Consider the following 53798-nt stretch of genomic DNA (forward strand, 5'->3'; position numbering starts at 1 on the left):
ATCGGCTTCGGCACCTCGGCACCGGAAATGGTGGTCTCGGCCATTGCCGCCAGCCAGGGCAATCCGGGCCTGGCGCTGGGCAATGCCTATGGCTCCAACATCGCCAACATCGGCCTGATCCTGGGCCTGGTGGCGCTGATCGCGCCGCTGGCGGTGCACTCCGGGGTGATCCGCCGCGAGCTGCCGGTGCTGGGCGGCGCGACGCTGCTGTCGGCGGTGCTGCTGCTGGGCGGCGTGGTGCGCCTGGAGGGCGCGCTGCTGCTGGTGGTACTGGTGGCCTTCATGGGCTACAGCGTGTTCCGGGGGCTCAAGGACGGCAGCGATCCGCTGTCGTCGGACACCGAGACCGAGTTGGCCTCGCATCCGATGTCGATGAAGGCCGCCCTGGGCTGGACGGCGCTCGGGCTGGTGCTGCTGGTGGCCAGTTCCCGGCTGCTGGTGTGGGGCGCGGTGGACATCGCCCAGAGCCTCGGCGTCAGCGATCTGGTGATCGGCCTGACCGTGGTGGCGGTGGGCACCTCGCTGCCGGAGCTGGCGTCCTCGATCAGCGCGTTGCGCCGCCGCGAGCACGACCTGGTGCTGGGCAACGTGGTGGGGTCCAACCTGTTCAACACCCTCGGCGTGGTGGGGCTGGCCGCGGTGATTTCGCCGATCGACGCGGGCCGCGAGGTGCTGCTGCGCGACTGGAGCCTGATGGCGGCGATGACGGTGCTGATGGTGGTCTTCGCGCTGGGCTGGCGCGGCCGCCAGGGTCGCATCAATCGCCTCGAGGGCGGCGCCCTGCTGGCCATGTACGTGGCCTATCTCGGCTTCATGGTGCACCTGGTGATAGACGCCGGCGCCGCATGATGCACTGCGACATCCCGACACACATGGGGGAAGCCTTCCCGGGGTAAGATGATTTCGTTGCCTGTTCCCGCCGCGGCCTCTTCGGCTAGGCTGGGCAGGCAAGGGAGAAATGCGGCAGGGCGCCCCGGCGCCCGACGACCAAGAGCACGGAGAGTGCCTTCGCATCACTTTCATCGATCCGCAGGAACGAGGTGTCACCCATGGAACTGGATCCTCTGCTGCTGTCGCGGCTGCAGTTCGCCTTCGTGGTTTCCTTCCATGCCATCTTCCCGGTCTTCACGATCGGGCTGGCATCCTATCTCGCCGTGCTCAACGGCCTGTTCTATCGCACCGGCAACCCCGCCTGGGAACGCCTGGCGATCTTCTGGGCGCGCGTCTTCGCCGTGGTGTTCGGCATGGGCGTGGTCTCGGGCATCGTCATGGCCTTCCAGTTCGGCACCAACTGGAGCAACTTCTCGCTGGCGGCCTCCAACATTCTCGGTCCGCTGCTGAGCTATGAGGTGGTCACCGCCTTCTTCCTCGAGGCGGCCTTCCTCGGCGTGCTGCTGTTCGGACGCGGCAAGGTGCCCCAGGGCGTGCACCTGTTCGCCTCGATCATGGTGGCGCTGGGCACCTTCATCTCGGCGTTCTGGATCCTGGTCTCCAACAGCTGGATGCAGACCCCGGCCGGCACCGAGCTGATCGACGGGCGCTTCCACGTCACCGACTGGAGCGAGGCGATCTTCACCGCTTCCTTCCCGTATCGCTTCGTGCACTTCGTGATGGCGTCGTTCCTGACCGGCGGCTTCGTGGTGGCCGGCGTCAGCGCCTGGTACCTGCTGATCGGCCGTGACGTCGAGGCCAACCGCAAGGCGTTCTCCATGTGCCTGTGGCTGCTGCTGGTGCTGGCGCCTACCCAGGCGATCGTCGGCGACGGGCATGGGCTCAACACCCTGGAGCACCAGCCGACCAAGGTGGCGGCCATGGAAGGCAACTGGGAGACCCAGTCGCGCACGCCGCTGCTGTTGTTCGCCTGGCCCGATCAAAAGGCCCAGGAGAACGCCCTGGAAGTCGGTCTGCCCGGGGTGGCCAGCCTGATCCTCACCCATGACATCGACGGCGAGGTCCCGGGCATCAGCGAGGTGCCGCCGGAAGAGCAGCCGCCGGTGTGGCTGGTGTTCTGGTCGTTCCGCATCATGGTGGCCATGGGGCTGGCGATGATCGTCGCGGTGCTGATCGGCGCCGGGCTGCGTGCCAAGGGGCGGCTTTACGATCATCGCGGCTTCCTGCAGTTCATGCGCGTCATGACCATCACGCCGTTCCTGGCGGTGCTCGCCGGCTGGTTCGTCACCGAGATCGGCCGCGCGCCCTGGCTGGTGTACGGCATCATGACCCAGGCCGAGGCGGTGACGCCGTCGCTGACCGGCGGCATGGCGCTGTTCACCCTGATCGGCTACATCCTGGTCTACGCCGTGGTGTTCTACGCCGGCACGCTCTACCTGACCCGGGTCGTGCGTCAGGGCATGCTGCCCGAGCCACCCCATGACGACGAGGTGGAGCGTCCCAAGCGGCCGCTGTCCGCCTCCCATGTGCCGTTCGAAGACGCCGCCAACCAGCCGGGAAGGAGCTGAACCATGGAAATGTTGGATCTGACGCTGATCTGGGCCGGCATCATCGGTTTCGGCGTGATCATGTACGTGCTGATGGACGGCTTCGACCTGGGCGTGGGCATTCTCTTTCCCTTCGCCCCGGACGAGGACAGCCGCGATGTGCTGATGAACTCCGTGGCCCCGATCTGGGACGGTAACGAGACCTGGCTGGTGCTCGGCGGGGCTGGACTGCTGGCGGCCTTCCCGGTGGTCTACTCGGTGTTCCTGCCGGCGCTCTACATCGGGGTCTTCCTGATGCTGGCCGGGCTGATCTTCCGCGGCATCGCCTTCGAGTTCCGCTTCAAGTCGCATCGCAATCGTCGCTGGTGGAACCGTGCCTTCTTCGGCGGCTCCACCGTGGCGGCCTTCGCCCAGGGGGCCGTGGTGGGCGCCTACATCCAGGGCTTCCCGGTGGAGGACTTCGTCTACGTCGGCGGCGCCCTGGACTGGCTGACGCCCTTCACCGTGCTGACCGGCCTCGGCCTGGTGGCCGGCTATGCGCTGCTCGGCGCCACCTGGCTGATCATGAAGACCGAGGGCCACATCCAGGCCTGGGCCTACCGGCTGGCACCGCGTCTGCTGGTCGCGGTGCTGGCGGTGTTCGCCATCATCAGCCTGTGGACCCCCTTCGTGGATGACGCGGTGCGCGAGCGCTGGTTCGGTCACCTGCACCTGCTGTGGGTGTTTCCGGCGCTGGCCATGCTGTGTGCCTTCTGGCTGTGGCGCTCGGTGCAGGCGCGCCGCGAGGGCCAGCCGTTCATCGCCACCCTGGGGGTGTTCGTCTTCACCTATCTGGGGCTGGTGGTCAGCAAGTGGCCGGTGATCGTGCCGCCGAACTACACCCTGTGGGACGTGGCCTCGGCGCCGGAGTCCCAGCTGTTCCTGCTGCTCGGGGTGCTGTTCGTGATCCCGATCGTGCTGGCCTACACCGCCTGGAGCTACTGGGTGTTCCGCGGCAAGGTCCGCGTGGGCGAGGGGTACCACTGAGACGATGACGCAGGCATCGACATCGCGCGCCTGGCTCGCCGGCCTGGCGCGCGCCGAACGAAGGCGACTGGGCCTGGCCGTGGGCTGTGGCCTGGTCGCCGGCATCGCCACCGTGGCACAGCTGGTGCTGCTGGCCTGGCTGGTGACATCACTCCTGGTGGAGGGCCGTGCGCCCTCCACGCTGTTGCTGGCCTTCATCGCCCTGGCGGCGCTGATGGGGCTGCGGGCCCTGGCCCAGTGGGGCCAGGAGACCCTGGGCCTCGCCGCCAGCCTGCGGCTGCGCCGCCGGGCCCGGGGCGAGCTGCTCGATCATCTGGAACGGCTCGGGCCGGTGGGCCTCACCGGCCATCACAGCGCCAGCCTGGCCCAGCGGGCGGTGGACCAGGTCGAGGCGCTGGACGGCTACGTGGCCCGCTTCCTGCCCCAGCGCTATCTCGCCGTGCTGCTGCCGCTGGTCATCCTGGCCGTCGTGGCCTGGCTCGACTGGCTGGCGGCCGTTTTCCTGCTGCTGGCGGCGCCGCTGATCCCGCTGTTCATGGCGTTGGTGGGCATGGGCGCCGAGCGGCTCAACGAAGAGCAGTTCGATGCCGTGGCAAGGCTGTCACGCCACTTCATCGACCGGGTGCGCGGCATCACCACCCTGCAGCTGTTCGGTCGCACCGCCGCGGCCACCGAGGAGGTGCACGCCGCCGCCGACGACTACCGGCGCCGGGCCCTGCGCCCGCTGCGCCTGGCCTTCCTCTCCTCGGCGGTGCTGGAGTTCTTCGCCGCCGTGTCGATCGCCGTGGTGGCGATCTACGTGGGCTTCGGCCTGCTCGGCTACATCAGCTACGGGCCGGCCGACCAGCTGACGCTGTTCTCCGGGCTGCTGGCGCTGCTGCTGGCGCCGGAGTTCTTCCAGCCGCTGAGAAGCCTGGCCCAGCACTATCACGACCGAGCCTCGGCGCTGGGCGCCGCCGAGGGCATGGTGGCACTGCTCGACGAGACGCCGCGCCGCAGCGGCCTGGCGCCGCCCGCGCCCCATGCCGCTGGGGCGGTGGCCGAGCTGGAGGCGGTCACGGTGTCGCACCCCGAGCGCGGCCGCGTGCTGGGGCCGATGGACCTGACGCTGGCGCCGGGCGAGGTGCTGGCGATCAGCGGGCCCTCCGGCGTCGGCAAGTCGACCCTGCTGCAGCTCCTGGCGGGCTTTGTCGATCCGGACAGCGGCCATCGTCGCCTGCGCACCCGGCTCGAGGTGGCCTGGATGGATCAGCGTCCGCTGCTGATCCACGGCCGCCTGGCCGACAACCTGCGCCTCGCCGCGCCCGCCGCCGATGACGCCGCGCTGCATCGGGCGCTGGTCGCCGCCGGGCTGGGCGAGCTGGTGGCCGGGCTGCCCGACGGGCTCGACACCCGGCTCGGCGAGCGCGGGGTCGGGCTCTCCGGCGGCCAGGCCCAGCGTCTGGCGCTGGCCCGGGTGTTTCTCTCCGAGGCGCGGCTGGTGCTGCTCGACGAGCCCACCGAGAGCCTCGACGCCGAGAGCGAGGCGGTGGTGATCGAGGCGCTGATGGCGCTGGCCGCCGAGGGCCGCAGCCTGGTCATCGCCAGCCACCGGGCCGCGCCGCTGGCCTGCGCCGACCGGCACCTGACGCTGCGCGACGGCCGCCTCGAGGAGGTGATCCATGACTGAGCGACGCGCCACGATCGCGACCCTCGCGCCCTGGCTGCGCCTGCTCGGCCGGCGCCGCGGCCGCCTGCTGGCCGGCGGCGCGCTGATGGCGCTGGCGTTGGCCTCGGCGATCGGGCTGCTGGCGCTGTCCGGCTGGTTCATCACCGCGACCGGCCTGGCCGGCATCGCCCTGGCCGCCGGGGGCGCCATGACCCTGGACGTCTACGTGCCGGGCAGCGGCATCCGCGGTTTCGCGGTGACCCGCACCGTGGCGCGCTACGTCGAACGGCTCTACAACCACGACACGGTGCTGCGCCTGCTGGCCGACCTGCGCGGGCGGATGTTCGCGGTGCTGGCCGGCCTCGACGCCCAGACGCTGTCGCGGCGCCGGGCCAGCGACTGGCTGAACCGCCTGACCGCCGACATCGACACCCTGGACAGCCTGTTCCTGCGCCTGCTGGCGCCGGCGGCGGTGGCGCTGCTGGCGATCCTCGCCCTGGCCGGCTTCCTGGCGATCTGGTCGCCGGCGGCGGGGCTGGCGGTGGCGGGGCTGCTCGGCGCCGCCTGGGGCTGGCTGACGCTGGGCCAGGCGCGCCTGGGGCTCGCCGCCAGCCGGCAGCGGGTCGATGAGCTGGAGCGCCTGCGCGGTCGGCTGATCGAGCAGCTCCAGGGGCTCGCCGAGCTCGAGACCTACGGCACCCTGGCCGGCCAGCGGCGGCGCCTCGAGGCCATCGAGGATCGGCTCTACGCCGATCAGCGCCGCCTGGGGCGGTTCTCGGCGCTGGGCACGGCGGTGGCCGGGCTGGCCGTCGGGCTCGGCTGGCTCTCGGCGCTGTGGCTCGCGGCCCTCGCCTGGCAGGCCGGGGCGCTGTCCGGCCCGCTGATGGTGATGATGCCGCTGGCGGTGATGGCGATGAGCGAGGCGCTGACCGCGCTGCCCATGGCCTTCACCCAGTTCGGGGCCACCCTGGCCGCCGCCGAGCGGCTCAATGCGCTGGAGGACGCCCGTCGCGACGACGCCGACCGGGGCGCGGCGTCGCTGCGCCCCGGTGCCCTGGCGCTCGCCCTCGAGGAGGTCGCGCTGCGCTATCCCGGCGCCCTGACGCCGGTGTTCGACGGCTTCTCGCTGGCGCTGGCACCCGGGGAGCGGCTGGCCGTGCACGGGGTGTCGGGCAGCGGCAAGTCGAGCCTGGCGGCGCTGGTCACCGGCCAGCGGGTGCCGGACGCGGGCCGGGTGCGGCTTAACGAGGCGCCGGTCGGCGAGATCGCCGCCGACGTTCTGGCCGAGCGGGTCGCCTGCCTGACCCAGCACAGCGAGCTGTTCGACGACAGCCTGGCGGCCAACCTGCTGCTGGCCGCCCCCGAGGCCGATGACGCGCGGCTGTGGGCCGTGCTCGAGGCGGTGGAGCTGGCCGACTGGGCGGAATCGCTGCCGCGCGGGCTCGACACGCGGGTGGGCGAGGGCGGCCGGCGACTCTCCGGCGGCCAGGCGCGTCGGGTGGCACTGGCGAGGCTGCTGCTGCGCGATCCGGGGCTGGTCATCCTCGACGAGCCCTTCGCCGGCCTCGATCCGGCGCTGGCCGCGCGCATCGCCGAGCGCCTCGACGGCTGGCTCGCCGGGCGCAGCGTGCTCTATCTGGTGCACGAGCGGGCCGAACAGACGGCACTGCCCGGGGTCGACCGCTGGCAGGCCCTGAGCCTGCTGCCGGAGAAGGACTTTGCGCCGCCGCGCGGAATCTTTCAGGATAGGGCAAAGCATTGATACGAGGTGATTCATGCGGGATTTCCTGAAGGCCCTGCCCAAGGCCGAGCTGCATCTGCACATCGAGGGCACCCTGGAACCCGAACTGATGATGGCGCTCGCCGAGCGCAACGGCGTGACGCTGCCCTACGCCTCGGTGGAGGAGGTGCGCGCCGCCTACGATTTCGACGACCTGCAGTCCTTCCTGGACCTCTATTTCCAGGGCATGAGCGTGCTGCTCACCGCCCGGGACTTCGAGGACCTGGCCATGGACTACTTCCGGCGCGCCGCCGCCGAAGGCGTGGTGCACGTGGAGATGCACGTCGACCCCCAGGCGCATCTGTCGCGGGGCGTGGCGCTGGAGGCGGTGATGGCGGGGCTCGAGCGCGCCCGCCGTCGCGCCGAGGACGAGCTGGACCTGTCCACGGCGATGATCCTCGCCTTCCTGCGCGACCGGCCGGCCGAGGAGGCCGAGGTGCTGCTGGAGCAGGCCGCGCCCTATCTCGACCGGATCGACGCCGTGGGCCTCGACAGCGCCGAGGTCGGCCATCCGCCGGGCAAGTTCACCGAGGCGTTCCGCCGCGCCGGTGAGCTGGGCCTGGCCCGGGTCGCCCACGCCGGCGAGGAGGGGCCACCCGCCTATATCCATGAGGCGCTGGACGTGCTCGACGTCTGCCGCATCGATCACGGCGTGCGCTGCCTGGAGGACGAGGCGCTGGTCGCGCGGCTGCGCGACGAGGCCATGGTGCTGACCGTCTGCCCGCTCTCGAACCTGCGGCTCAAGGTGGTCGAGCGCATGGAGGCGCATCCGCTGCCGGCGATGCTCGAGGCCGGCCTCAACCTGACGCTCAATTCCGACGACCCCGCCTACTTCGGCGGCGGCATGCTGGAAAATTTCGAGGCCTGCCAGCGCGCCTTCGGCTGGTCCCGGGAGACCTTCGGCCGGCTCGCCGGCAACGCGATCGAGGCGGCCTTCATGAGCGAGGAGCGCCGCTCGGAACTTCGCGCCAGGCTCGCGGCCTGCGGCTGATGTCGGCGGGCATCGATGAAAAAAGGGCGGCGCTTCGGCGCCGCCCTTTTTTCATGCCGGTTCGTGCCGGTCATTCATGCCTGGCGTGTGCAGGGGGAGATCAGGTGTCTCGCTGATGCACTCGCCGGCCGTTGGCCCAGGTGGCGTACACGGTGCGGTCGTCGCCCAGCATCATCAGCGCGAACAGCGTCTCGGCGAGAGTCCGGCAGCGGGCGGTGCGTCGGGCCAGCAGCGGCGTGGCCTGTGGGTCGAGGACCACGAGGTCGGCTTCATGGCCCTCGCGCAGGCGGCCGATGCGGTCGTCCAGGTGCAGGGCCCGGGCGTTGCTTAGCGTCAGCCGGTAGAAGCCCTGCCAGGCGGTGAGCGGCTGGCCGCGCAGCTGGCCGACCTGATAGGCGGCCTTGAGGGTGGCGAGCCCCGAGAGATCGGTGCCGGCGCCCACGTCGCTGGCGAGCGTGGTGGCGAGCCCCGCCTCGCGGCAGGCCAGGCGGTCGAACAGCCCGCTGCCGAGGAACAGGTTGGAGGTCGGGCAGAAGGCGACGTTGGCGCCGGCCCCGGCCAGCCGGCGGCGCATCGGCTGGTCGAGGTGGATGCCGTGGGCGAAGGTGCTGCGCGGCCCCACCAGGCCGTAGCGCTCGTAGACCCCCAGATAGTCTTCGCATTCGGGAAACAGCTCGCCGACCCAGGCGATCTCGCCCTCGTTCTCCGAGAGGTGGGTCTGCAGGTGAAGATCCGGGGCGTTGCGCAGCACCGCGCCGGTGGCCTCGAGCTGCTCGCGGCTGGAGGTGGGCGCGAAGCGCGGGGTCAGGCTGTAGCCGAGGCGGTCCCGGCCGTGCCAGTCGCCGATCAGCCGCTCGCTGTCGGCCAGCCCCCCGAGGGGATCGTCGACCAGCGCCTCGGGGGCGTGGCGATCCATCAGCACCTTGCCGGCCAGCATGCGCAGGCCGCGGGCCCGGGCGGCGGTGAAGAAGGCGTCCACCGAGCCGGGGTGCGAGGTGCAGAACACCTGGGCGGTGGTGGTGCCGGCGCGCAGGGTCTCGCCGAGGAAGGCCTCGGCCACTGCCTCGGCGTGGGCGCGCTCGGCGAAGCGACACTCCTCCGGGAAGGTGTAGTCGTTGAGCCAGTCGAGCAGCTGGCGGCCGTAGGAGGCCATGATGTCGAGCTGGGCGTAGTGCACGTGGCTGTCGATGAAGCCCGGCATCATCAGCTTGTCGCCATAGTCCACGGTCTCGATGTCCGCCGGCAGGTGCGGGGCCAGCTCGGCGTGGTCGGCCACGGCGTGGATGCGGCCGTCGACCAGCCAGACGGCGCCGTCTTCCAGATGGCGCACGCTGCCCGCGGCCGGGGCGTCGTCCTCGCCCGGGTCGGCGTCGAAGCTCAGCAGCGGGCCGCGCAGCAGGCGCATGTGGGGTTGGGGGTCGGTCATCAATCTCTCCGCTGAACGCCGCTTGGCCGGCGCATGGAAAAGTCGGATTCTGTTGGGTCTTGGCGAATGTTCAGGCGATGAGCTTACCCGGCGACAAGCCTTAGCGAGGCGCTGTGAACCCTTCCCTGGGCGCTACTTTTGCCATCCATGGCAAAAACCCTCGCTGCGCCTTATCCCCGGTGCTCATCGGTGTGGCTCTAAGTTCTTGATGGAAACGCCTGGCGCAGCGCCTCCGGGGCGACGCCGCGGCGGTCGTCGCGCTCGCTGTCGGGCTTGAGCGTCAAGAGCTCGGCGGCCACCGCCAGGGCGATCTCGCAGGGCCGCTTGCCGTGGGCGCCGGGCACGCCGATCGGGCAGCGCACCGTTGCCAGTGCGGCCTCGTCGTGGCCGGCGTCGCGCAGCCGGCTCTTGAAGCTCGCCCACTTGCTGTCGGAGCCGATCAGGCCGATCGAGGCGCAGTCGCCGCGCCGCAGCAGGGCGTCGACCAGGGCGCGATCCTCGGCGTGATCGTGGGTCATCACCAGGGCGTGGCAGCCGGCCGGCAGCGACGCCACCGCGGCCTCCGCGCCCTCGGCACCGGCCGCCAGGCGGACATGCTGCAGCCGGTCGCGGTCGGCGACGTCATCCGGGAAGGCGTGGTCGCGGCTGTCGAACCAGCGGATGCGCCAGGGCAGCGGGGCCAGCGCCTGGATCAGCGCCCGGCCGACGTGGCCGGCACCGAACAGCGCGATCTCCATCTCGGCGCCGGCGAACGGTTCGATCAGCACGTGCACGTAGCCGCCGCAGCACTGACCGGAGCGCCCGCCCAACGGGAAGGCCTCTAGCCGGGTGTCGCGGCGTCCGCTGGCCAGCGCCTCGCGGGCGGCCTCGATCACCTGCTGCTCGAAGTGGCCGCCGCCCAGGGTGTCGTGGACATCGTCGGCGGTGACCACCATCTTGGCGCCGGGCTCCCGCGGGGTGGAGCCGGCCACGCCCACCACGCTGGCCAGGGCGTGGGGGCGCGCCTCGCGCTGCAGGCGGGCGAGCGCCGTGTACCAGGGCTCAGGCGGGTGCATGGTCAGACCTCTCGTCATGGGCGGCGCCACGCTCGGCATCGGCGCTGGTGCGGGTCCTACTGAGGGACTCGGCGGCCATCAGTACACGCTCCGGGGTGGCGGGCGTGTCCAGCGCCGGGCTGACGCGATAGTCGGCGAGACTCGAGAGGGCATCGCGCAGCGCCGACCACACCGAGATGCCGAGCATGAAGGGCGGCTCGCCCACGGCCTTGGAGCGATAGATGCTGGCCTGGGAGTTGGGATGGCCCTGCATCAGCGCGACGTTGAAGGTCTCGGGCAGGTCGCCGAAGGCCGGAATCTTGTAGGTGGCCGGGCCGTCGGAGACCAGCCGGCCGGCCTCGTTCCAGACCAGCTCCTCGCTGGTCAGCCAGCCCATGCCCTGGATGAAGCCGCCCTCGATCTGGCCGATGTCGATGGCCGGGTTCAGCGAATCGCCCACGTCGTGAAGGATATCGGCGCGGCTGACGCGGTACTCGCCGGACAGGGTGTCGACCTCGACCTCGGCCACGGCGGCCCCAAAGGCATAGTAGTAGAAGGGCCGGCCGCGGCCGGTGGCGCGGTCGTAGTGGATCAGGGGCGTGGCATAGAAGCCCTTCTCGGACAGCGAGACGCGGCCGATATAGGCGGCCTGGACCAGCTCGCCCCAGGGGATGCGCGTCTCGGCCTCGCCGAGCCCGGCCACCAGCTGGCCGTCCTCCAGGCGCATGGTCTCGCGGTCGAGCCCGCCCGCCTCCCGGTCGAAGTGGCCGGCGGCGAAGTCGAACAGCCGCTCGCGCAGCTTGCTCGCCGCGTCGCGGGCCGCCTGGCCGTTGAGGTCGGCGCCGCTGGAAGCGGCGGTGGGCGAGGTATTGGGCACCTTGTCGGTGCGGGTGGCGCTGATGCGCACGCGTTCCAGGTCGAGGCCCAGCTCCCGGGCCACCACCTGGCACACCTTGGTGTGCAGGCCCTGGCCCATCTCGGTGCCGCCGTGATTGATCAGCACGCTGCCGTCAGTATAGACGTGCAGCAGCGCGCCGGCCTGGTTGAGGTGCTGGGCGGTGAAGGAGATGCCGAACTTCACCGGCGTCAGCGCCAGGCCGCGCTTGATGATCGGGCTTGCCGCGTTGAAGGCGGTGATCTCTCGGCGCCGCGCCCAGTAGTCGCTGCTCCGCTCGAGCTGGTCGATCAGGTCGTGCAGCAGGGTGAGCTGCTCGACGCGCTGGCCGTAGTGGGTGATATCGCGGGTGACGTCCAGCGGCGCGCCGTCTTCGCCCTTGGCCCGATACAGGTTGCGCTTGCGCACGGTCAGCGGGTCCTCGCCGAGATGGCGGGCGATGTCGTCCATGGCGCGCTCGATGATCATCATGCCCTGGGGGCCGCCGAAGCCGCGGAAGGCGGTGTTGGAGGCCTTGTGGGTGCGGGCGCGCTGGCCGGTCACCCGGGCCTCGCCCAGCGAGTAGGCGTTGTCCGCGTGGAACATGGCGCGGTCGACGATCGCCTCGGACAGGTCCGGCGAGTAGCCGCAGTCGCCGATCACAGTGATATCGCCGCCGGCCAGCACGCCGCGCTCGTCGAAGCCGAGGCGATAGCGGTTATGGAAGGGGTGGCGCTTGCCGGTGGCGCACAGGTCCTCGGCCCGGGGCAGGCGCAGCTTGGCCGGGCGGTTCGTGCGCCGGGCGATCAGCGCGGCGATGCAGGCCCAGGGCGAGGCCTGGGTCTCCTTGCCGCCGAAGCCGCCGCCCATGCGTCGCATCTCCATGGTCACCGCGTGGAAGGGCACGCCGAGCACCTCGGCGACCAGCTTCTGGCTCTCGCTGGGGTGCTGGTTGGAGGTGTAGACCATCACGCCCTCGTCCTCGGAGGGCACCACCAGGCAGGCCTGGCCCTCGAGGTAGAAGTGCTCCTGGCCGCCGACGAACTGCTCGCCCTCCAGCACATGGGGCGCCTCGTTCAGGGCGTGCTGCCAGTCGCCACGCTGGTGCACGTGGGTGGGGCGCACGAACTCCTCGCGCTCGGCGGCGGCCACCGGGTCCAGCGACGCCGGCTGCTCGTCGATCTCGACGATCGCCTCCCTGACCGCCAGCCGTGCCGCGCGGTGGCTCTCCGCCGCCACCGCGAACAGGCTCTGGCCGAGGTAGCTGATCTCCTCACTGGCGAAGATCGGGTCGCCCGGGAACACCGGGCCGATGTCGGTATGGCCGGGCACGTCGGCCAGGGTGATCACGTCCACCACGCCCGGCGCGTCGCGCACCCCGTCCAGGTCGAGCCGGGTCAGGCGGCCGTGGGCCACCGGCGAGAAGCCCACCGCCACGTGCAGGGCGTTGGCCGGGGTGGCGATGTCGTCGATATAGGGTGCGCGGCCGGTCACGTGCTTGACGGCGCTCTCGTGGGCGCGGGCGCTGCCGGCGCCGCCCCGGGCCGCGACGGTCTCCCGGGCCAGCGGCGCGTCGCCCTGGTTCCGCCGTGAGGTGTCTTGGGGAATGTCAGTGAGCGTACGCATCGAGAGTCACCTTGGTCGCGGAATCGTTGTTGTCGTTGGCGCCGTTGTCGTCGATGGGGCCATGTTCGGCGGCGATCATCAGCCGCAGCCGCTCGAGCAGGTTGCCGGCGGCCAGGCGGCGGTACTCGGCGCTGCCGCGCACGTCGGACATCGGCGCGAGCTCCTCGCCGAGCGCCGCCCGGGCGGCGGCGAAGGCCTCGGCGTCCGGAGCCCGGCCCTCCAGCGCGGCCTCGGCGGCGGGGGCGCGGCGGGGCACGGCCGCCATGCCGCCGAAGGCCAGGTGGACGTCGCGCATCACGCCGTCTTCCAGGCGCCAGGCGAAGGCGGCGAGCACCGCGGAGATGTCGTCCTCACGTCGTTTCGACAGCTTCCAGACTTTGAGATTCTGCGCCGCACTCGGGCGCGGCAGGAAGACGGCGGCGATGAACTCGTCGTCGGCCAGCGCCGTCTGGCGGTAGTCGAGGAAGAAATCGGACAGCGGCAGCTCGCGCGGGCCGCCGGGGCCGTCGAGACGCAGTATGGCATCGAGGGCCAGCAGCACCGGCGGGGTGTCGCCGATCGGCGAGGCGTTGGCGATGTTGCCGCCGAGCGTGGCGCGGTGGCGGATCTGCGAGGAGGCGAAGCGGTGCATCAGGTGCACGAAGGCCGGATAGGGCTCGGCGAGCAGCGGCGTCAGCCGGGCCAGGGTGACCGATGCGCCGACCCACCAGCCGGCCTCGGTCTCCTCGATGGCGTTGAGCTCGGCGACACGGCGCACGTCGATCAGGTCGTCCAGCGCCTTGAGCTGCTGGGTGGCCTCGAGCCACAGGTCGGTGCCGCCGGCCACCAGCCGGGCGTCGGGGCGCTCGGCTTTCAGCGCGCGCAGGGCCTCGAGGTCCCGGGGCGTGACGTAGTGGCTGACGTCGTGGCCCGCCGCGGCCGGCTCGCCGTCGCGGGGCTGGCGCAGGCAGGCGACGTGGCCGGCGAGGCCCGCGTCCTCGGCCCAGGCGGGGTCGGCCGCCGGATAGTCACCCATGGCGAGGGCGGCGTCGCGGATCGGTCGGTAGCCGGTGCAGCGGCACAGGTTGCCGCCCAGGGCCTCCTCGAGGCGCGCCTGGTTCAGCGGGGCAGGTCGGCGCCGCTGATCCTCGTAGAGGGTGAACAGCGACATCACGATCCCCGGGGTGCAGAAGCCGCACTGGCTGCCGTGGCAGTCGACCATCGCCGCCTGGGCGGGGTGCAGCCGCTCGCCGCTGGCCAGTCCCTCGACGGTGACCAGGTGGCAGCCGTCGAGCTGGTGGGCCGGGGTCAGGCAGGCGTTGGCGTTGTGATAGACCAGCTCGCCGTCCTCACCGGGTTCGCCGATCGCCACGGTGCAGGCGCCGCAGTCGCCGGAGGCGCAGCCTTCCTTGGTGCCGGTCTGGCCGAGGCCTTCGCGCAGCAGCTCGAGGGTGCTGGTGTCGGCGCTGACGTCGCGACAGCGCTGACGCCTGCCGTTGAGGTAGAAGTCGATCATGGGTGTCGGCTCCGATTGTGGTTGTAGTGGCCGGGAATCAGGAGATGATCTAATTCTTGACCGTGTGGTCAGCTTTGGCAAGTGTCTGGCGCCTCTCGGTGCCGTTTTCTCCCCCGATCGGGCGTCGGCGGTGATGCCGAATTGCCTTGATGCCGGGCCCTGAGGCACTCTTTGCCCCCAGGATCGGTACCGACAGCGAGGGCCCATGGCCAAGGCAGACAACGGCAGTGAACAGGAAGGCGGCGCCATCCGTCGGCGCAACGAGCAGGCGATCCTGGCGGCGGCGGAGCGGGTCTTCGCCCGGCACGGCTATCGCGGGGCCAGCGTGCAGGAGATCGCCGAGCAGGCGGGGCTGCCCAAGTCCAATGTCCTCTACTACATGGGCAGCAAGCGCAGGCTCTACGTGCGCCTGCTGGAGCAGGTGATGGAGCGCTGGAACGCCATGCTCGACGACATCTCGGCCGACGACGACCCGGCCGAGGTGCTGTCGGCCTTCATCCGCTCGAAGATGTGGATGTCGCGCCGGTATCCCGAGGGCTCACGGCTGTTCGCCAGCGAGATCATCGGCGGCGCGCCCTTCCTGCAGGAGTTCCTGAGCGGCGAGCTGCGCGACTGGGTGCACAGCCGCGCGGCGGTGTTTCGCCAGTGGGCCGAGCGGGGCCTGATGGACCCGGTCGACCCGGTGTGGCTGATCTTTCTGATCTGGTCCTCGACCCAGCACTACGCCGACTTCGAGGCCCAGGTGCGGGGCATCACCGGCCATGAGGCACTCTCCGACGAGGATATCGAGCGCATCACCGAGTTCCTGACCCGGGTGGTGATCAAGGGCTGCGGGGTGAAGCACCCCGCCGACCGCGCGCCGGCCGACGAGGCGTCGCTTACTGAGCGGTGACCAGCAGCAGCACCGACAGCGCCGCCGACACCCACATCGCCGGTCGGATGTCCTCGAGGCGTCCGGTGGCCACCTTGATCAGCACGAAGCTCATGAAGCCGAAGGCGATGCCGAGGGTGATCGAGTAGGTCAGCGGCATCAGGATGATGGCCAGGAAGGCGGGAAAGGCCTGGTCGAAGCGCTGCCAGTCGATCTTCGCCACCGGCGCCATCATGAACAGGCCGACCAGCACCAGCGCCGGGGCGGTGGCGATGCCGGGCACCAGCGACAGCAGCGGCGAGAGGAACAGGAAGGGCAGGAACAGCAGCGCGATGACCACCGCCACCAGGCCGGTGCGGCCGCCCTGGGCGACGCCGGCGCCCGACTCGATGAAGGTCTGGGCGGCGCTGGTGCCGAGCGGCGCGGCGATCATCGAGGCGAAGGCATCCACCGTCATCGAGCGCTTGAGGTGGCGCGGGTTGCCGTCCTCGTCCTTGAGGTCCGCCGATTCCGACAGCGCCATGAAGCACGACAGGGCGTCGAAGAAGTTGGTGAACAGCATCACGAAGATGAACGGCAGATAGGCCACCTTCAGCGCGCCGAGGATGTCGACCTGCATCACGGTGCCGAAGTCTGGCCAGGCGGCCAGGCCGTTCCAGGCCACCATCACCTCGTCGCCCCACAGCCGGCCCATGGGCGCGGCCATCAGCGTGGTCAGGGCGATGCCCATGATCAGCGCGCCGTTGAAGCGCAGGATCACGAACACCGCGGTGGCCATCAGTCCGAGGAAGAAGGTGGCGAGAGAGGCGTCCATGGTGCCGAGCGATACCAGGGTGGCGTCACTGCCGACGATGAAGCCGGCGTTCTGCAGCCCGATGAAGGTGATGAACAGCCCGATGCCGCAGGTGATGGCGTAGCGCAGCGAGGCGGGGATGGCCTCGATGATGGCGCGGCGCACGTTGAACACCGCGAGCAGGGCGAACAGCACCCCCGACCAGAACACGCAGCCCAGCGCGACTTCCCAGCTGAGGCCGGCGCCCAGCACCAGGGTGTAGGTGAACAGCGCGTTCATGCCCATGCCCGGGGCGACCAGGATGGGGTTGCGGGCGTAGAGGCCCATCGCCAGGCTGCTCATGAAGCTGATCAGCACGGTGGCGGACAACGCCGCGGAGAAGGGGATGCCGGCGTCCGAGAGCACGGCGGGATTGACCACGATGATGTACATCCCGGCCAGGAAGGTGGCGATGCCGGCCAGCAGCTCGGTCTTTAGCGTCGAGCCGCGGCGGGTGACGCCGAACCACCGATCGAGGAGAGGCAGGCTGGGCTGCCGCGAGGGTGCGTCCGCGTTGAGCGCCCCGTCGGCGCGGGGAGAGGTCTGTTGCATGCCGATACCCTGTTGTTGTTGTGGGTGATGTGAGGCAATTTTCTGACCTTTTGGTCAAGATCAGCGAAGATCAAGGCTAGCCGCTGGCCCGCCGGCGTGCAAGCGAGGCGGGTATCGGACTCGGCGGTCGATGTCGCCGAGTGGGATCCGTCGACGAAAACTGGCTCTTGACCTGTCCACGACGCCCCAGGCTCGACAAAATGGCACCTGGAACCCCCTTTCTCTCCAGGCATACGACACGAGATCCGCATGACCACAGGCGTGAATGACGCGACTCCGACCGGCCTGCCCATCGAGGCGAGGCTGGCCGACATCCAGGGCTCGCTGGCCGGGCACACCCGTGCCCTGCTGGTGGCCGAGCCCGGCGCCGGCAAGACCACCCGCGTGCCGCTCGCGCTGCTCGAGGCCGACTGGTGCCGCGGACAGCGCCTCTTGCTGCTCGAGCCGCGCCGCGTGGCCGCCCGGCTGGCGGCGGGTCACATGGCCGATTCCCTGGGCGAGAGCGTCGGCCAGACGGTGGGCTACCGGATGCGCGGCGAGTCTCGCGTCGGGCCCGAGACGCGCCTCGAGGTGGTCACCCAGGGCGTGCTGACGCGCATGCTTCAGGAGGACCCGCTGCTCGAGGGCGTGGCCGGGGTGATCTTCGACGAGTTCCACGAGCGCAGCCTCGAGGCCGACCTCGGCCTGGCGCTGACCCTCGACGCCCAGTCGGTGCGCGACGACCTGCGCCTGCTGGTGATGTCGGCGACCCTGGACGTGGCCTCGCTGACCGCGGTGCTCGGCGAGGACACGCCGGTGATCGAGAGCGAGGGGCGCCAGTTTCCGGTCGCCACCCATCACCGTCCTCCGAAGCGTCGTGACGAGGCCTCGCGCCATCAGGCGGCGGTGGTGGCCGAGGCGCTGGCGGCCGATGACGGCGACGCCCTGGTGATCCTGCCGGGCGTCGGCGAGATCCGCCGCCTGGCGCGGGCGCTGGCCGATCGGCTGCCCGATGCCGCGATCCACGAGCTTCACGGCCGGCTGCCGCTGGACGCCCAACGACGGGCGCTGGCGCCCGATCCCGAGGGCCGTCGCCGGGTGGTGCTGGCCACCGCCATCGCCGAGTCGAGCGTCACGGTGCCCGGCGTGCGGCTGGTGATCGACGCCGGCCAGGAACGGCTGCCGGTGTTCCAGCCGCGCACCGGCCTGACGCGGCTCGAGACCCGGCGGGTAAACCGGGCCAGCGCCGACCAGCGCCGGGGCCGCGCCGGTCGCCAGGGCCCCGGCGTCTGCTATCGGCTGTGGGCCGAGGAGCAGCCGCTGGTGCCGGACCGCGAGCCGGAGATGCGACAGGCCGACCTGGCGCCGCTGGCGTTCGAGCTGGCGCGCTGGGGCATCACCGACCCCCAGTCGCTGACCTGGATCACGCCGCCGCCTGCGGGGGCGCTCGCTGCCGGGCGCGAGCTGCTGCGCGGCCTCGGCGTGCTGGACGACGCCCATCGGCTGACGGCGCTGGGCCGCGCCTCGACGCGCTGGCCGACCCACCCGCGGCTGGCGGTGATGCTTCAGCGCGCGTCCGAGCTCGACGCGGCGGCCCTGGCCTGCGGCCTGGCGGCGCTGCTCGAGGGGCGCGGTGCCGACGACGAGCGCGACCTGGCCGCGGCACTGGAGAAGCGCTTCGCCAGCCCCGGCGAGGATCGCGCCTGGCAGCGCGATGCGAAACGCCTGGCGAGCCTGATGGGCTGCCGGCTGTCGTCGCCCCGGATGGAGGCGCTCGGCGAGCTGCTGGCGCTGGCCTGGCCCGAGCGCATCGCCCAGCGGCTCTCGCCGGGCCGCTTCCGGCTGGCCGGCGGCGGGCAGGCCACGCTGCCCGAGTCCCACCCGCTGGCCCACGCCGAGCTGCTGGTGGCGGTGGCCCTGGACGGCGAGGGCGGCGGCGGGCGGATCTTCCGCGCCGCGGCCCTGGACGAGGCGCGGCTGACGGCGCTGCATCCCGAGGCCGGCCAGTGGCGCGATCATCTCGAATGGTCCGACGAGCGCGGGCGGCTGGTCGGCGAGCGGCGCCGCGGGCTCGGCGCCGTGGTGCTCGAGCGCCGGCCGCTGACGACGCTGCCGCCGGAGACCGCCCGGCAGGCGCTGCTCGAGGCGGTGCGCCGGCGCGGGCTGCCGTTCGACGAGGCCACCGAGCAGCTGCGGGCTCGGGTCCTGCTGCTGCGCCGCACCCTGGGCGACGACTGGCCGGACTGGTCCGACGAGGCCCTGCTCGACGACCTGGACGCCTGGCTCGGGCCCTACCTGGCCGGGCTGACTCGCCTTGACGAGGTCGAGGCGCTGCCGTTCGCGCGCATCCTGCGCGACGGCCTGGCCGGCGGCCAGTCGTCCCGGCTCGACGCCCTGGTGCCGACCCACCTGACGGTGCCCAGCGGCTCGCGGGTGGCGCTGGACTATCGCGGCGAGACGCCGGTGCTGGCGGTGAAACTGCAGGAGGTGTTCGGCTGGGAGGCCGCGCCGCGGCTGGTCGACGGCCGGGTGGCGCCGCTTTTGCACCTGCTGTCGCCGGCGCGGCGCCCGCTGCAGGTCACCGCGGACCTGGCGAGCTTCTGGGCCAACGGCTACCCCGAGGTGCGCAAGGACATGCGTGGTCGCTATCCCAAGCATCCCTGGCCGGAGGATCCCTGGTCGGCCCAAGCCACGGCGCGCACCAAGCGACGCAACGCCTGACCCCATTCACGATGGATACGAGATTCCGATGACGACATCGAACGACTGCCCCTGCGGCAGCGGCCTGACGCTCGCCGCCTGCTGCGGCCGCTATCATCTCGGCGAGCCGGCACCGACCCCGGAGGCACTGATGCGCTCGCGCTACAGCGCCTTCGCCCTGGGCCTGAGCGACTATCTGCTGCAGAGCTGGGCGCCCGAGACGCGGCCGGCGTCGCTGCCGGACGATGACCCGACCCAGTGGGTGCGCCTCGAGATCCTCGATCACGACGAGGCGGGCGATACCGGCACGGTGCACTTTCGCGCCACCTTCCGCGAGGGTCGTCGCTGGGGCGCATTGGACGAGCGCTCGCGCTTTCGCCGCGAGGCGGGCCGCTGGGTCTACGTGGACGGCGAGCCCTCGGTGGCGCGGCTCAAGCCGGGGCGCAACGATCCCTGCCCGTGCGGGAGCGGGAAGAAGGGCAAGGCCTGCTGCGTGCGCGGCTGAGTCTCGCGTTGCCGAGCCCTTCTGCGGAAAGCAAGAGGCCCCGCCGGTATCGCCCGGCGGGGCCTCTTGCATGGTGACGCGACTGACTGACTTACAGCGTCATGGCGGCGAGCCAGCCGAAGCCGATCAGCGGGATGTTGTAGTGCAGGAAGGTCGGCACCACGCTGTCCCAGATGTGGTCATGCTGGCCGTCGGCGTTGAGGCCGGCGGTCGGGCCGAGGGTGGAGTCCGAGGCGGGCGAGCCGGCGTCGCCTAGGGCGGCGGCGGTACCGACCAGGGCGATGGTGGCCATCGGCGAGAAGCCGAAGCCGATCGCCAGCGGCACATAGATCGAGGCGATGATCGGGATGGTCGAGAACGACGAGCCGATGCCCATGGTGATGAACAGGCCCACCAGCAGCATGACCAGCGCGGCCAGGCCCTTGTTGTCGCCGATCAGTTCGGTGGAGCTCGTCACCAGGGTCTCCACCTGGCCGCTTTCCTGCATCACGCTGGCGAAGCCGGCCGCCGCGATCATGATGAAGCCGACCAGCGCCATCATGCGCATGCCTTCGGTGAAGATGTCGTCCTGTTCGTGCCAGTGGAACACCCCGCTGACGGAGAGCACGGCGAAGCCGAACAGGCCGCCGAGCACCATGGAGCCGCTGACCAGCTGCACCACCACGGTGCCGACCAGCGACAGGCCGAGCACGGCGATCTGCCAGGGCTTGAGGTGGCCGGCGGCCTCTGCCGGGGTCTCGTCGCCGTGGGCCAGGTCGCGATCCTCGTAGCTGCGCTTGCCGCGATAGCTGAACAGGATCGCGACCACGAGGCCGATCGCCATGCCGCCGATCGGCACGATCATCGCCGTGGGCACCATGGCGGCGCTGACGTCGAGGCCGTTGTCGTTGAGGTTGGTCAGCAGGATGTCGTGCAGGAAGATCGAGCCGAAGCCTACCGGCAGCAGCATGTAGGGCGCGGTGATGCCGAAGGTGATCACGCAGGCCACGGCGCGGCGGTCGAGCTCGAGGTGATTCATCAGCTTGAGCAGCGGCGGCACCAGCACCGGGATGAAGGCGATATGCACCGGGATCAGGTTCTGGGAGCTGACCGAGAAGGCCAGCAGCACGCCGAGCAGCACGTAGACGATGGTGCGGCGGCGGGGAATGCCTTGGTCCAGGTGGAGCCCGGCGATGGCCTTCTGCGACAGCAGCTGGGTGATGCCCGAGCGTGACAGGGCCACGGCGAAGGCGCCGAGCACGGCGTAGGAGATGGCCACGGTGGCGCCGTTGCCCAGGCCGTCGTTGAAGGCGTCCATGATCTCGCCGATCGGCATGCCGGCGTAGAGACCGCCGACCAGGGTGGCGGCGATGAGCGCGAAGACCACGGACACTCGCATCAGGCTGAGAATGACCATGACCAGGATGGCAAGCACGATGGCGTTCATGAGGGTTCCTTGCGGGGGAGGTCGGGGATGGGCGAAAAAAGCAGCCGTCCATTGTAGTCATCTCGACTCGCGATGCCAGGCATGCCGCGCAGAACGGGGCATCGATGCTCGTCCGGGAGCCAGCAAGCGGCGCTATCAATAGCGAGCATGAAAGTAGTTGGCAATACAATCGCGATACATCTTTTAGCTTGCTAAAAGGATTGCTATCATCTTTCCCTTTTGCGTCGCCGGCCGTCTCGGCCGGCCTCATCGACGGGAAGGGGTCAATGTCTCCAGATCAGAGTTTCGCGCGCTGGGTTCGAGTCGCGCTGGCGGCCTTCTGCGTGCTGTTCGTCTATTTCGTGGTTGCCGATACCTACATGCCGATGACGCCGCAGGCGCGGGTGCTGCGGCCCGTGGTGCGGGTGGCGCCGGAGGTATCGGCCCGGGTCGAGACGGTGGCCGTGTCCAACAACCAGCGGGTCGAGCGCGGCGACGTGCTGTTCTCGCTCGATCGCGCGCCGTTCGAGCTGGCGCTGCATCAGGCGCGGCTGGACCGGGAGGCGGTGGAACGCGACAACACCCTGCTCGAGGCCGATCTCGCCGAGGCCCGGGCCGATCTCGATGCGGCCCGGGCCTCGGCCGAGGAGCTGGCCGGCGAGCGTCGTCGGGCCGAGACGATGCTCAGTCGCCACAGCATCTCCCAGCAGCAGGTCGACAGCATCGTGGCCGAGGAGCGCCAGGCGCGCTCCTTGGTGGCGGCGGCTCAGGCCCGTATTCGTCAGCTTGAGGTGCAGCTCGGCGATCGTGGCGACAACAACCTGCAGCTGCGCCAGGCGGACAACGCCATCGACCAGGCCGAACTCGACCTGACGCACACCCTGGTGCGCGCCGACCGCGATGGTGTGGTGACCAACCTTCAGTTGCGCGAGGGCGACTACGTGACCCGCGGCCAGCCGGCCCTGGCGGTGGTGGGCGACGGGCTCGACCTGGTGGCCGATCTGCGCGAGAAGAGCCTGCGCCACGTGCGCGAGGGCGAGGCGGCCCGAGTGGTGTTCGACGCGCTGCCGGGACGGGTGTTCGAGGCGCGCGTGGCCTCGCGGGATGCCGGCGTCCAGGACGGCCAGCTGGCCGCGGACGGGACCCTGGCGGACATCCCGACCACCGATCGCTGGGTGCGCGACGCCCAGCGCGTGCGCCTGCATCTCGAACTGGAACATCCGCCCGAGCCGCTGCCCGTCAGCGGCGCGCGGGCCACCGTGCAGCTGCTGCCCGAGGCCAATCCGCTGTCGGCGCTGTTCGGGGGCTTGCAGATTCGCCTGATGTCCTGGCTGCACTATGTCTACTGATCGTCCCGGCGGGGACGAAGCACGACCGGATGCCGCGAGCGAGGCGGCGCCGGGGGCCGGCGAGCGGGCCTCGCCGGCGGGTTCGCAGGCCGGGCTGGTGCATGGCCTGAGGCGACTGCTGCTGCGCTCGGCGGGGCTGGTGCTGCCGCACCGCGGCCATGCCCCGGAGGAGCAGGAAGTCGGCGAGTCGCGCTTCTCGGTCAACGACATGCGCCAGTGCCTGCGCATCGCCTTCGCCGGCATGATCGGTTTCGCCATCAGCCACCTGATGGACTGGAACTACGGCGTCTTCTATACCGTCTATCCGATGTTCCTGCTGGGCCTGGTGCCGGTCTTCAAACCCCATGTGGTGCGCCAGTTCCTGGGCAACGCCTGCATCAACGTGGTCGAGGTGTCGCTGGTGGTCGGGTTCACTCAGCACATGCCGGTAGTGATGACCGGGCTGGCGTTCCTGCTGTTCTATTCGCGCTTCCGGCTGATGGCGAGGGGGCCGCTGTTCCTGTTCGGCGCCAACGGCGTGCTGACCCTCAGCATATTGCTGCACTTCGCCAGCTATCCGAGTCGGAACCTGTTCGACCTGCTGACCAACAACGTGGTGGCCAGCATGCTGGCGGTGTGCATCGCGGCGCTGATGTACCTGCTGTTTCCCGACGCCGAAGGGCGCAAGCCGCCGCCGGCGGTCGACAAGCCGGCCTCGCTGGTGCGCCACCAGACACTGATCGGCGCCATCACCGCCACGCTGTCGTTCGCGGTCTTCCAGACCCTGGACCTGAAGGACTCGCTGTCGGCGCAGATGGCCACCATCCTGATCCTTTTCGCGCTGGGCTATCCCAATGCCAGGGTCTCGGCGGTCAAGCGGGCGATCGGCGCGCTGCTGGGCTGCAACCTGGCGATCCTGATACAGCTGCTGCTGTTCACCCAGAGCGATCATCTGCTGCTGGTGATGCTCAGCTACTGGATTGGCCTGATGCTGTTCGCGCGCATCCATCTGCTCGAGGGCGGCGGCTCGGGGGTCGGCTTCGGGGCCCTGACGACGCTCGGGATTCTCTTTGGCCAGTATCTGGGGCCGAACCAGGATGTCTTCTACGCCGCGCTCTACCGCTTCAGTTCGATGAGCGTGGCCATGGTCATCACCCTGGTAGTGATGGCGGTGCTGCACCGCCTGCTGAACGCCTCGCCGATGACGCGGGACACGGTGTCCTGAGGCGGACGCCGCCGGCGGTCACACGGGGGGGGGAGGAGGGTGGCGCCGCAGAGAGGCCGATGCTGGAGAGGCGAGGGTCGATGCGGCTATCATCGGCCGTTTACTCTCCTTTACCCGATTGTCAGAGGCCATTATGACCGATGCCCGACTGTACAGCCCCGCCGCGGCCCGCAACCGCCAGCCGATTCTCGAGGTGCTGGCCGAGGCGCTGCCCGGCCCGGCGCGCGTGCTCGAGCTGGCCTCCGGCAGCGGCGAGCATGCCTGCCACTTCGCCGCGGCGCGGCCGGACTGGGACTGGCAGCCGAGCGACCCGACGCCGGAGGCCCGCGCCTCCATCGCCGCCTGGCGCGAGGCCGTGGCGCTGCCCAACCTGAGGGCGCCGCTGGCGCTGGACGCCACCGCCGACTGGCCCGAGGGCCGCTTCGAGGCGATCGTCGCCATCAACCTGATCCATATCTCGCCCTGGGCGGTGACCGAGGCGCTGATGGCACGGGCGGGGGAGCGGCTCGAGGCCGGCGGCATGCTGCTGCTCTACGGCCCCTACCTGCGGGCGGATCACCCGACGGCCTCCAGCAACCTGGCGTTCGACGCCGACCTGCGGGAGCGGGATCCGCGCTGGGGCATTCGCGATCTGGCGGACGTGAGCGCCGAGGCCGAGCGTCACGCGCTCGGCCTCGAGCGGCTGGTGGAGATGCCGGCCAACAACCTGTGCCTGGTCTTTCGCAAGCACGGAGCCTGATCGAAGGCCCGAGGCGTCACTCGGGCAGCTCGCCCGGCTCGCGATACTGCACGCCCTCGGCGCGCTTCTGCTGATCGGTCTTGGTCTCGTCCTGGGTGGGCACGCCCCAGACCGTCTCACGATGGCCGTCGGGCCAGGTGTAGGTGGTGCAGCCGCCGAGAGCGGCCATCAGGGCGAGGCAGAGCAGGGCGGTCGGCGCGAGTCGTGGCATGTCGGGCTCCTTCTGGGGAGCGCCCAGCCTATCAGACATGCTCGGGATCGTGGGTCCACACCGGGACGCCGCTTTCCTCGCCGGGCACGCGGACGCAGAACTCGCCCGGGCCCAGACGCTCCACCTCATGACCGTCGCGGGTCCTGAAGGTCGGCAGCCCCCGGCTGATGGCGCCGCCGTGCTGAAGGCCCTCGAGGTGCGGCCGGTCGTGAAACTCGTCGATGACGTATTCGTTGCCGTGCTCGTCGAAGCCGATGTGGGTCTGTTCGTGGTGGCGCACGTCGTGCCCTCGCTGGATGGACTCGTCTGCAGTATTGCCGCCGGGTAGCCGAAAGGCGAATGGCGGCATGCGGCCGCCGTGGTAATCTTGGGCTCGAGTCATACGTTTGAAACAGGAGTCTGTCATGCCCACTTCCCTGACCCCCGAAGTGCTCGATCACTGGACCGCCGTGGCGGCCGCCAAGAACGAAGCCGAAAAGGCCATCGCCCACTACATGGGCTGAGGCGGCATCGGCCAGGAGAGATCATCCAGGCCGAAGGGTGCCATCGAGCATGCTAACCGGGAGCCCCTCAGGGCTCCCGGTTAGCGTTTGGGCATTCGATTATTTCGTCGTTCCTGCCGGTCTCGGCGGCTTCTCGCGGTTGCTTCACCGGGCTGACGACACATGGCGGTCGGGGCTACGGTCGACGAGCATTCGCGCCATTCTCTTGTGCGTATTCGGCTACTTGCCGGAATTCTTGCGCTTCCGGTACTGGCTATAGGCCTGCTTCGCCGCCTGCCGGGCCTTTTCACGGTTCTCGGGCTTGCGAAACCAGTTCGCAATCGCGGCCCCAATGGCTTTCTTCATGGCATGCGCTCCTAGGGTGGGTGGCCTGTGGGACAGTTATGGATGCGTCAGTGGGTGAGATCAAGTCCTGTCACGGCCGCCCAAGGCTGCTGCGGTGAGCCATCCTAGTGTGTGCCCAGCCTCTAGCGGTGTCCCTCGGCGCAAGCGCTGTTCTATCTGCCCCGTCGTACTGGCAAACCAAGGGCGTCGGGCGGCGAGCAGCGCAGTTGGAAAAGGTGGGGCTGTCGAAAAGATTCAGACAAAGAAAAACGGCCACCGCTCTGATGAGCTAAGTGGCCGTTTTCAGATGTTTGATGGTCGGAGCGACTGGATTCGAACCAGCGACCTTTGCAACCCCATTTTTGCGTCAAGTATCCTTTAAGTTATTGTTGATGTTGGGAAAACAGGGCTTTTAAAGGGGCGGCCAAAATGGCCATCGCAGCCAATACGAATCAACAGGTTACGCGCTGGGTTTTGACAGCAGTTCGGCCATGCTCAGGGAGGTGCCCTTGGCCTGCTGCCAGCGGATGTCGTGGCCGTCTAAGTAGACCTGCGTCATGTCCGGGTCGGCGTGTCCCATCAGCACCTGGATGTCGGCCACGTCGGCGCCGGCGAGTTCCTGTAGACGCGAGCCCAGGGCGCGGATCTCGTGAAACGTCGGCCGGGCATTCTCCGGCAGGCGCTTGATGCTCGGCACCTTCATCCGCAGCCGGGCGAACTCCTTGCTCAGCTGGTCGCCGCTGAGCTGTGTCCAGTGATCCTTGCTGGCGCTCTTGCGCATCCGCTCGGGGTGGCGGTGCACGATGTAGGGTGACATCGGTGGCAGGGCTCGAGCGCGTTTGATGAGGTCCTCGACGGGTGGCGTTATCTCGATCGCCACATAAGCTGTCTTGCTTCGCTCCTTGGTCTTCTGGCGGATGTAGTGCAGGCGGTCGCCTCGCACGTCGTCGAAGCGAGCGTTGACGGCTTCGGCGCGCCCGAACAGGCACAAGAGGCCGAGCTCCATCGCGATCTGCATCCAGTCGGGAGCGTGAGCGTAGATGGCCTGGAACTGCTCCACCGTGAGGCGCCGCCGGACCTTCTCGTACTGGTTGCTCGAGCGGGTGGGCTCCACGGGGTTCGTCTGCAGCCAGCCTTTTGTCTGCGCGAATTGGCATACCTGCTTGAGCACGGCCCGATACTGCACATAGGCGCTGCCCTGGTGGTTCTCGTCGAGATACTGAGCGCACCAGCGAGTGTCGAGCGTGGCGAGCGGCATGTCGCCGGCGTCCTCGATCAGCCGGTTGCCACGGCCTTTCTTGGCGCGCTTCGTCCACTTCGAGAGTTTCTTGTCCGGCTCGACCCATTCGGCGAGCCAGGCCTTCACCGCGGTGGCCAGGGTGTCGCCTTCCTCTCCCATCACGCGTGCCACGTAGTCCACGCCCTGGTGGAGCCGGGCATTCAGGATTCTCGCGGCGTCTTGTGCCTGAGCGCGGTCTCGGCCCAGCCCATGCCAAGTGCCGGTATCCGGGCGGCGATACGTGTAGTAGCCGTCTCGCTCATAGAGGTTGGGCTCCAGCCCCTTGTTCTTGCGCTTCCTTGGCCGTGGCGCCATCTCAAGCCTCCAGCACGCTATCCGCCAGCGGGTTGCCGGTCTGGCGCCGCTCTGCATCTAGGTCGATGAACCAGGTGCCGCCCATCTTCTTGGCGGGCACGTGTCCCTCGCGGCACCAGCGGCGCACGGTGGTCATGGATGGCGGATTGCCGGCGAAGCGAGCCTGCCGCCACTGATCGAGATCCATCAGTTTTCCCATCATCTTAGTCTCCCGTTCTCCGTTGGCCGCCGGGGCCTTGACCGCGGCTTCCTCGCCATTGCTGTTCCTGCTGGCCCACGGCTGCTTCCTGACGCTGTTTCACCAGCTCTTTCACCTCAGGCATGGCCTCGAGGGTGTGCAGCCGCTGCAGGGCCGTCTGCTGGCGCTGGAGCAGGCGGCCGGCGATCTCGGCCAGCTGCCACATGTCAGCCGGCGCCTCGCCGTCGCGGCGCACCTTGCCGAGGCCATAGCAGCCGCCGCATGGCTGCCGCTGGTTGCCCTTGATCTGGTCGGTACCGCTGCCGAGGCAGATGGTGCAGTCGTCGGCCGCGATCGGCCTCCACTGCCGATGCCAGTCCTCCAGCGTGGTGACGCTCTTCAAGTCCTTGTCCAGGTCGTGGTAACAGGCCAGCGTCTGGCCCTCGAGCACGCCGCCGCCCGGCTGCTCTCCGACCAAGGCGAAGCGGCCGCCCTGGGTCTTGTGGGTGTGAGTGGGCTGAGTCATGCGCTCTTTTTCTTCTCCTGACGGCTGGAGATCCCGCGCCGCTTCCGGGCGGCGTCGATGCGGCCGATGGTCATGCGTGGCCACGACTGCCACAGCTCGTCGCCCAGGGCGGTGCGCAGCGCCTTGATCTCGATGCCGATGTCGCGGGCCAGGGCGGTGCGAGGCAGTCGCCGCTCGCGGTACCAGAGGGCGATCCGCGCGAGGGGCTTGCCGTGCTGGCGCTCGAAGCGGGCGATGCACGCCTGACTGCTGCCATTGGGGTGCGTCAGGCCGCGCTCGGCGGCGCGGGTTTTCACGGCGTAGATGGTGTGCCCGGTGCGCAGGGCGATAACGTCCAGCGGCACGCCGTCGGGATAGTCCCGATCCAGGATGGCGAGCTGGCGCGTGGTCCATTCCTTCCAGGTGCGCATTGCGACCTCCTCGTATTGCCAAGCCAGTGGTCAGCCACTCAACGCAGAAGTGCGTTCAGTGCCTCACCGCTGCCCTGAAAAAGCCCGGCCCGTAGGCCGGGAAACGCAGGGAACTGATGGGGTGCTGGCGCCCGAGCGATGGGGAAACTCGTCGCCAGCTGCCGGCGTTTTGCTCGCTATCCCCGTGGCACTGGCCGGCGATGCCTGGAGCGAGGCCCTGGTGCGACCAGGGCGACCGGAGATGTAGGAAGGTTGTTAGAACTGCACCAGCTGGCGCTGGGCGGTGTGGTCCATGGGCTGCAGTCGGGCAGGGCAGTGCTCGTCGGCGATGCCTTGCCAGTCGGGCTGGCCGGCGCGGCGGTTCAGCGGCACGCCACGCTCTACCTCGGCGCGCCACAGGGCGATGTCCTCGCAATACTGCCTGTGCGCAGCGCTGGCGACCTGAGTGTCCATCCGGGTGATGGCGGCGATGGCAAGCAGCAGCGCGGCGCCCACCACCAGCGCGACGAACGTGATGACGAGCCCCAGGGTGCGCTGATCGTTGGGTGTCATGCGCATGGCGTCACCCCCTTGAGCAGTTCGCGCAGCGCGGCGGCGATTTTCTCGAGGTCCTCGAGGGCGCCTGCGGTGGCTTGTGGGCTGCTGCCGGACTTGGGCATTGCGGCGCGCAGAGTGGCGAGGGTGGTCCACTGCACACCATCCGCCGGCGGCGCGAAGCCGGCCGGCTCGTAGACGGTGACCATGACCAGGTGGCTCATGCCGCACTGCTCGGCGCTGGCGCAAAGCGAGGTGTTCTCGCCGATCTGGGCGGCCAGGTCGGTAAGGTCGTGGACTCGATTGCGGATCAGCTGGTGGGCGGTCTTGTCGGCGAAAGTGCTCATGCGATCAGCTCCCCCAGGTCGGGGCCGCGGCCGCCGGAGCTGGCGCGCACGGTGATGGTGGTCTGCTGGCGAGTGCGGACCTGGGTGCGGGCACGAAGCGCCTGGCCGTGGAGGTCGGCGACCATCAGCAGGATGGCGAGCGGAGCGATCCAACCGCGGCGCATGCCCTTCACGATGGCGTCAGCGGCGCGGGCGGCATTCAGCCGGTAGTAGATGGCCTCGGCGGTGCTCTTCACGGTGGCCGGGCTGATCCGGCGCTCTCGGGCGATCTCCTTTTGCGTCATCCCGGCGGCCAGGCCGGCCAGCACCATCGCCTGCTTGGCGGTGGGCCAGCTCGACCCGCGGCCGCCGACGCGGCATCGGAAGCCGGCGAACTCGATGGTCTGATGCGGTGTGTGTTCCATGAGAGGTTCCCCATCCATGTCGTTACCTGATGGGGTAACTATTACCCATGGGTAAACATTTCGTCAATACCTATGGGTAATTTTTGGTAGGCGGACACAAAAAACCCGCCTCGAGGGCGGGTTTGGTAATGAAGGGGTGAGCTGTGTCAGGAAACGGCTTCCACGGCCTGCCGCTGGGCCATGGCCTGGGATTCGCGGTATTCCCAGGCTTCGGCCGCCATGGTCCAGTGAACTTCGTGCCCCTCTTCTTCGATGGCCTCGCGTACCTCGGCCAGGGGCACGTTGAAGAATTCCTTGCGGGGGTTGATGCGGTTGACCTGGTGCTCGGAAAACTGGCGGTGCAGTTCCTTCTCCAGGGCTGGCGCGTCCTCCGCATAGATCATGGCATGCACGTCGAAAGAGAAGGGCACGCTGGCGTCACCCAGTTCCTTGACGCGGTCGAGCGGCTCGAGGCGGCGGGTCATGCCGATCTTGAACACGTTCTCGCCGAAGGAGCCGATGTTCGAGATGATGTAGACGTGGCCACTCTTGGTCTGCTGGGCCATGGAGAGTGCGCGCTGACCACGCGACTCGGCTTCTTCCAGCTGCTGCTCGAGCTCGGCCAGGCGCGCCTGGTACTGCGCTCGCTCTTCTTCGCTGGCGCTTTCTACCTGCTTGCGGGCTTCCTTCATGGCCTTCGCCAGCATGCGCTCTTCTTTCTCGGCCTGCTTGATGGCCTTCTCCATGTCGCGCTGCGCCTTTTCTTCCTCGCGGATCTGCTCGCGGATGGCGCGCTGCTCTTCCTGCTCCTGCTTGCGCAGCTCCATCGCGGCCACCGCCCACTTCAGTTCCTCGAGGCGAGCCTGCAGGTAGAGATCCGTGATGCGAGCGTTCTTGAACGGCTGGCCGTTGTGATTGACCAGGCTCTGGGCGTCGAGGATCGCCTGGCGTAGCTTGCCGTAGTTGTCGTGCTTGACCTTGGAGAGGATGGAGTCGACCTTGCCGTTGAAGGCGTCGACGGCGAAGTGAATGGCGAAGGAGCGCCGCGTGGCCTCCTTGTAGTCGCAGTCGCCGGCACGACCGTTCTTGGCCATGTCGCGACTGTGCTTGCGGGCCTGCTTGAGCTTCTCGCCGGCTGCTTTGTGTGAGAAGTCCTCGGCCAGGTCATCCAGCAGGCTGGTGTTGGGCACGATGTAGTCGTCGTGGTAGCCCTCGATGACGTTGCGCATGGCCTTCGCCGTCTTCTCGTAGAGCTTGGCGTCCTCGACGGCTTTCAGAGCGTTGCCAGCGGTTTCCTCGGCCTGCTGACGCGCATCGGAGATGATCCGTGTCGCATCCGCGTCGGCTTTGGCGAGAATGGCGGAAGCCTGTTCGCTGGCCTCTTGGCGCTTAGCCTTGCCCTCCTTGATGTGCTCGCGCTTGTCCTGCTCGCCTTCAGCGAGCAGTTGTTCAGCTGACTGCTGGGCAAGTCGTTTGATTTCTTCGGCACGCTGTCGTGTCTGGCTGGCTTCGCTTTCTGCCCGGCTGACCAACTCCTTGGCGCGTTCGCTGGCGTCGTGTACCTCCTCGTATTGCCAAAGATGCGCGACGGACTGACGGACCTGCTCAGCCTCCTGTGCGAGGCGCTTGGCCTTGCGCCGGAAGGCGAAGGCGGTCAACCAACCCGACAGTATCAGCGCCAGAGTGATGAGGAGGACGATGGCTCCCTCGGACATGTTTTTCTCCCTTGGTTCCCTGCGTGTGAAACAAAGGAGAGTTTGGCATAGCCGGCTGTCGAGGTTCTGTAAGAGATGTCTTACAAAAAACCCGCCTTGAGGGCGGGTCTGTTGTCTTGCGCGGCGGCGTCAGTGCAATGCCGGCGATTCGTCGATGGCCTTCAATACACCGGCCTGGCCAAGGGTGTCGGGCACTATTCGAACCAAGCCGGTGCCGGTCAGTTCGTGATAGATCTCCTGATAAGCCCGTAAACGGGGGCCAGATTTCACCTGAGGCGCATGGCAGATAAAGACAGTATCTGCTGGAGCCTGCTGGTCATCACGCAGGCGACGCATGCGCTTTTCCCACTTGTCGCCCTTCTCGATGATGCTGGTGGAATCCTCGAGGTCGAAGCTGATGGGCTTGACGGCCTGCCGGGCGGCGCCGGCCTCCTCCCAAACAAGGGGGAACTTCACCTTCAGCAGCTCGCTTCCCAGCGTGCGCTCGGCATAACGGCGATTCTTGAAGCTGCGCAACCACTGTGTAACCCGGGTGGTCAGCTGTGCCTCGTCGTTCGGCTTCTGGCTGAAGTCGTGATGCACGTAGCGCATGAACAGGTCTTCCAACGCCTTATGTGGATCGTCCGTGGCGATGGTGCCGGGCCGGCTGAACCGGAACATGGTCTCGCGCGGCTCGACCAGGTGCTGGAAGATGCGCCGCTGCATAGCTGGGTCGTCCTTGTGGTCGTGCCCCAGCTTGACGACACGCCTCAGCTCCTGGAGGAACTCCCGGCGCGCCCTGGTGAAAACCGTGGACGGCAGTTTGTCGAAGAAGTGGGTGACCCGCTGGCGCTGGCGCGTTTCGGAGAGCTGCAGGAACTCGCCGTTGTTGCAGAGCATGACGATACCCAGGTTGGCGAACTCACCTGTCTCCGGGTAGGGCTGGAAGCGCAGCACCGCATAGTTGCAGATGATGGTGCTCATAGGTCTCTCCAGAAGGTCGGCTCATGCAGCCGCTGTAGCCAGGCATAACGATCCGCGAGCGTGGGCAGAAACTCGGTGTCTGGATCGTCGGGGTCCCTGTAGACCCATTCCTCGGGCAAAAAGTCGGTGATCGTATCCCAATCTGCTAGCGCGCTGTCAAGTGCTTCCGTGTGGCGCGCCCAGACCTCTAGGTCGTGCAGCGCGTGGCGTTGGGCCTGGAAGACATGGCGGTTGAAACTGGCTTCACCGATCAGCGGGTCAATGGGATCGAAAGCGAGATTGTGGTCGATCACGACCAGCTCGCCATCGGCATCGAGCAGCAGGTTGACGTTGCCGCCTTGGTCGCTGAGGTTCCGATCATCGTTACAGACCCACATATCGAACAGTAGCACACGCTGCTGAAGCTCCGTGGGGACCTCGGCCAGCTGTTCGTACGTCAGCTCCCGACAGTAGGGCACCACCTTCGAAGCGAAGGCGGGGCCACCCTCGAGCTCGCTCGCGCCGTCGATCGTCGAGAACTCCAGCATACCGCGAGGGAAGGTCATCAAGGCGTAGTCGGCAATGGGTAGGCCGCAGCGGCGTCCCAGCTCAGCACACAGCAGCTCGGCAGTAAGAGCCTTCGCACCCGCACCATCGACACCTTTGACCACGTACATGTCGCCCTGCGTATCGCGCACGAAGAAAGGCCGAAGGGTGCCCTGGGCCGATCGATGGGAGATCTCGGCGGCTTCCACATAGCGGGGGTGAGGCATAGGCCGATCCTTGGTCTTCGTGAATCACAGTGCTGGGTAGTCGTTGGCAAACGCTATAGCCGAGTCTTGGCTTCCACGGCCACGCCCAGGATCCGGCAGTTGCCGTTGATGGGAATCAGCGGATAGGCGGGGTTCAGGGCCTTGAGGAAGCGCTGGCCGCCGTCTTCGATCAGCTGCTTGAAGGTGGCCTCGTTGCTGTCGGCCAGCAGGGCGGCAACCAGCTTGCCCGGTACGGCCTCGATGCCGGTGTCGAACAGCACCAGGGTGCCCTCGGGCACGCTGGGCCGGCTGCCTGCTGGGGCTGTCATCGAGTCACCTTGCACCTCGAGCCAGAATGCGCGGCCCTGTGCGCGGTAGTCGGTGGATTCCTCGTGAGGCTCTGCGCCTGGCTCATAGGGCGTGACGCACTCCGTCCAGGCTCCAGCCTGCACGCGGCTGATCACTGGGTAGCGGTGGTAGCGAATCGGCTGCGGCGCTTCTTGGACATTGGAGGCTGTTGCCGTGTCGGGCTCCCTGTCCAGCCAGCCCTGCGCCAATCCCAGCGCCTTCTCGATATGTCGCGCGAAGTCCTCGCCGATCTTCTTCCTGTGAGCCTTGTCGCTCAAACAGCGTGAGATATAGCTCGGCTCGCGCTCGATGGCGTGCGCCAGAGCGGCTCTCTTCCCCTCAAACCGGTCATTGAGGAGGGCCTTCAGATTGTCACGGCGACGGTCGGCGATATTCATGTGGGTATATTCGGGCACTGTTACTCATAGGTAAATTACCCTCGGGTATTGACTGAAAGGTTACCCATGGGTAATTCTTTGGGCATCAATCACAGGAGCTGCCCATGAAAATCCGCCATGAATGCCTGCTTCGCTGGATCAGAAGCGCCAGCGATAAGCAGGTTTCCGCCACTGGTACCACGCGTGCCTACCTCAAGCAGATCGCCTATGGCCATAAGCCGGCATCCCCGGAGATCGCTGTGCGTGTCGAAGTGGCTTCTGACGGTGCGGCAACTCGCAAGTCACTCCGGCCGAATGATTGGCATGTGCTTTGGCCGGAGCTGATCTCTTCCCATGCCCCAAAGCTTACCCCCGGCCGGGAGATGCTGACGACCGCCTGACCGGGGTGGATAGCCATACAGGACAAGGGGACGAGATGACCGCCGCATTGATGCTGCCGAGCTACGAGAATAGCTCACGCACCGACCTGATCCTCGAGGTGGCCAGCCTTGGTCTTGCCGTCGAGGGCGCACTGCATGACCTGGGGCCGGCCAGTGAAGCCCGCGCCCGGGCACAGTTCCATCATGCCATGGGGACGCTGCTGGCGCTGGTGGAAGCCGAACAGAAAGACGACGACGCCCGCGAGCGGGTCGTCGAACACTGGATCCACCACGCGCAGCTGGTCGAGGCCTATCAGGCTGAGCTGGCGCAGATCGAGAGAAGGGGCGACTGATGCAGTTCCTCGTCGCTATCAATCAGACCCGGGCCCTGGAATGGGGCCTCAACGCTCAACAGGCGATGCTGTTCGCGTTCCTGCATCAGGTGCCGACCTGGGCGCAGGCGCGCCAGATCGACGGCCAGACGTTCTTCAACATTAGCAAGACCAAGGTGGTCGACGAGCTGCCGCTGCTGACCGACAAGCCGGATACCGCCTATCGCCTGATGAAGCAGCTGGCGAAGGCCGGGCTGATCGTGATGACCAGCTGCGACAACAAGACGTATATCCGCCTGACCGAAAAGGCCATCGCCTGGAACCGGGTGCAAGGGTCGGAAAAAAATCCGACCCCGGAAAAATCTCCGAGCCAGGTCGGAAAAATCTCCGAGCCAGGGTCGGAAAAATCTCCGACGAATCAGGGTACCAATGATCCTACCCCCTCTCCCTCTGGCGCGGGCGGTGAGCACCGATGTTCGGTCAGGCCATCGGCCGCGATGACGATGGCCAGCCGTCCAGCGCTGGCGAGGCACCCCGCCAGCAGCCGATGACCTACGACTGGCAGCCCGACGCCGCCCAGCTGGCAGCCGCCTGCCTGCGCCGCCGCCTGCCGACCGACACCCAGCCGGATGCCGCCACCCTGGCGGACTTCACCGCCCACTTCGCCGAGAAGCCCAACGAGCGCCGTACCGCCCAGGGCTGGCACGAACGCCTGGCCAAGTGGATCGCCGAGAATCGCCACAAGCCCCAGCCCAACGCCGGAAACGCCAACGGAGGACGCCGCCATGGTAAACGCACAGGACATGCTCAGACCCAGCAACGCCCCGGCCTCAGCGCCGCGGACGCTCGTCGCCTCGCTGAGCAGCAGCGCCGCGAACAAGCAGCGGGATCGCCAGGGGGCGAGATCCTCGACGGGGAGTATGAGCTCGGTCACTGAGGCCACCATCGACTGGCTGTTCGACGCCCTGGGCCAACTGTACGGGGGCCACTGGCGCCGCCGCTGCATCGAGGCGGGATGGGGCCAAGAGCTTCAGGGCGCCTGGGTGTCGTTCGACGCCACCGGCGAGTGGCTGCGGGCCCTGCAGCACCTGAGCGAGGTCCACGTAACCTGCGGGCTGGCCGCCCTGAACGATGCCGCCGCCACTGCCGTGGCCGAGGGGCGCACTGCATGGCCGCCGGACAGCGCGATGCTCTTCGCCAAGAGCTGCCGCCTGCGCCCGGAGCCGCTGGGCCTGCCGCGTCTCGAGGAGGCCTGGCGCAATGTGCAGGACCACGCATTTGCCGGCCAGCCGTACCTCCACGACGCTGTGGCCGCCGCCGCCGAGCACGTGGACCTGCACAACCTGCGCAGCGCGAGCTATCACCAGCTGGCCGAGCACCGCCGGCAGTTCGCCCACTACTACGCCAGCAGCAATCGCGACTGCGTGGTAGAGCGGGTGGCCCGCGGCGAGAGCCTTCGCCCACGGGCCGCGCTGGGGTACGACGGCCAGCGCAGCCGCGCCGAGTTGGCCGAGCGCACCGGGCACGAGGCAGCACAGCAGCGAGTGGCCGAGGCCGGCCTGCCGCACAGCATGAACGCCGATCAGGGGCTCCGGTCCCTGAAAGCCGCACTGGGGAGGGCATGACCATGGGCGCAGTGATGCAGCCGTCAGGCAATGAGGTAAGCCGCGAGGCCTTCGCCGAGGTTCGTCGTTCTGGGCGTGCCAACCAGCAGCACCGGATGGTGCTCGAGGCTCTGCGACAGCATGGCCCCAGCACCCGGGGCGACCTGGTCGAGCATACCGGGCTGCAGATCCAGACCGTGTGTCCGCGCTGCCATGAGCTGCTCGATCGGGGCGAGATCGAGGTGGTGGGTACCGCGGGCAAACCGGCGCGGCAGGTGCTGGCGCTAAAAGAGGAGGGCAGTCAGTGAATCAAGCCGCAGACATGAAGGGCGGCCAACAGGCTCGACGCGCGGCGATGCTGTGCCAGAACGCGCGCTTCCGCCTCTATCTCGACCACACCCAGCGGCGCCGTAACCGGCTGAGCCTTGCCGATCTGCCGGACGGTACCCACGCAGAGCAGGACGCCGCCGATGCCATCCGGCGTGCCTGTGGCGTCGGCAGCCGGGCCGAGATCGATCACAGCGACGAGGCGCGGGCGATGTTCGACCGTATCGTCGCCGACTACCAGCGCTGGGAGCGGCAGCAGCTCCGGTCCGTATCCCCTCTAGGGGATAGTCGCAAAATATCCCCTGTGGGGGATAAAGCCGCGGCACAGCCACAGCAGCAGGAGCGGCGCCTATGACTACTGGCAGCAAGGCGCGCCCGGTACGCCGCAAGCGCACCTGGCGGGAACGGTCGCTCAACGCGCCGGCGCTGGGCGGCAACGGGGCAGGCAGGCCCGCGGCTCCACGTGTCGACCACGAAGGCAACGAGCAGAAGGGACTGATCCTGTGGCTCTACGGGGAGTGGCAGCGCGGCACCGAAGTGGGGCAGGCATATCCGGTCATCTACCACGTGCCCAACGGTGGCCAGCGCAGCAAGAAGACCGGCGCTGATCTGAAGCGCCAGGGCGTGAAGGCTGGCGTGTCCGATTTGGTGGTGATGGAGGCGCGCGGCGGTCTGCATGGGCTTTACCTCGAGTTCAAGGCGACGCCGCCCAACCATGCCGCGGTAGCTCCCTCGCAGATCGACTGGCTGGCGCTGGCGGATGAGCGGGGATATGGCGCCGTGCTGGCGCAGGGGCTCGAGGAAGCCCGACAGGTGTTGCGGGAGTACATGGCGCTGCCGCCGACGCAGGTGGCTGGCCCGGTGCGACGAATCGAGGCAGGGACGAACTGGAGGAAGTGATGCGAACGAGCCAACTGGTCGGCGGGGACCTGTCGCGCATGTCGGTCCGCCAGCTCGAGGAGGTGATGAGAGTGCTGGGTCCCGAGGAGGCGCGGAGCCATGAGGCGGCTCGGGCGTTGGTGGCCGAGTTGATGGAGATCGAAGCGGAATGGCGGTTGGGCCGCCGGCACGCCAATGAAGGTTTCGCCCCCGTGTCGCCGGTGGCGGGGATAGGCGAAGGGCGAGGCGAGACCACGGGCGCGATTGACCATATGGCCGAGGCGGCGACTCGCTACTGCTATGAGAGTGAGCTGGCGCTGGCGGCTCATGCCCTGGTGGGCGGTCTGACCGAGCATCAGGCGGCGGCGGTGCTGATGTGTACCCGGATGGTGGCCAGGGCTGCGGCGCCCCGTGACGAGCGCCGGGAGCTGACCAGCCAGCAGCTGGTGCATCCGTCTCGCCAGGTATGGACGCTACAGCGTCTCGGCTTCGCGCCGGGTGGTGGTTGCCGGTTCCTGTCGGCGGGATCGATGCGCAAGGCGGCCACTCAGGCACGTGGCCGAATGGTGGATATAGTTATCCACAGAATTAACAGGAAAAGCACAACATCTTGCGCTTTGGTAACTGGTTAGCTACTCTATCGTCATTGTCGAATACTGCGCCCTGGCGGGCTTTCCCGCCGGGGCGCTTCCGTTTGTGCCGCCCGATGCTCGCCGTCCCCTCGAGCATCCACTCCCGTGGGCGGCTCCCTATCCCCCGAGGTGCATGATGATGGCGCTCCAGACCCAGACGCTGTTCATCAGCGCCGGCCATTCTATGTCTGATCCTGGCGCTGCCGGTAATGGCCTGACTGAGGCCGATGTCGTGCTCGACTTCCGCGATCGCCTCTATGACCGCCTGGCCGACACGGTGGTGCTGGCGCGTGACGGCAAGCCCGGGAAGAACCTGCCGCTGCGCCAGGCGTGCGAGATGGCCAAACGGCACGACGTGGCGGTGGAGTTCCACTGCAATGCCTTCCGCTTGCCCGGTGCGACTGGCGTCGAGACGCTCAGCTCGGGCGAGGATGCGGCGTTGGGCAGTGACCTGTGCTGTGCCGTATCGGGCGTCCTGGGCATCGATAACCGCGGCGCCAAGGGCGAGGGCAGCGGTCAGCACAGCCGCCTGGCTTTCGTGCGCGCCGGCGGCATCATCCTGGAGCTGTTCTTCATCACGAACCCTGACGATCTGGCCAGCTATCGCGACAACCTCGACGAGGTAGTCGAGCAGGTGGCCCAAGTGCTGGTCGACGCCGTGTGCGTGCCGCGATCTGGCAAGGGGGTCGCGTGAGCATGTCGGAAGTGACTCAGAGCGGATCGCAGCTCGACCGGATCGAGACATCCATCGGTGACCTTCGCCAGCTGAATGCGCAGATCCTCGATCGCCTGACGCGAATGGAGGAACGGCAGAACACCCACGCCACCGAGATGGGCAAGCTCGAGGCCCGGGTAGATGATCACAGCGACCGCATCCGCGAGCTTGAGCTGCAGGTGGCCGTCGCCAGCAAGACCGGCAAGCAGCAGCACCGAACCTTGATGGGGCGGTGGGCCGCCTTGGCTTCCGTCGCCATGCTGCTGCTCGGCGCCGCGGCATCCACTGTCGGCAAGGTGCTGGCCGACCTGCTAACTACAGGGGCGCAATGATGGACTGGAAAGACGCAGTTACCGAGATCGCCAAGTACGCGCCCGCTGTGGCCACTGCCATCGGCGGTCCTTCAGCGGGCGGTGTCACGGCTGGCGCCGCGCGTATGGTCACAAGCGCTCTGGGAGTCGAGGACAGCCCGGCCGGTCTGGTAGCAGCGACTCAGGACGAGGAGAAGCGGGCGGAGCTGATCCGGCTCAACAACGAGCATCGCCGCGAGCTGGAGAAGATGCGGATCGATGCCGAGGCCGCTGACGCTGCTGAGAAGACCGCGCGCCTAGTAGAGACCCAGAAGACAATGCGGGCCGAGCTTCAAGCTGATGGCTGGTTCAAGTCTGGATGGCGTCCGGGACTTGGATGGATATTTTGCGGCTCTCTTGGCTCTATTGCCGGCGTTCTAGCTTACACAATCGCGCAAGATCCGACGGTGGTCACCGATCCTGAATTCAGCGGAATGCTGGTATGGATCGTTGGCACGATGGGCGCTGCCTTGGGCATCAATGTTCGGGAGCGTTCGAAGGATAAGGCTCGCCAGGCGGGACAACGCCCGGCGAGTTTTTTGAATTCGCTAAGCTCAATTCGTTCGCATTGGTAATATGGCCTCTAGTATGAGCTGTATTGTTATTCGTAGCTTTCTTGGTCATGGAAAAATGAATTCATAAAGAACATGCAGTACCACATGAATGAGAAAGCCCTTGCTGAGTTCTCACGTGTGCCATATGTGGTTGATTCTCCATGAAGCACCAAGTGTCGATTTATGATGTGTTCTGGTATGTCAATATCCTGATTGTGGCGTGTGCTTACAACTATGGGGTTTTTTGTGCTTAACATAGGTTGCAGCAGTGCGCTAAGATACATTCCGTTATCGTTTCTATTTTTAGCAACTGAAAACAGAGATTCTCTTTGCCCCCATATGGGATAGCCGTGCTTATCTTTTGAGTAGCCGTCCGCTTGCATCAAGAAAATTGGGGCGGAAAGTGAATATTTCCCTTGTTCATGTGCATCAATTGCCTCAGATATTATGCTCATTCGTGAGCTTGGTATTTCGTTAGGGTTGCTGTTTGAGAATTCTCTCATTACATCTTCGAAATGCTGGGTTAAATAAAGGTCTGCGTTTTTTTTACCCTCGGTTTCACAGAGCTCTTGGTATCTTTTGGTTTGTTGGAATAGCTGTCCAAGGGGCGCTTCGAAGTCTGCAAACCATCCGTTATGGGAGAGAAGTTCAAATCTGGTTTTGTGGTTGCCTTGCAGTTCTTCTATGTCATCGGGGATGACGGATATTATTTCTTGAAGTCTTTCAAATAATGGCGCGACTGCATCTGCAATGGGGTTTAAGTTCTCGGTTGCAAGACGTGCAGTTTCTCCAAATGGGCGCAATGTTTCATGGATCTCGTTCATTCTTCTTGTGAAGTCTTCTGACCACCGGGGAATGCGTTCATGAATGCGATTGTTTATCTTTGAGATTTCTTCAAGTTTCCTTTTAAGATCCTCGTCCATATCGGAGCTCCTTTAAAGATTATGCCACTACGATCCCCGCATCCCTGTCGATCGAGGTTGTGTCGGCAGCTTACACGTGAACGCCATGGTTACTGCAAGGAGCATGCACACCTGCAGGAAGGTTGGACTCGCCATCAGGGCAGCAAGTCGGCTGCCAAGCGTGGCTACGGCTCGCGCTGGCGAAAACTGCGTCAACTGGTCATGGCGCGTGACCGCTGGCTCTGCCAGGCCTGTCGGCGTCGGGGCCGTGTCACGCCGGCCGATGTCGTCGACCACATCGTCAACAAGGCCGAGGGAGGCTCTGACAGCCCCGACAACCTCGAGGCGCTGTGCCGCCTGTGCCACAAGGCGAAGACCCAGCAGGAGGCCCAGCGGGGCCGCAAGCGGGGTGGCTCAGGGGAAGGGGGTGGTCAAATCCCTGAGGCCTGACACCGGCGAGACCGCACTCGCAGTCAATTTTTTATGCATGAGAAATAACGAAAGTTTTTCTGGAGGGGCCCGATGAGCAACGCTGCACCGGTTCGGGCCTCTGGTGGGGGCCGAAAGCGCAAGACCAGCCAGCAGCATCAGAGCTCGCTGACCCGCATCGCGCCGCCGGATGACCTGATCGATGCGACGGCCGTTCGCATCTGGAAGACCCAGTCCAAGATCCTGATCGAGCGCGGGACCTTCGAGCTCGAGGACGCGCCGCTGCTGATCGCCTACTGCAACAGCTTCGCCTACATGCTCCAGGCCGAGCAGGAGATTGCCGCCCAGGGCATGACGGTGCCCACCGCCGACGGGAGCATCAAGAAGAGCCCCTATGTCGCGGTGCGCAACGACTGCATCGCTCAGCTGACCCGCACCGGCTCGCTACTGGGGCTGGACCCGCTGACCCGGATCCGCATGCTCGGCGGCGGTAATAACGACGGCGAGAATAACGAGGGCAACGAATTCGACGAGTTCTGATCCATGGCCGCCTACCCGAACGTGAATGCGGCGCAGAAGTATGCGCGCGATGTGGTGGGCGGCCGGATCGTCGCCTGCAGTTATGTGAAAGCCGCCTGTGCGCGGCACCTGGATGACCTCAAGGCCGCCAAGGCCAAGAGCTACCCCTACCGCTTCGACCGAGACATCGCCGACCGGGTCTGCAAGTTCATCCAGCTGCTGCCCCACACCAAGGGCGAATGGGCCCGTGGCTCCAAGCGGATTGAGCTTGAGCCCTGGCAGCAGTTCATGTTCGCGGTGGCGTTCGGCTGGGTCCGCAAGAAGGACAAGGCCCGCCGATTCCGCGAGGTTTACATCGAGGTGCCGCGCAAGAACGGCAAGTCGATCATCGCCGCCGGCGCTGGCCTCTACGCTTTCTGTGCCGACAACGAGTACGGCGCCGAGGTCTACTGCGGGGCGACCAGCGAAAAGCAGGCCTGGGAGGTGTTTCGGCCGGCCATGAAGATGGCCAAGAAGCTGCCCAATCTGCGCAAGAAGTTCGGCCTGGTGGCCTGGGCCAAGAAGCTCGAGCGTACCGACGGCAGCGTGTTCGAGCCGGTGATTGGCGATCCGGGCGACGGTTCCAGTCCCTCGTTCGCCATCGTCGACGAGTACCACGAGCACCATGACTCGCGGCTCTACGACACCATGATCACCGGCATGGGTGCCCGGACTCAGCCGTTGATGTGGGTGATCACCACCGCCGGTTACGACGTCTCCGGGCCCTGCCACGAGATGCGCGAGCGAGTCACCGAGATGCTCGACGGGGTGACCCGGGACGAGGAGCTTTTCGGGATCATCTACACGATCGACAAGGGCGACGACTGGACCAGCGAGGCCTCGCTCTTCAAGGCGAACCCGAACATCGGCGTGTCGGTGAAGCTGGACTATCTGCGCAGCCAGCAGGCCAGGGCAGTGGCCCGCGCCCGTTACGCCAACCAGTTCAAGGTCAAGCACCTCAACGTCTGGGTCACCTCCAAGGAAGGGTACTTCAACATGGAGGCCTGGCGGGCCAGCGAGGATCCGTCGCTCTCCATCGAGCAGTTCCGCGGCGAAGACTGCGTGCTGGCTTTCGACCTGGCGCGAAAGCTAGACATGAACTCCATGGCCCGGCTTTTCAGCCGGGTCATCGACGGCAAGGTCCACTACTACTGCGTCGGCCCGCGGTTCTGGGTGCCTGAGGACACCGCCTTCGACAACGACGATCGACGCCTCGGCGAGCTCTATCAGGGCTGGATCGAGGCCAAGATCCTCGATCCCACCGAGGGCAGCGAGGTGGATTACCGCGAGATCCTCGAGTGCGCCAAGGAGGCCAACCTCGAGACCCCGGCCAGCGAGTCGCCCATCGACCCGCACGGCGCCGCCAACCTCTCCCATCAGCTGGACGACGAGGGGCTGACGCCGATCACCACGGTGCAGAACTACACCAACATGTCAGACCCGATGAAGGAGCTGGAGGCGGCCATCGTTTCCGGGCGCTTCCATCACGACGGCAATCCGATCATGACCTGGTGCATCGGCAACGTGGTGGGCAAGCACCTGCCGGGGAATGACGACGTAGTGCGCCCTATCAAGCAGGGCGACCACAACAAGATCGACGGCGCGGTGGCCTTGATCATGGCCATCGGTCGCGCCATGGCCGCGGCCCAGCAGGGCGACAGCGTGCTCGACTCCCTTTCCGACGACGACGTCCTGGTGATGTGATGCGCCACTTCCTGTTCGACACCCTGGGCCTGGCCGGCTTCGGGGCGATGACCTATGGCCTCTATCTGCGCTTCGGCCTGGCGGACGCCCTGATCACCTCGGGCGGGCTGCTCCTGGTGCTGGCGCTGGCAGGCGCCCGGGCCGTCAAGCGCGCCGCCGCCAAGGGGGATGCCGCATGATCCTCGACTCCCTGTTCTCGCCGGGAACCGAGGGCCGATCCCTGGAGAACCCCGATGAGCCGTTGACCGGCCAGAACCTCGCCGAATACATCGACGACGGTGCCCCTGGCATCAGCGTCAACAACCAGAGCGCGCTGACCCTCTCGGCGGTGTACGCCTGTATCTACGTGCTGTCGTCGTCCATCGCCCAGCTGCCGCTGCACGTGATGCGCAAGCAGGGCGACAGCATCGAGGCCGCCAAGGACCACCCGGCCTACTGGTTGCTCCACGACGAGCCCAACGAGTGGCAGACCAGCTACAAGTGGCGCGAGACCAAGCAGGGCCATGTGCTGGGCTGGGGCAACGGCTACACCGAGGCTGTGCGTTCGCCCCGAGGCGAGCTCCGCGAGCTGGTCACCCGCCGGCCCTGGGAGACGCAGCTGGTCCGCAACGGCAACCGCTATCTCTACGCCGTCACCCCGGACGACGAAGAGAGCCGGGCGGTGCAGCTCGAGGACATGATCCACGTTCGCGCCCTGGGCTCCGACGGCCGTCTCGGCAAGAGCCTGGTCCGCCAGCACGCCGAGACCATCGGCCTCGGCCTGGCCGCCCAGCGCTACGGCAAGGACTTCTTCACCGGAGGCGGCCGGCCGACAGGCCTGGTGTCCGTGAAGGAGTCGCTCAACAAGGAAAGCTGGGAGCGACTCAAGACCACCTGGAACAACGCCGTCGGCAAGCTCAAGCAGTCGGAGAACAAGACGCTGATGCTGCCGGTGGGGCTCGACTACAAGTCGATCACCATCCCGCCGGAAGACGCCCAGTTCCTCGAGACCCGTAAGCTCAACCGCTCCGAGATCGCCGGCATCTTCAACGTGCCGGCGCACATGATCAACGACCTGGACAAGGCCACCTTCTCGAACATCAGCGAGCAGGCCATCCAGTTCGTCCGGCACACCATGATGCCGTGGATCGTGAACTGGGAGCAGGAGATCAACCGTCGAATCTTCACCCGCGCTGAGCGGCGCGCTGGCTACTACGCGAAGTTCAACCTCGCCGGTCTGCTGCGCGGTACCGCCAAGGAGCGCGCGGAGTTCTACCACTACGCCATCACCGACGGCTGGATGGACCGCAACGAGGCCCGTGTCCTCGAGGACATGAACCCCCGCGATGGCCTCAGCGAAATGCTGGTCAGCGTCAACGCCCAGCCGGCGAGCCAGCTTGGCCAACCCGACAACTCCCAGGAGCCGACCTCATGAGCGAAGTCGAGAAGCGCGCGCTCGCCGCCGAAGTGCGCGCCGAAGAAGGCGAGGAGGGCCAGCCCGCGCGGATCGTCGGGCATGGCGCCGTCTTCAACAAGCGTAGCGAGATGATCATGGGCATGTTCAAGGAGGAGATCGCCCCGGGCGCCTTCGACGACGTGCTCGGCGATGACGTCCGCGCCCTGTTCAACCACGACGCCAACTTCGTGTTGGGTCGCACGCGTTCGCAGACCCTCGAGCTCTCCGTCGATGCCGAGGGTCTGCGCTACGAGATCACCCCGCCGGACACCCAGTCCGTGCGCGACCTGGTTCTGGCGCCGCTTTCCCGCGGTGACATCACCGGATCCAGCTTCGCCTTTCGCGTCGCGCCCGACGGCGACGAATGGCGGGAAGAGGATGACGGCCTGATCGTGCGCACCATCACGCGCTTCAGTCGTCTGCTCGATGTCTCGCCGGTGACTTACCCGGCCTACCCGGATGCGGGCGCCGCCGCGCGCTCCCTCGAGGCCCGCTGCAACGAGGTCCAGGGCCTCGTGCGCAAGGCCGTCAATGAGCGCCGCGCCCGCGAGCGCTTCCTTGATCTGATCCATGCCTGAATGCCCCGGAGGGCCAATCATGAAACTGCACGAACTGAAGCAGCGCTATAACGCCGTCGCCAAGGACATGCGGGCGCTGCACGACAACATCGGCGATGCCGAGTGGACCGACGAGCAGCGCTCCGAGTGGAAGCGCATGAAAGGCGAGCTCGACGGCCTGAACGACAAGATCCAGCGCGAGGAAGAGCTTCGCGACGCCGACCAGCGCTTCGTCGAGGAGAGCGAAGAAGAGCAGCGCGCCCGCGCCGAGTCCGAAGAGCGTGGCGCACCTCCGAAAGACGAGCAGCGTTCCCAGGCCTTCGACGCCTTCCTGCGCCACGGCGCCGCCGAGATGAGCGCCGAGCAGCGCGAGCTTCTGCGCGAGATGCGCGCCCAAAGCACATCCACTGACGAGAAGGGCGGCTACACCGTTCCCACCGAGCTCCTCAACCAGGTCCATGAGGCCATGAAGGACTACGGCGGTCTGGCCGGCGTGTCCCAGGTCATCACCACCGATCGCGGTAACGCCATCGAGTGGCCGACCAGTGACGGCACCGCGGAGGAGGGCGAGCTGCTCGGCGAGAACTCGGCAGCTTCCGAGGGCGACGTCGACTTCGGGATGGAGACCCTGGGCGCCAAGAAGCTCAGCTCCAAGGTAATCCGGGTGTCGAACGAGCTGCTCAACGACAGCGGCATCAACATTCAGGGCTTCCTCGCTCGCCGCATCGGCCAGCGCCTCGGCCGAGGCGAGGCCAAGTACCTGGTCCAGGGCTCCGGTGCCGGCACCCCGGTGCAGCCCAAGGGCCTGCAGGCCTCGGTGACCAACACCGTTAGCACGGCTTCCCTGTCCGACTTCACTTGGCAGGAAGTGAACAAGCTGATCCATTCCGTGGATCCGGCTTACCGTCGTGCGCCTAGCTTCCGCCTGGGCTTCAACGACAACACCCTGCAGCTGCTCACCGAGATGGAAGACGCCAACGGTCGCCCGCTGTGGCTGCCGGCCGTTGCTGGGGCTGCCCCGGCCAGCGTGCTCGGCAAGGAGTACTTCGTCGACCAGGGCATCGCCAGCATTGGTGCCAGCACTAAGTTCATGTATGCCGGCGACTTCCAGCAGTTCGTGATCCGCCGGGTCCGCTACATGGTGCTGAAACGCCTGGTGGAGCGCTACGCAGAGTACGACCAGACCGGCTTCCTCGCCTTCCACCGCTTCGACTGCGTGCTGCAGGACCTGGCCGCCATCAAGGCGCTGCAGGCCCCGGCCACCTGATCCACCAGGCCGCCGCTGGCGGCCCATGACTCCCCGGAGCCACGATGCTCGAGCTGGACATCATCAAGCAGCACGTCCGGCTCGAGTCGGACGATGTCGAGGAGGACACCCTGCTCGACACCTACGCCACCGCCGCCCGGCGGATGGTGGAGCACCAGACCGGCCGGAACCTCTTCGCCACTAAGGAAGAGATCCCGACCGACGCCGATGACAGCGCACTGGTGCTCGACGATGACCTGACCACCGCGATGCTGTTGCTGATCGGCCACTGGTACGAGAACCGGGAGGCCGTGGCTCTCGGCACCATCGCCACTGAATTGCCCATGGCGGTGCAGGCGCTGATCAGCCCTTACCGCCACTTCCACATCGATTGAGGAGGCCGCCATGGCCAAGTCACCCGCAAAGCCACGTGCCGGCCGGCGCACTTCTGCGCCGGCCGAAACCGCCGCTACCTCACCGGAAGAGGCCGCCGTGCCGCCGGAAGCTGGCGCCGAGACGGCCATCAGCGAGACCGCCGAGGAACGCCAGGACGCGCCCGGCGAAATCGCGCCCGATGACGAGCGAGAGCCAGCCCCGGTCGGAGAGGGAGGCGAAGGAGCTCCGGCCGACGATACCGAGCATGCCCAAGGCGAGACGCTGTCCTGCAACAACCAGTCGGAGGATAGCGGAAAGCCTGAGCGCGCCACCTCGGCGGGCATGGTCGAAGCCAAGCTCAAGGTGCGTTGGGCCAGTGGCGGTCGCCCCCACGAGGCCGGTGAGACGGTGCCTATGACGCGCGGCACCTACGAGCGCCTGAAGAAGTTCGGCCGGGTGGAGTGACATGCGCTCCGGCAAGATTCGCCACCGCGTCACTCTCGAATTCTGGGGTCGCCGGGAATTCGAGTGGGCGGAAGATGGCTTTTGGCGCGACCGTTCGGATTCCGGTGCCACGCCGGATGCATGGGCAACCGGACCCACTATCTGGGCCAGCGTCGAGCCCCTCAGCGGCCGCCTGCTGCTAGCCGCCCAGGAGGCCCAAAGCGACACCTCGGCGCGTATCCGCATGCGCTGGCGTCGAGACGTGGCGAATGCCACGGGCAAGACGCTGCGCCTCAAGCATAACGGTTTGATCTACCGCATCGAGGGGCGTCCACTCGATGTGGATGGCCGCCGCCGTGAACTGGAGGTCATGGTCCATGAGTGGGTTTGAATGGCAAGTCGCCGGGGAAGGGTACGACGCCGCCCGGCGTGACATGGCGAGCCTGCAGCGAAAGCTGCAGCAGGGGGCTGTGCGTGCCGGACTAGTGCGCTCCATTTCGCCCACCAAGAAGTTGGCCAAGCGGCTGGCGCCGCACGATACCGGTGACCTGGCCCGGGCGGTGGGGCATCACTCCATCAGCAAGACAGCCAAGGCCCGGCTTGGCATCGAGCCCGACACCGTCGCCCTGCTGGTCGGCACCAACCGACGCATCAATGGCCGTTGGCAGGGCAGAAAAGGGCTCTGGCATGAGCAGGGCACCGAGAATATGGAGGCTAACCCCTTCCTGGCGCCGGCCCTGGAGCAAACCCAGTCAGGCTTCGCCAGCCGTTTCTACGACGGTCTTAGCCGCTACCTCGATCGCAAAAGGGGCAGCACATGATCGACGCCATCCTCTCGGCCTTGAACGCCGCCGGCGTTACCGCCTGGCGCTCCAGCGACGCCGATCACAGTCGGGCCGACACGGTGCCCGGGCTGTTCACCCTGGTGGCTCCCGTGGTGGACGGCGATCTCTGGCCGGTGCAGCTCCCGAACGATGCGCCGCTTACCAACGGCGTGTATAGCCTGGCAGGGCAAGGCGACATCGAGGTAGATGGCTATCGCCTTGGCCGCATCGATACCTATGTGCTCAGTCTGCGCAACCCGACCTTCGACCCGCTCCGCACCATGACCGATGACCTGATCGCCCGGGTGGCCGCACATGCTGGCCTCGAGAGCTGGGAGATCACCGACGCCGCCACCGACTACGAATTCGACCCGCGTCAGTACCGTGCCCACTTCGAGCTTCAGGCCACCAGCCTGGCCACCGAGACCCCGGCGCTGCCGGCTGGCTTCGTGCATCCGGTGCAGGCCGATGCCGAGCCCAACGCTATCGGCACCTTCCAGGTTCGCCAGACAGTCCACGAACACATCGCCGTGGCGCTGGTGGCCGAGCAGGGCGACCTCGAGGCGCAGCGGCAGGCATGCCTTGCCACGCTACTGGGTCTCGAGGCCGACGACGCCGTTTCACCGCTGGAGTATGCCGGCGGCCAACGGGTGGCCGTCTCCGGCCGCCTGGTCTTCTGGCGCGAGCTCTACCGCTACCAGCGCCTCATCTACACCTGACTCCGACGGAGGCTCTCATGCCCAACCACGGCGGCCGTTACGAGATCCGTGACGGCAAGCGCGTGCTGGTCGAACGCACCAAGCCCGCGCCCGATCCCCGGCCCAAGGCCGACCCCAAGCCCGCCGCCAAGCCGGCGCCGAAGAAATCCAGCACTGATGTGAAGGAGCAGAACGATGGCTAAAAAGTGGCGGAAGCGCTTTGCCGTGGCCAAGATCGAAGCCGCCTATGGCCAGGCCAGTGCCGACATGACCGGCGCTACCATCCTCGAGGTGGTGATGCTCGATGGCGGCAACCCTTATGCCGGCAACACCGTGGAACGCGAGCGCATGCGTGATGGCCTCGGCGCCTATGAGCAGGTGAACACAGGCCCCTACGTCGAACGGCAGATCCGCGTCCCGCTTTCCGGCGCGGGTACGGCCGGCACCGCACCGGCGTACGGCCCGCTGCTGCGTGCCTGCGGCATGAGCGAGACCATCAACGTCGATACCGACGTTGTCTACCAGCCCGTCAGCGACAGCCAGGAGAGTCTGGAGCTGTGGTGGATGGAAGATGGCCAGATGCAGCATATCAGCGGCGCTCGCGGCACCTTCTCGATCACCGCCGACAGCCAGGGGCTGCCCTACATCGAGTTCAACTTCACCGGCCTCTACAAGAAGACCGAGGCCGCGGGCGATGCGTCCGTCGCCGAGCAGGCGGTGCAGGAAAATGAACTGCCGATCAACAAGCAGAACACCGTGGCCAGCATCGATAGCCACCAGGCCTGCATGTCTTCGCTGTCGCTCGACATCGGCAATACCGTGGAATATCGCGGCCTGGTCAACTGCGAGTCGGTGCAGATCACCGATCGTCAGGCCACGGGCTCCACCAACATCGAGGCGCCGGATCTGACCACCAAGGACTACTTCGCGGCAGTGGAGAGCCACAACGGGGTGACCCTGGTGCCGGTGGTGCTGACCCATGGCCAGACGGCCGGCAACATCATCGAGCTCAAGGGCGACCAGGTGCAGCTCAACAGCCTCTCGCCAACGGATAACCAGGGCATCATGCATTACGACATCGGCCTGCGCTTCCTGCCCACTGGCGCCGATGACAACGACGTCACTCTGACCTTCAAGTAACCCGCCCGCGCCGCCGTAGGCGGCGTGTTGGCCGTCGCCACGACAAGGACCCGACGCCATGAGCTTCATTCTCAAGCCGATCCCCGACATCACCGTACCGGTCACCGTGCATACGCCCGGTGATGACAAGCCTTCCACCATCCATGCGCGCTGGAAGCTGCACACCGTCAGCGAGAGCCAGGCGATCATCGAGCAGCAGCGGGCCGGCGAGCTGGACGACGACGCCCTGGTCGCCCAGGACCTGCTCGGCCTAGAGGGCATCACCGATGAGAAGGGCAACGACGTACCCTTCAGCCAGGATCTCATCGACCAGCTGATGGACACCGCCTACGTGCGCCGGCCGCTGGTGATGAGCTGGTTCGCCGCGCAGCAGGGCCGCGCCGAGGCCGCGGCAAAAAACTGAGGGCCGCCGGCCGGTGGTGGGCGGGTGCCGGTCAGGTGGAAGACACGCGGGCCGCCGATGCCAATGCACTCGGCATTGCACAGCCGGAGATCCCGCCCGAGGAAATACGCTGCGAAATATGGGCGGAGCACCATCCCGCCCTCGAGCTGTTTCTGGCCTGCCGCACTCAGTGGCGGATCATCGCCGGCATGGGCGGCGCCCATTACCAAGGCCTCGACTATCTGGCCGTGGAGAGCGTGATGCGCATGCGTGGTGTCGAGGACATGGCGGGGATGCTCGAGCAGCTACAGCAACTGGAGGCGGGGGCGTTGGAGTTACTGAATGCGTGAGTCTTCAATCAGTGCTGGCTGATCGTTTACATTGTTCCCGCAACTCAAAAAAACTCATCGCAAGGGGACAAGGATGAAACTGGCCATGATCGGCGTTGCCGCCCTGATGCTGGCAGGGTGCGCAACATCTAGCTCTGTGCGTGAAGCGCCGTTGAGCGCAGGAGTTTCCAAGGATTATCAGGCGCCATATCCGCAGGTGAAGCGCCTGGCGCTGGAGAGCCTGCAGGGTCTGAATGTGGATGTGACGTCTGCCGCAGAGTCGGGCAGCGTCTATACGATCGAGTTCGCCAAGTCCATGAGTGCGTTTAGCTGGGGTGAGGTGGGGCTGGTGCGCGTTATCGACCTAGAGCCAGACAGTCGGGTCAGCGTGATCTCCGAGAAGCGCGCAAAATTCCAGATCACAGGCACCAATGAGGATGAGTTCGCTTCCGCAGTCTTCGAGGGCATCGAACATGCGCTGGATCGCCCTTAGTGCTTGCCTCGTGCTGGCGGGGTGCGGCGGCTTAGAAAGGAAACAGTATCCTGCATCGGCCAACGCGCCGTTGATGATTGGCACCGTCGAGCATGTGCAACACTATGAAGGAGATGCCTCCGAAAGCGAATGGTCCCGACTCGGTTTGGGGGCGTTGGCCGGGGGTGTCATTGTAGGCGCCGCCGCCGCGCTGGCCGACCCTGGCGAGCATACGTTTGAAGCCTATAGCTATCTAGTGAAGCCCGTAGCTCCAACAAGGCAGGCGCAGCTATTCAATGCCTTCGATGGCTTGGAAGTGGGTGACTGCGTAGCCGTATATAAGAGCGTGCGGGAGGGTATGAACTCTTTATCGAAGCTCGAACACGATCAGTGTTCTGATGATATGCAAGGAGGCAGAGGGATATGAGTGCGCCAGATCGAAGCAGATGGGACGGCTGGGTGGCCGCAGTATGGGTGATTGCTGGTCTGGCCTGTATTGCCGCTTTGGTCCTTATCAATCAACTCGGAACGATGCGCGTTCCCGAGCGTGACCTCCTGGGCAACGTGAGCTGGACCACGGGGCCCAACATCGCAGTATGGGCGGCGGCAATCGGCCAAGCCGGTGCGGGCGTACTGTTTGCTGTCTTGTTCAGCATGGTCAACAGCATCTACAAAAACTCGTGCGATCAGCTGGCCTGTGCCAAGCAGGAGCCTGCCGAAGCCACCAGTACCAGCAGAAGCAGCGAAGAGCCCTCCAAGGCCAAATACGTGGATCAAGGCGAGGACGTTGAGGATGCGGCCGAATACTCTGTCCCAACGCTGAAGGTTGATTCCGTAGAAAAAAGTTCCCCATTTTACGGTCATGTCGGGGCAGGTTATGCGCTGCTAGCCGTCAATGGGAAGGAGGTAGAATCTGAGCCCGACATCGCCTTGAACATGGTTGATGGGTTGAACGAGTTCACCTTCAGGAACCGCAACTGGAAGCAGGTGAAGCGTTATGTGGAGATGAGGCCGGGCAGAACGGGCATCGTCTTCTATTACTGAGACACCCAATCACCATCAAAGCCCGCCACCCGGCGGGCTTTTTTGTGCCCGAATGATGAGGTAGCCATATGGCCCGCCAGTACCGAACCGGCCTGATCATCACCGGTGATGCCTCCGGCGGCATCAAGGCCATCCAGGCCACCGAGAACGAGCTGGATCAGCTCAACCAAGGCTTTGAACGAGGCGGTAAGCGGGCCAAGCGCTTTGGTCAGGATGCCGACCGGGCCGGCCGCCAGCTGGGTAGTGTGACCGACGCTGCCGGCGACACCAGTCGCGAGCTGGACGTGCTGCGCGGCGCGGCCGTCAGCGTGGGTGCGGCGCTGGCCGGCGCCTTCGCGGTGAATAACCTGGCCGCGCAGGCGCAGATGATTGCCGAGACGGATGCGCTGGCTCAGTCGCTGGGCGCCTCCACAACGGAGCTCCAGGCTTGGCAATACGCCGCCGAGCGGGTGGGACTCCAGGGCGACAAGATGGGCGACATCTTCAAAGATGTCAGCGATAAGGTCGGCGACTTCGCGCGCACGGGTGGCGGTGAAGCGGCCGACCTCATCGAGCAGATGGGGCTCAACATCGAGGAGCTGCTACGTCTGTCACCAGACCAGCAATTGCTCAAGATCGGCGAGTCTCTTCAGGCGCTGTCGCCGTCAGAGCGCACGACCTTCCTAGAGGCGCTCGGGGACGATGCCGTGCGGCTCCAGTCGTTGCTGGAGAACAATGCCGCCGCGCTGCGGGAATATGCTGTCGAGGCTCGGCAGCTTGGCGTGGCCATGGGGGAAATGGAGATCCAGCGTGCCGTGGAAGCGGCGGAGTCCATGGACCGGCTGCAAGGCGTGGCGCAGGGCCTGGCCAACACCCTGGTTGCCGATCTTGGCCCGGGCCTGGCTGACGCGACGCAAAACGTCATCGAGTTCGTCGACGCCATGGGCGGCGCCGATGAGATCGCTGAGGATTTGATGGTGGTCGGCGGAAGCCTGGCGGTGCTGGTCGGCGGGCGGCTGGTCAGGGCCTATGCGGCGCATGCCACGTCAGTCTTTCAGAGCATCGCCGCCGAGCGGCAGATGCAGACCGCCGCCGCCACCACGGCGCAAGCCGAACTGCTGGCAGCCCAGAACGCCCAGCGTCGCGCGGCGGCCGAGCGGTACGCGGCCAAGCGGATGCTGGGCCGCGCCCAGGCCGAGGAGCGTGCCACTCGCGGCACCGATGCCCATACGGCCGCCCTGGAACGGCTCAACCAGCGCCGCCGCGCCGCCGTGGCGGCCAGCGCCAAGCATCGCACCGCCATCACCACCACCACGGTGGCACAGCAGCGCTACACGGCCTCCGCGCGCGTGGCGGCCCGCGTAACCAGGGGGCTGTCGGGCGCCTTGGCGCTGGTGGGTGGCCCTCTCGGCCTGCTCGTGGGCGCCGGTGGCCTGCTCTATATGTTCCGCGACGAGCTGGGCCTGACCCAGCAGCGCATCGGGCTTACCGAGGACGAGCTGGAGAGCTTCCGCGAAGAGCTGGACGAGATGTCCGGGCAGGACCTGGGGCAATCGCTCGCTTCCCTGAATGCCTCCTTGGAGGAAGCGACCCTCAAGGCGGCGGCAGCCCGCGAAGAAGTCGCAAAACTGCGTGCCGAGGATGACGGTTACAGCGTGACGGGGGTGGGCAACCTCTCCGATCAGGTGGCCGGCATCAACGCCCTGGCCGAGGCCCAGGAGAAGCTGCGCGGTATCGAGCAGCAGCGCAACGAGAGCCGCATCGAGCTGTGGGGGCGCTGGTCGGATGTCGTGGTCAACGGCACCGCCGCCACGGACGCGAACAGCGACGCCAACGACCACAACACCGAAACCATCGCCAGCCAGACCGAGGCCGGGGAGGAGGCCGCC

General features: G+C 67.1%; 65 protein-coding genes (2 of these 65 cut by a window edge). 44 read left to right on the forward strand and 21 right to left on the reverse strand.

Translation table 11 applies throughout. The features are described 5' to 3' along the window. The 6 genes from UYS_RS0206690 to UYS_RS0206720 form a co-directional block, all read left to right on the forward strand. Positions 1-849 carry the 3' portion of a calcium/sodium antiporter gene (locus tag UYS_RS0206690; RefSeq protein ID WP_016854732.1) on the forward strand. Its footprint begins 132 nt before the window's first position, so the window shows 849 of its 981 coding nt (coding positions 133-981); its start codon lies off the left edge, out of view; the stop codon is at positions 847-849. A 200-nt stretch (positions 850-1049) separates the two neighbouring features. Next, on the forward strand, positions 1050-2459 hold the full coding sequence (locus UYS_RS0206700) for a cytochrome ubiquinol oxidase subunit I (protein ID WP_016854734.1): 1410 nt from the start codon (positions 1050-1052) through the stop codon (positions 2457-2459). 3 nt (positions 2460-2462) lie between these two features. Then, entirely contained in the window at positions 2463-3464 is a 1002-nt protein-coding gene (gene cydB / locus UYS_RS0206705) for a cytochrome d ubiquinol oxidase subunit II (protein WP_016854735.1), read from the forward strand. Positions 3465-3468: 4 nt separating this feature from the next. Further along, complete coding sequence (cydD, locus tag UYS_RS0206710) at positions 3469-5133, forward strand: thiol reductant ABC exporter subunit CydD (protein WP_016854736.1); 1665 nt, start codon at positions 3469-3471, stop codon at positions 5131-5133. Continuing rightward, positions 5126-6874 (forward strand): thiol reductant ABC exporter subunit CydC, encoded by a 1749-nt coding sequence (gene cydC, locus UYS_RS0206715; RefSeq protein ID WP_016854737.1) that lies wholly within the window; start codon positions 5126-5128, stop codon positions 6872-6874. Before cydD ends, cydC begins: the two co-directional genes overlap by 8 nt. 13 nt (positions 6875-6887) lie before the next feature. Next, positions 6888-7883 carry an adenosine deaminase gene (locus UYS_RS0206720; RefSeq protein ID WP_016854738.1) on the forward strand — a complete coding sequence of 332 codons (996 nt, stop codon included), beginning with the start codon at positions 6888-6890 and terminating at the stop codon, positions 7881-7883. Positions 7884-7983: 100 nt separating this feature from the next. Here the strand turns inward: UYS_RS0206720 and guaD are convergent, their stop codons facing one another. The 4 genes from guaD to xdhA all read right to left on the reverse strand — a co-directional run bounded on the left by guaD (position 7984) and on the right by xdhA (position 14338). Then, positions 7984-9309 carry a guanine deaminase gene (gene guaD / locus UYS_RS0206725; protein ID WP_016854739.1) on the reverse strand — a complete coding sequence of 442 codons (1326 nt, stop codon included), beginning with the start codon at positions 9307-9309 and terminating at the stop codon, positions 7984-7986. A gap of 197 nt (positions 9310-9506) precedes the next feature. After that, positions 9507-10364, reverse strand: a complete 858-nt coding sequence (gene xdhC, locus UYS_RS0206730) for a xanthine dehydrogenase accessory protein XdhC (RefSeq protein WP_016854740.1) — start codon at positions 10362-10364, stop codon at positions 9507-9509. Continuing rightward, positions 10351-12843: a xanthine dehydrogenase molybdopterin binding subunit gene (gene xdhB / locus UYS_RS0206735; RefSeq protein WP_016854741.1), complete on the reverse strand. Its 2493-nt coding sequence runs from the start codon at positions 12841-12843 to the stop codon at positions 10351-10353. Before xdhB ends, xdhC begins: the two co-directional genes overlap by 14 nt. Further along, positions 12827-14338 carry a xanthine dehydrogenase small subunit gene (gene xdhA / locus UYS_RS0206740; protein WP_016854742.1) on the reverse strand — a complete coding sequence of 504 codons (1512 nt, stop codon included), beginning with the start codon at positions 14336-14338 and terminating at the stop codon, positions 12827-12829. Before xdhA ends, xdhB begins: the two co-directional genes overlap by 17 nt. Before the next feature lie 205 nt (positions 14339-14543). On the opposite strand from xdhA, the gene UYS_RS0206745 reads away from it, so the two are divergent. After that, positions 14544-15230, forward strand: a complete 687-nt coding sequence (locus UYS_RS0206745) for a TetR/AcrR family transcriptional regulator (RefSeq protein ID WP_016854743.1) — start codon at positions 14544-14546, stop codon at positions 15228-15230. On the opposite strand, the gene UYS_RS0206750 is transcribed toward UYS_RS0206745, so the two are convergent. Next, a complete protein-coding gene (locus UYS_RS0206750; RefSeq protein WP_016854744.1) occupies positions 15217-16593 on the reverse strand; it encodes an NCS2 family permease in 1377 nt (458 codons plus the stop codon). The genes UYS_RS0206745 and UYS_RS0206750 overlap by 14 nt on opposite strands. Positions 16594-16842: 249 nt before the next feature. Here UYS_RS0206750 and hrpB point away from each other — a divergent pair, with 249 nt between their 5' ends. Continuing rightward, a complete protein-coding gene (gene hrpB / locus UYS_RS0206755) occupies positions 16843-19293 on the forward strand; it encodes an ATP-dependent helicase HrpB (RefSeq protein WP_016854745.1) in 2451 nt (816 codons plus the stop codon). A 28-nt stretch (positions 19294-19321) separates the two neighbouring features. Beyond that, positions 19322-19777: a YchJ family protein gene (locus UYS_RS0206760; protein ID WP_016854746.1), complete on the forward strand. Its 456-nt coding sequence runs from the start codon at positions 19322-19324 to the stop codon at positions 19775-19777. 91 nt (positions 19778-19868) lie between these two features. Here UYS_RS0206760 and UYS_RS0206765 read toward each other — a convergent pair whose 3' ends face one another. Next, positions 19869-21203 carry a Na+/H+ antiporter family protein gene (locus UYS_RS0206765; protein ID WP_016854747.1) on the reverse strand — a complete coding sequence of 445 codons (1335 nt, stop codon included), beginning with the start codon at positions 21201-21203 and terminating at the stop codon, positions 19869-19871. 266 nt (positions 21204-21469) lie between these two features. Here UYS_RS0206765 and UYS_RS0206770 point away from each other — a divergent pair, with 266 nt between their 5' ends. From UYS_RS0206770 to UYS_RS0206780, 3 genes are all read left to right on the forward strand, one after another. Then, positions 21470-22531, forward strand: coding sequence for an HlyD family secretion protein (locus UYS_RS0206770; RefSeq protein ID WP_016854748.1), 1062 nt, complete (start codon positions 21470-21472; stop codon positions 22529-22531). A gap of 208 nt (positions 22532-22739) precedes the next feature. Beyond that, positions 22740-23735, forward strand: a complete 996-nt coding sequence (locus UYS_RS17035) for a DUF2955 domain-containing protein (RefSeq protein ID WP_237738432.1) — start codon at positions 22740-22742, stop codon at positions 23733-23735. Positions 23736-23868: 133 nt separating this feature from the next. After that, a complete protein-coding gene (locus UYS_RS0206780) occupies positions 23869-24474 on the forward strand; it encodes a DUF938 domain-containing protein (protein ID WP_016854750.1) in 606 nt (201 codons plus the stop codon). A gap of 16 nt (positions 24475-24490) precedes the next feature. Here UYS_RS0206780 and UYS_RS0206785 read toward each other — a convergent pair whose 3' ends face one another. The 14 genes from UYS_RS0206785 to UYS_RS0206855 form a co-directional block, all read right to left on the reverse strand. Continuing rightward, a complete protein-coding gene (locus UYS_RS0206785) occupies positions 24491-24685 on the reverse strand; it encodes a hypothetical protein (RefSeq protein WP_016854751.1) in 195 nt (64 codons plus the stop codon). Between the two features lie 31 nt (positions 24686-24716). Beyond that, complete coding sequence (locus UYS_RS0206790) at positions 24717-24965, reverse strand: hypothetical protein (RefSeq protein WP_016854752.1); 249 nt, start codon at positions 24963-24965, stop codon at positions 24717-24719. Between the two features lie 442 nt (positions 24966-25407). Further along, on the reverse strand, positions 25408-25533 hold the full coding sequence (locus UYS_RS18970) for a hypothetical protein (RefSeq protein WP_016854754.1): 126 nt from the start codon (positions 25531-25533) through the stop codon (positions 25408-25410). Between the two features lie 439 nt (positions 25534-25972). After that, positions 25973-27106 carry a phage integrase Arm DNA-binding domain-containing protein gene (locus tag UYS_RS0206805; protein WP_016854755.1) on the reverse strand — a complete coding sequence of 378 codons (1134 nt, stop codon included), beginning with the start codon at positions 27104-27106 and terminating at the stop codon, positions 25973-25975. A 1-nt stretch (position 27107) separates the two neighbouring features. Further along, positions 27108-27308, reverse strand: a complete 201-nt coding sequence (locus tag UYS_RS0206810; protein WP_016854756.1) for an excisionase — start codon at positions 27306-27308, stop codon at positions 27108-27110. Position 27309: 1 nt separating this feature from the next. Next, on the reverse strand, positions 27310-27810 hold the full coding sequence (locus tag UYS_RS0206815; protein ID WP_016854757.1) for a hypothetical protein: 501 nt from the start codon (positions 27808-27810) through the stop codon (positions 27310-27312). Next, positions 27807-28220, reverse strand: coding sequence for a hypothetical protein (locus UYS_RS0206820; RefSeq protein WP_016854758.1), 414 nt, complete (start codon positions 28218-28220; stop codon positions 27807-27809). The genes UYS_RS0206815 and UYS_RS0206820 overlap by 4 nt, the downstream gene beginning before the upstream one ends. Positions 28221-28475: 255 nt before the next feature. Continuing rightward, complete coding sequence (locus UYS_RS0206825; RefSeq protein WP_192813915.1) at positions 28476-28772, reverse strand: hypothetical protein; 297 nt, start codon at positions 28770-28772, stop codon at positions 28476-28478. Further along, positions 28769-29101, reverse strand: a complete 333-nt coding sequence (locus UYS_RS0206830) for a hypothetical protein (protein WP_016854760.1) — start codon at positions 29099-29101, stop codon at positions 28769-28771. Before UYS_RS0206830 ends, UYS_RS0206825 begins: the two co-directional genes overlap by 4 nt. Continuing rightward, positions 29098-29505, reverse strand: coding sequence for a response regulator transcription factor (locus UYS_RS17720; RefSeq protein WP_016854761.1), 408 nt, complete (start codon positions 29503-29505; stop codon positions 29098-29100). Before UYS_RS17720 ends, UYS_RS0206830 begins: the two co-directional genes overlap by 4 nt. Positions 29506-29651: 146 nt before the next feature. Then, positions 29652-31199, reverse strand: coding sequence for an SNIPE associated domain-containing protein (locus UYS_RS0206840; RefSeq protein ID WP_016854762.1), 1548 nt, complete (start codon positions 31197-31199; stop codon positions 29652-29654). Positions 31200-31328: 129 nt separating this feature from the next. Further along, a complete protein-coding gene (locus UYS_RS0206845; protein WP_016854763.1) occupies positions 31329-32162 on the reverse strand; it encodes a DUF3037 domain-containing protein in 834 nt (277 codons plus the stop codon). Continuing rightward, positions 32159-32914 carry a HipA family kinase gene (locus tag UYS_RS0206850; protein ID WP_016854764.1) on the reverse strand — a complete coding sequence of 252 codons (756 nt, stop codon included), beginning with the start codon at positions 32912-32914 and terminating at the stop codon, positions 32159-32161. Before UYS_RS0206850 ends, UYS_RS0206845 begins: the two co-directional genes overlap by 4 nt. Positions 32915-32967: 53 nt before the next feature. Continuing rightward, positions 32968-33639, reverse strand: coding sequence for a LexA family protein (locus UYS_RS0206855; RefSeq protein ID WP_016854765.1), 672 nt, complete (start codon positions 33637-33639; stop codon positions 32968-32970). Positions 33640-33743: 104 nt separating this feature from the next. Between UYS_RS0206855 and UYS_RS17045 the strand changes: the two genes are divergently transcribed. The 12 genes from UYS_RS17045 (at position 33744) to UYS_RS0206915 (ending at position 39412) form a co-directional block, all read left to right on the forward strand. Further along, positions 33744-34019 carry a hypothetical protein gene (locus UYS_RS17045; RefSeq protein ID WP_016854766.1) on the forward strand — a complete coding sequence of 92 codons (276 nt, stop codon included), beginning with the start codon at positions 33744-33746 and terminating at the stop codon, positions 34017-34019. A gap of 35 nt (positions 34020-34054) precedes the next feature. Continuing rightward, positions 34055-34351: a hypothetical protein gene (locus tag UYS_RS0206865; protein WP_016854767.1), complete on the forward strand. Its 297-nt coding sequence runs from the start codon at positions 34055-34057 to the stop codon at positions 34349-34351. Continuing rightward, positions 34351-34881 (forward strand): hypothetical protein, encoded by a 531-nt coding sequence (locus UYS_RS17050; RefSeq protein WP_016854768.1) that lies wholly within the window; start codon positions 34351-34353, stop codon positions 34879-34881. The genes UYS_RS0206865 and UYS_RS17050 overlap by 1 nt, the downstream gene beginning before the upstream one ends. Beyond that, positions 34878-35267 carry a DnaT-like ssDNA-binding domain-containing protein gene (locus tag UYS_RS0206875; RefSeq protein WP_016854769.1) on the forward strand — a complete coding sequence of 130 codons (390 nt, stop codon included), beginning with the start codon at positions 34878-34880 and terminating at the stop codon, positions 35265-35267. Before UYS_RS17050 ends, UYS_RS0206875 begins: the two co-directional genes overlap by 4 nt. Then, the gene (locus UYS_RS0206880) at positions 35251-35955 is read left to right on the forward strand and encodes a hypothetical protein (RefSeq protein WP_016854770.1); all 705 of its coding nucleotides are present in this window, start codon (positions 35251-35253) and stop codon (positions 35953-35955) included. Before UYS_RS0206875 ends, UYS_RS0206880 begins: the two co-directional genes overlap by 17 nt. Before the next feature lie 2 nt (positions 35956-35957). Then, complete coding sequence (locus tag UYS_RS0206885) at positions 35958-36242, forward strand: winged helix DNA-binding domain-containing protein (RefSeq protein ID WP_040478036.1); 285 nt, start codon at positions 35958-35960, stop codon at positions 36240-36242. Continuing rightward, entirely contained in the window at positions 36239-36616 is a 378-nt protein-coding gene (locus tag UYS_RS17055) for a hypothetical protein (protein WP_192813916.1), read from the forward strand. The genes UYS_RS0206885 and UYS_RS17055 overlap by 4 nt, the downstream gene beginning before the upstream one ends. Continuing rightward, positions 36613-37161 (forward strand): VRR-NUC domain-containing protein, encoded by a 549-nt coding sequence (locus UYS_RS17060; RefSeq protein WP_016854773.1) that lies wholly within the window; start codon positions 36613-36615, stop codon positions 37159-37161. Before UYS_RS17055 ends, UYS_RS17060 begins: the two co-directional genes overlap by 4 nt. Further along, entirely contained in the window at positions 37161-37772 is a 612-nt protein-coding gene (locus UYS_RS0206900; protein WP_016854774.1) for a hypothetical protein, read from the forward strand. The genes UYS_RS17060 and UYS_RS0206900 overlap by 1 nt, the downstream gene beginning before the upstream one ends. Before the next feature lie 133 nt (positions 37773-37905). Further along, positions 37906-38466, forward strand: a complete 561-nt coding sequence (locus UYS_RS0206905; protein ID WP_016854775.1) for an N-acetylmuramoyl-L-alanine amidase — start codon at positions 37906-37908, stop codon at positions 38464-38466. A 2-nt stretch (positions 38467-38468) separates the two neighbouring features. Then, on the forward strand, positions 38469-38819 hold the full coding sequence (locus UYS_RS0206910) for a hypothetical protein (RefSeq protein ID WP_040478037.1): 351 nt from the start codon (positions 38469-38471) through the stop codon (positions 38817-38819). Continuing rightward, entirely contained in the window at positions 38816-39412 is a 597-nt protein-coding gene (locus tag UYS_RS0206915; RefSeq protein ID WP_016854777.1) for a 3TM-type holin, read from the forward strand. Before UYS_RS0206910 ends, UYS_RS0206915 begins: the two co-directional genes overlap by 4 nt. A gap of 26 nt (positions 39413-39438) precedes the next feature. On the opposite strand, the gene UYS_RS18395 is transcribed toward UYS_RS0206915, so the two are convergent. Further along, positions 39439-40314 (reverse strand): hypothetical protein, encoded by an 876-nt coding sequence (locus UYS_RS18395; protein ID WP_156821555.1) that lies wholly within the window; start codon positions 40312-40314, stop codon positions 39439-39441. Positions 40315-40515: 201 nt separating this feature from the next. Here UYS_RS18395 and UYS_RS19040 point away from each other — a divergent pair, with 201 nt between their 5' ends. The 20 genes from UYS_RS19040 to UYS_RS17075 all read left to right on the forward strand — a co-directional run. Further along, positions 40516-40743 (forward strand): HNH endonuclease, encoded by a 228-nt coding sequence (locus UYS_RS19040; protein ID WP_202802770.1) that lies wholly within the window; start codon positions 40516-40518, stop codon positions 40741-40743. Positions 40744-40815: 72 nt separating this feature from the next. Continuing rightward, the gene (locus tag UYS_RS0206925; protein WP_016854779.1) at positions 40816-41262 is read left to right on the forward strand and encodes a phage terminase small subunit P27 family; all 447 of its coding nucleotides are present in this window, start codon (positions 40816-40818) and stop codon (positions 41260-41262) included. Positions 41263-41265: 3 nt separating this feature from the next. Beyond that, complete coding sequence (locus tag UYS_RS0206930) at positions 41266-42984, forward strand: terminase large subunit (protein ID WP_016854780.1); 1719 nt, start codon at positions 41266-41268, stop codon at positions 42982-42984. Then, positions 42984-43163 carry a hypothetical protein gene (locus UYS_RS0206935; protein ID WP_016854781.1) on the forward strand — a complete coding sequence of 60 codons (180 nt, stop codon included), beginning with the start codon at positions 42984-42986 and terminating at the stop codon, positions 43161-43163. The genes UYS_RS0206930 and UYS_RS0206935 overlap by 1 nt, the downstream gene beginning before the upstream one ends. Continuing rightward, positions 43160-44398 (forward strand): phage portal protein, encoded by a 1239-nt coding sequence (locus UYS_RS0206940; protein ID WP_016854782.1) that lies wholly within the window; start codon positions 43160-43162, stop codon positions 44396-44398. The genes UYS_RS0206935 and UYS_RS0206940 overlap by 4 nt, the downstream gene beginning before the upstream one ends. After that, positions 44395-44997: an HK97 family phage prohead protease gene (locus UYS_RS0206945; protein WP_016854783.1), complete on the forward strand. Its 603-nt coding sequence runs from the start codon at positions 44395-44397 to the stop codon at positions 44995-44997. Before UYS_RS0206940 ends, UYS_RS0206945 begins: the two co-directional genes overlap by 4 nt. Positions 44998-45016: 19 nt before the next feature. Continuing rightward, entirely contained in the window at positions 45017-46243 is a 1227-nt protein-coding gene (locus tag UYS_RS0206950) for a phage major capsid protein (protein ID WP_016854784.1), read from the forward strand. A gap of 44 nt (positions 46244-46287) precedes the next feature. Next, complete coding sequence (locus UYS_RS0206955) at positions 46288-46617, forward strand: head-tail connector protein (RefSeq protein WP_016854785.1); 330 nt, start codon at positions 46288-46290, stop codon at positions 46615-46617. 10 nt (positions 46618-46627) lie between these two features. Next, positions 46628-47062 (forward strand): hypothetical protein, encoded by a 435-nt coding sequence (locus tag UYS_RS0206960; protein ID WP_156821556.1) that lies wholly within the window; start codon positions 46628-46630, stop codon positions 47060-47062. Between the two features lies 1 nt (position 47063). Next, the gene (locus UYS_RS17725; protein ID WP_016854787.1) at positions 47064-47432 is read left to right on the forward strand and encodes a phage head closure protein; all 369 of its coding nucleotides are present in this window, start codon (positions 47064-47066) and stop codon (positions 47430-47432) included. Beyond that, on the forward strand, positions 47419-47862 hold the full coding sequence (locus UYS_RS0206970; RefSeq protein ID WP_016854788.1) for a hypothetical protein: 444 nt from the start codon (positions 47419-47421) through the stop codon (positions 47860-47862). The genes UYS_RS17725 and UYS_RS0206970 overlap by 14 nt, the downstream gene beginning before the upstream one ends. Continuing rightward, positions 47859-48584: a hypothetical protein gene (locus UYS_RS0206975; protein ID WP_016854789.1), complete on the forward strand. Its 726-nt coding sequence runs from the start codon at positions 47859-47861 to the stop codon at positions 48582-48584. The genes UYS_RS0206970 and UYS_RS0206975 overlap by 4 nt, the downstream gene beginning before the upstream one ends. Positions 48585-48601: 17 nt before the next feature. Then, the gene (locus UYS_RS18655) at positions 48602-48766 is read left to right on the forward strand and encodes a hypothetical protein (RefSeq protein ID WP_016854790.1); all 165 of its coding nucleotides are present in this window, start codon (positions 48602-48604) and stop codon (positions 48764-48766) included. Beyond that, positions 48759-49703 (forward strand): phage tail tube protein, encoded by a 945-nt coding sequence (locus tag UYS_RS0206985; RefSeq protein ID WP_016854791.1) that lies wholly within the window; start codon positions 48759-48761, stop codon positions 49701-49703. The genes UYS_RS18655 and UYS_RS0206985 overlap by 8 nt, the downstream gene beginning before the upstream one ends. A gap of 58 nt (positions 49704-49761) precedes the next feature. Beyond that, the gene (locus tag UYS_RS0206990) at positions 49762-50106 is read left to right on the forward strand and encodes a hypothetical protein (protein ID WP_016854792.1); all 345 of its coding nucleotides are present in this window, start codon (positions 49762-49764) and stop codon (positions 50104-50106) included. Between the two features lie 35 nt (positions 50107-50141). After that, entirely contained in the window at positions 50142-50435 is a 294-nt protein-coding gene (locus UYS_RS17070) for a DUF1799 domain-containing protein (RefSeq protein ID WP_016854793.1), read from the forward strand. 73 nt (positions 50436-50508) lie between these two features. Next, positions 50509-50907, forward strand: coding sequence for a hypothetical protein (locus UYS_RS0207000; RefSeq protein ID WP_156821557.1), 399 nt, complete (start codon positions 50509-50511; stop codon positions 50905-50907). After that, on the forward strand, positions 50888-51313 hold the full coding sequence (locus UYS_RS18400) for a hypothetical protein (RefSeq protein WP_156821558.1): 426 nt from the start codon (positions 50888-50890) through the stop codon (positions 51311-51313). Before UYS_RS0207000 ends, UYS_RS18400 begins: the two co-directional genes overlap by 20 nt. After that, a complete protein-coding gene (locus UYS_RS0207005; RefSeq protein WP_016854795.1) occupies positions 51310-51930 on the forward strand; it encodes a hypothetical protein in 621 nt (206 codons plus the stop codon). The genes UYS_RS18400 and UYS_RS0207005 overlap by 4 nt, the downstream gene beginning before the upstream one ends. A gap of 68 nt (positions 51931-51998) precedes the next feature. After that, positions 51999-53798, forward strand: the beginning of a protein-coding gene (locus UYS_RS17075; RefSeq protein ID WP_016854796.1) for a hypothetical protein. 3558 nt of this gene lie beyond the right edge of the window; the window shows 1800 of its 5358 coding nt (coding positions 1-1800); the start codon lies at positions 51999-52001; its stop codon lies off the right edge, out of view.

Origin of the sequence: Halomonas smyrnensis AAD6, from assembly GCF_000265245.1 — a bacterium.
Lineage (GTDB): Bacteria > Pseudomonadota > Gammaproteobacteria > Pseudomonadales > Halomonadaceae > Halomonas > Halomonas smyrnensis.

Bases quoted from the DNA above. Each gene is read 5' to 3' on its own strand.
- UYS_RS0206910 (WP_040478037.1), top strand. From the start codon at position 38,469: ATGTCGGAAGTGACTCAGAGCGGATCGCAGCTCGACCGGATCGAGACA.
- UYS_RS0206750 (WP_016854744.1), bottom strand. From the start codon at position 16,593: ATGCAACAGACCTCTCCCCGCGCCGACGGGGCGCTCAACGCGGACGCA.
- UYS_RS0206900 (WP_016854774.1), top strand. From the start codon at position 37,161: ATGCGAACGAGCCAACTGGTCGGCGGGGACCTGTCGCGCATGTCGGTC.
- UYS_RS0206850 (WP_016854764.1), bottom strand. From the start codon at position 32,914: ATGCCTCACCCCCGCTATGTGGAAGCCGCCGAGATCTCCCATCGATCG.
- UYS_RS0206975 (WP_016854789.1), top strand. From the start codon at position 47,859: ATGATCGACGCCATCCTCTCGGCCTTGAACGCCGCCGGCGTTACCGCC.
- UYS_RS0207005 (WP_016854795.1), top strand. From the start codon at position 51,310: ATGAGTGCGCCAGATCGAAGCAGATGGGACGGCTGGGTGGCCGCAGTA.
- UYS_RS0206885 (WP_040478036.1), top strand. From the start codon at position 35,958: ATGGGCGCAGTGATGCAGCCGTCAGGCAATGAGGTAAGCCGCGAGGCC.
- cydD (WP_016854736.1), top strand. From the start codon at position 3,469: ATGACGCAGGCATCGACATCGCGCGCCTGGCTCGCCGGCCTGGCGCGC.
- UYS_RS0206930 (WP_016854780.1), top strand. From the start codon at position 41,266: ATGGCCGCCTACCCGAACGTGAATGCGGCGCAGAAGTATGCGCGCGAT.
- cydC (WP_016854737.1), top strand. From the start codon at position 5,126: ATGACTGAGCGACGCGCCACGATCGCGACCCTCGCGCCCTGGCTGCGC.
- UYS_RS0206815 (WP_016854757.1), bottom strand. From the start codon at position 27,810: ATGACTCAGCCCACTCACACCCACAAGACCCAGGGCGGCCGCTTCGCC.
- UYS_RS0206765 (WP_016854747.1), bottom strand. From the start codon at position 21,203: ATGAACGCCATCGTGCTTGCCATCCTGGTCATGGTCATTCTCAGCCTG.
- UYS_RS18655 (WP_016854790.1), top strand. From the start codon at position 48,602: ATGCCCAACCACGGCGGCCGTTACGAGATCCGTGACGGCAAGCGCGTG.
- UYS_RS0206970 (WP_016854788.1), top strand. From the start codon at position 47,419: ATGAGTGGGTTTGAATGGCAAGTCGCCGGGGAAGGGTACGACGCCGCC.
- UYS_RS0206700 (WP_016854734.1), top strand. From the start codon at position 1,050: ATGGAACTGGATCCTCTGCTGCTGTCGCGGCTGCAGTTCGCCTTCGTG.
- UYS_RS0206915 (WP_016854777.1), top strand. From the start codon at position 38,816: ATGATGGACTGGAAAGACGCAGTTACCGAGATCGCCAAGTACGCGCCC.
- UYS_RS0206805 (WP_016854755.1), bottom strand. From the start codon at position 27,106: ATGGCGCCACGGCCAAGGAAGCGCAAGAACAAGGGGCTGGAGCCCAAC.
- UYS_RS0206720 (WP_016854738.1), top strand. From the start codon at position 6,888: ATGCGGGATTTCCTGAAGGCCCTGCCCAAGGCCGAGCTGCATCTGCAC.
- guaD (WP_016854739.1), bottom strand. From the start codon at position 9,309: ATGACCGACCCCCAACCCCACATGCGCCTGCTGCGCGGCCCGCTGCTG.
- UYS_RS0206935 (WP_016854781.1), top strand. From the start codon at position 42,984: ATGCGCCACTTCCTGTTCGACACCCTGGGCCTGGCCGGCTTCGGGGCG.
- UYS_RS17720 (WP_016854761.1), bottom strand. From the start codon at position 29,505: ATGGAACACACACCGCATCAGACCATCGAGTTCGCCGGCTTCCGATGC.
- UYS_RS17060 (WP_016854773.1), top strand. From the start codon at position 36,613: ATGACTACTGGCAGCAAGGCGCGCCCGGTACGCCGCAAGCGCACCTGG.
- UYS_RS0206820 (WP_016854758.1), bottom strand. From the start codon at position 28,220: ATGCGCACCTGGAAGGAATGGACCACGCGCCAGCTCGCCATCCTGGAT.
- UYS_RS17725 (WP_016854787.1), top strand. From the start codon at position 47,064: ATGCGCTCCGGCAAGATTCGCCACCGCGTCACTCTCGAATTCTGGGGT.
- UYS_RS0206760 (WP_016854746.1), top strand. From the start codon at position 19,322: ATGACGACATCGAACGACTGCCCCTGCGGCAGCGGCCTGACGCTCGCC.
- UYS_RS0207000 (WP_156821557.1), top strand. From the start codon at position 50,509: ATGAAACTGGCCATGATCGGCGTTGCCGCCCTGATGCTGGCAGGGTGC.
- xdhB (WP_016854741.1), bottom strand. From the start codon at position 12,843: ATGCGTACGCTCACTGACATTCCCCAAGACACCTCACGGCGGAACCAG.
- UYS_RS17050 (WP_016854768.1), top strand. From the start codon at position 34,351: ATGCAGTTCCTCGTCGCTATCAATCAGACCCGGGCCCTGGAATGGGGC.
- UYS_RS0206780 (WP_016854750.1), top strand. From the start codon at position 23,869: ATGACCGATGCCCGACTGTACAGCCCCGCCGCGGCCCGCAACCGCCAG.
- xdhA (WP_016854742.1), bottom strand. From the start codon at position 14,338: ATGATCGACTTCTACCTCAACGGCAGGCGTCAGCGCTGTCGCGACGTC.
- UYS_RS0206960 (WP_156821556.1), top strand. From the start codon at position 46,628: ATGGCCAAGTCACCCGCAAAGCCACGTGCCGGCCGGCGCACTTCTGCG.
- UYS_RS0206745 (WP_016854743.1), top strand. From the start codon at position 14,544: ATGGCCAAGGCAGACAACGGCAGTGAACAGGAAGGCGGCGCCATCCGT.
- UYS_RS0206880 (WP_016854770.1), top strand. From the start codon at position 35,251: ATGAGCTCGGTCACTGAGGCCACCATCGACTGGCTGTTCGACGCCCTG.
- UYS_RS0206825 (WP_192813915.1), bottom strand. From the start codon at position 28,772: ATGACACCCAACGATCAGCGCACCCTGGGGCTCGTCATCACGTTCGTC.
- UYS_RS0206925 (WP_016854779.1), top strand. From the start codon at position 40,816: ATGAGCAACGCTGCACCGGTTCGGGCCTCTGGTGGGGGCCGAAAGCGC.
- UYS_RS17045 (WP_016854766.1), top strand. From the start codon at position 33,744: ATGAAAATCCGCCATGAATGCCTGCTTCGCTGGATCAGAAGCGCCAGC.
- UYS_RS17035 (WP_237738432.1), top strand. From the start codon at position 22,740: ATGCGCCAGTGCCTGCGCATCGCCTTCGCCGGCATGATCGGTTTCGCC.
- hrpB (WP_016854745.1), top strand. From the start codon at position 16,843: ATGACCACAGGCGTGAATGACGCGACTCCGACCGGCCTGCCCATCGAG.
- UYS_RS18400 (WP_156821558.1), top strand. From the start codon at position 50,888: ATGCGCTGGATCGCCCTTAGTGCTTGCCTCGTGCTGGCGGGGTGCGGC.
- UYS_RS0206845 (WP_016854763.1), bottom strand. From the start codon at position 32,162: ATGAGCACCATCATCTGCAACTATGCGGTGCTGCGCTTCCAGCCCTAC.
- UYS_RS0206830 (WP_016854760.1), bottom strand. From the start codon at position 29,101: ATGAGCACTTTCGCCGACAAGACCGCCCACCAGCTGATCCGCAATCGA.
- UYS_RS0206865 (WP_016854767.1), top strand. From the start codon at position 34,055: ATGACCGCCGCATTGATGCTGCCGAGCTACGAGAATAGCTCACGCACC.
- UYS_RS0206940 (WP_016854782.1), top strand. From the start codon at position 43,160: ATGATCCTCGACTCCCTGTTCTCGCCGGGAACCGAGGGCCGATCCCTG.
- UYS_RS0206985 (WP_016854791.1), top strand. From the start codon at position 48,759: ATGGCTAAAAAGTGGCGGAAGCGCTTTGCCGTGGCCAAGATCGAAGCC.
- UYS_RS0206855 (WP_016854765.1), bottom strand. From the start codon at position 33,639: ATGAATATCGCCGACCGTCGCCGTGACAATCTGAAGGCCCTCCTCAAT.
- UYS_RS0206840 (WP_016854762.1), bottom strand. From the start codon at position 31,199: ATGTCCGAGGGAGCCATCGTCCTCCTCATCACTCTGGCGCTGATACTG.
- UYS_RS18395 (WP_156821555.1), bottom strand. From the start codon at position 40,314: ATGGACGAGGATCTTAAAAGGAAACTTGAAGAAATCTCAAAGATAAAC.
- UYS_RS0206950 (WP_016854784.1), top strand. From the start codon at position 45,017: ATGAAACTGCACGAACTGAAGCAGCGCTATAACGCCGTCGCCAAGGAC.
- UYS_RS0206875 (WP_016854769.1), top strand. From the start codon at position 34,878: ATGACCTACGACTGGCAGCCCGACGCCGCCCAGCTGGCAGCCGCCTGC.
- xdhC (WP_016854740.1), bottom strand. From the start codon at position 10,364: ATGCACCCGCCTGAGCCCTGGTACACGGCGCTCGCCCGCCTGCAGCGC.
- UYS_RS0206905 (WP_016854775.1), top strand. From the start codon at position 37,906: ATGATGATGGCGCTCCAGACCCAGACGCTGTTCATCAGCGCCGGCCAT.
- UYS_RS0206785 (WP_016854751.1), bottom strand. From the start codon at position 24,685: ATGCCACGACTCGCGCCGACCGCCCTGCTCTGCCTCGCCCTGATGGCC.
- UYS_RS19040 (WP_202802770.1), top strand. From the start codon at position 40,516: ATGGCGCGTGACCGCTGGCTCTGCCAGGCCTGTCGGCGTCGGGGCCGT.
- UYS_RS0206770 (WP_016854748.1), top strand. From the start codon at position 21,470: ATGTCTCCAGATCAGAGTTTCGCGCGCTGGGTTCGAGTCGCGCTGGCG.
- UYS_RS0206945 (WP_016854783.1), top strand. From the start codon at position 44,395: ATGAGCGAAGTCGAGAAGCGCGCGCTCGCCGCCGAAGTGCGCGCCGAA.
- UYS_RS0206810 (WP_016854756.1), bottom strand. From the start codon at position 27,308: ATGATGGGAAAACTGATGGATCTCGATCAGTGGCGGCAGGCTCGCTTC.
- UYS_RS0206955 (WP_016854785.1), top strand. From the start codon at position 46,288: ATGCTCGAGCTGGACATCATCAAGCAGCACGTCCGGCTCGAGTCGGAC.
- cydB (WP_016854735.1), top strand. From the start codon at position 2,463: ATGGAAATGTTGGATCTGACGCTGATCTGGGCCGGCATCATCGGTTTC.
- UYS_RS18970 (WP_016854754.1), bottom strand. From the start codon at position 25,533: ATGAAGAAAGCCATTGGGGCCGCGATTGCGAACTGGTTTCGCAAGCCC.
- UYS_RS0206990 (WP_016854792.1), top strand. From the start codon at position 49,762: ATGAGCTTCATTCTCAAGCCGATCCCCGACATCACCGTACCGGTCACC.